The following is a 56,394-nucleotide window of genomic DNA, read 5'->3' on the forward strand; positions in this document are numbered from 1 at the left end:
ATCACGACCACACTCTTGCCAATGGCGGAGCTGTCAAACAGGGAGACCGACAGGGCAGTCGCAAGGCTGCATCGCGCGGTTATTCTCGGGCTTGTCGCGTTCCTGGCAGTCGCACCGTTCTTCTTGTACCCGGTCTTCATCATGAAGGTCTTATGCTTTGCACTGTTTGCGCTGGCCTTCAATCTTCTGCTCGGCTTCGGCGGCCTTCTCTCGTTCGGTCACGCCGCCTATTTCGGCATGGCAAGCTATGTTACTGCCTATGCCGCCAAACATTGGCACCTCACGCCGGAATGCGCGATCCTAGCCGGAACGGCTGTTGCGGCTGCTGTCGGTTTGATATTTGGCGCGATCGCCATTCGCAGACAGGGTATCTATTTTGCGATGATCACGCTCGCCTTGGCGCAGATGCTCTACTTCTTCGCGCTGCAGGCGCCGGAGTTCACCGGCGGCGAAGATGGAATTCAAGCCGTTCCCCGTGGTGCACTGCTTACAGTCTTCGATCTTTCGAACGACATGACGCTCTACGTGATGACGACCCTGATTTTCGTCGGCGGACTGCTACTTCTCTACCGCGTCATCCATTCGCCGTTCGGGCAGGTCTGCAAGGCGATCAGGGACGACGAACAGCGCGCGACGTCGCTCGGTTACGATGTCGATCGTTACAAACTCCTGATCTTTGTTCTGTCGGCTACACTGGCGGGCCTTGCGGGCTCGACCAAGGCAATCATCTTCCAGCTGGCTTCGCTTACAGATATCCACTGGTCGATGTCGGGTGAGGTGGTCTTGATGACACTCGTTGGCGGTCTCGGATCCATCTTTGGTCCGATCCTTGGAGCGGCGGTCATCGTCGCAATGCAGAGCTATCTGGCGCCCCTCGGTGCGTGGGTGACGGTGGCGCAGGGAACCATTTTCGTCGTTTGCGTCCTTTGTTTTCGCGAAGGTCTCATTGGGTTCGCCAAAAAAATCACGAATACGCCATTGTAGCCGGATTGTTGTGGCGGATCCGTCCGCCGCTCGGCATGCGTAAGTTCAACCCACTTCAACGCAGTCGACTGCTCTTGGCACAAACGTTGCCGTTGAAAAAACGTGTGTATTCAACACTTTAGAGTCGGTCAGCTTTAAGCTGAATCGCACCAGGATTCCCTTTTTGCTGCAATTGTGATTCAAGATCATTGCTGGTGAGGAGGCCAGCAATGATGGCGCGACCTCTTTCGCTGGATCTACGCAAGCGCGTCGCCGACGCTTTGGCCGGGGGCATGACAGTGCGGGCGGCCGCCTTGCGCTTTGGGATATCGGCGGCGACGGCGGTGCGGATCGGACAGCTTGACCGGTCCGGTCGCGGTTTGGCGCCGGCCAAGATGGGTGGCCATGTCAAACCCATGCTGCGGGACGCGGCGGCCGATGAGGTTCACCGCCGACTGGCGGCCAAAACCGATTGGACGGTGCGGGCGCTTGCCGCCGATCTGAAGGCGGCAGGGATCCATGTCTCTCATGACACCGTTTGGCGTTTCCTGCGCCGCGAAGGCAAGACATTTAAAAAAAATGCTGGTCGCCAGCGAGCAGGACAGGCCGAAGGTGGCGCGGTTCCGAAGCCGCTGGAAGACCCATCAACATCGACTTGATCCGCACCGCCTGGTGTTCATTGACGAAACCTGGGTCAAAACCAACATGACGCGTACCCGCGGCTGGTGTCAGCGCGGCCAGCCGCTTTTCGCCAGAATACCGCATGGCCATTGGGAGACGCTGACCTTCCTCGCCGGGCTGCGCCACGACCGCATCGTCGCGCCCTTCGTGCTCGATGGCCCGATCAACGCCACCGCCTTCACCGCCTGGGTCGAGCAATGCCTGGCACCAACCCTCAATCGCGGCGATATCGTCATCCTCGACAATCTCGGCAGCCACAAGAGCAAGCCGGCGCGCAACGCCATCCGCGATGCCGGCGCCCATCTGTTCTTCCTGCCGCCATACAGCCCCGATCTCAATCCGATCGAGATGATGTTCGCCAAACTCAAAACCCTGCTGCGCAAGGCCGACGAGCGCAGCGTCGACGCGACGTGGAGGCGCGTCGGCGAAGTGCTCAAGGCGTTCAGCCCGCACGAATGCGCCGCCTATCTCAGGCATGCAGGATATGTTTCAACGTAGACCTGACAGACTCTAGTGGCGATTTTGCTGGAAGACGGCGACTGGAACTCGCCTATGTGAATGCAATCACTCACCCCTTCAAGGCCGATCGACGGGTCGCACACGCGAGCATCGAAAAGTTGATAGCGGAGCTGCGGCGTTCGAATAGCCTTAGTTGCAGCGAACCGCGCCAAAAAACTCCCGGCAGGTCACGTCCACCGAATTTGCGGCTGCCATGTCCTCGCGGGCGCTGGCGCGCCGGCGCCGGGCGATTTCGCCTTCGGTTTCCGCCTTGATGCATGGGACGAACTCAGGCGACTTCTCCGTAAAACCCTGATCGACGCAGCGCTTGGCAATCTCGCCAGCGAGTTGCTTGCGCTGCGTGTAGCTCATTTCTTCAACGGTTTGGGTTTGGCAGCCGGAAAGTGCGAGGCCCAAGGCGACGGCAATCAGTTTCGTTTTCATGTGTTACTTGCAGCCCTTGCTTTTGAGCGAAGATTCGATCGCGTTGACCTTGCCTTTCGAGACGGCGACTTGACCCTCCTTGTCGCCTCCAAAAGTACTCGACATCGGTACGCCCACAAGGAACACGCCCACGGCATCCCCGGTGGCGGCCTGGTTCTGTTGCTTTGAAACGGCGGCAAGGTTGGCCTGCTCTTTCAGTAGCTCTTGCGCCAATCCCTCGCAGCTCTGATTGGAATAGGCTGCCATCGGAATATCTACCGGCACGATAGCGTCAGGACGTTTGGCGCAGGAAGCCGCTGCCAGCGTGAACGCCAGCAAGACAAATCGGATTTTCATAGATGCCCCTCTGAGAAGTATATTGCCCCTACCGCAGCTAAGCACGGCCCAATAGAGCAGGGAAGGGCAGAAGCAATGGAATTCCACAGACATAATTCCAACAGCGGAACGAGATTCGCGCCGGATCGCTCCATTGACCAACTCTGACTGTTGGTCAGCACTGATGGCCAGCTATTCCGCGGCATCGCTCCGACTGGAACTATTCACCTATCACCCCGTCAAACACTTCCAACATCGCGTCACTGATGGCCTTGCCAAGCGCGACTGCAGTCGCCGTTAATGCTTCCTCGTCCACGTCACGAGCAGCCATCGCAAAGGCGGCGCCTTCGGCGGTCACAATTTCCTGTGCACGCTGGATTGCCCACAGAGCGAAGTCGCTGCGGCTGCTGATTTCGACGGTTTCCATGATTTCTCCTGAATTGTTCGAGCGGATGCCTTATAGCGAGTTTGGCAGACAATACAGCCCGACGAGTCGTTTCTGAAAATCAGCCCGAGAAACCGCATGGCGCAGCAGTTCGACCTGTTTGTTTCGAATGAACCGGCTTTTGCGAAGCCGGCAGGCTTATCGGCAACGAAGCGCCTGGCCTCGATTGCGTTGAGCGAAGACGAGATGGTCCGGCAACTCCAGGCGACGGGCCGGTACCGCATCCTTAAGAAGCTCGAACCGCGCCCTGTCACAACGGCTGCGCGCCCTGAGTTTCCCCTGAAAGGCATCATACTTGATACTGAAACCACTGGCCTTAATCATCGCAAGGACGAGATCATAGAGATCGGCGCGGTCGCGTTCACCTTCGATGAGACCGGCAATATCGGCGACATCACCGGCGTCTACGGTGGCCTGCAACAGCCGACAAGCCCGATTCCGGCAGAGATCACCCGTCTGACCGGCATCACCGACGAGATGGTGACCGGGCATATGATCGACACGGCTCAGCTCCGTGCGCTGGTCGAGCCTGCCGACCTTGTGATTGCCCACAATGCCGGCTTCGATCGGCCGTTCTGCGAGGCCTTCTCGCCCATCTTTGTCGGCAAGGCCTGGGCCTGTTCCGTCTCGGAGATCGATTGGCCCTCGCGTGGCTTCGAAGGAACCAAGCTCGGTTATCTGATCGGCCAGGCGGGCTACTTCCATGAGGGTCACCGGGCCGTCGACGACTGCTTTGCCCTGCTCGAGGTTTTGGCTCAGGGCGATGGAGTAGTGGGAGACACGCCGTTCGCCGAACTCTACACAGCAAGCCAGCAGTCGCGCGTCCGCGTCTTCGCCGAAAACAGCCCCTTCGACATGAAGGACCATCTCAAGGCGCGCGGCTACCGTTGGGCGGACGGCAGCGATGGCCGGCCGAAATCCTGGTGGATCGAGATTGCCGAAGACGCGCTCGACAACGAGCTTCGCTATCTCCGATCGGAAATCTACCACTGGGACGAGGCCGACCCGCCGATCAAGCGGCTGACCGCCTTCGACCGCTTCAGGGCTTGAGGACCTTCGCTTCGCGCATGGCTGGATTGCGAATTCCGTCCTACGATCCGGGCGGGATCATTGTATAGTTAGGTCTATCGAAGCGATGCACCTCCTCCCGCAGGACTTCGATGTGTAAATGACCTTCTCCTCCTCCCAAGGTCGTTTGCGGGATCAGCGCCCATTCCTCCTCCCGGGGTGCTGATCGGTTCTTTTGGAAAAGCCTGCCGCACCTCCTCCCGCGGCAGGCTTTTTCGTTTCTGGTCAGGCAGAGTGCATCAAAGCGCAAAGGCGAGTTGCGGCTCGTTCCTGTTGTCCACCGTATCGAGAGACGAAAGCGTTACGCCGAGCAGTCGAATCCCCTTAGGCGCAGGAAAGAGTGGCGACAGCAACAGGTCTACGATGTCGGCGACTTCGGCCGCGCTCGGGACCGGTGCGGTGGTGGTCTTGCTCCTGGTGATCTGCGTGAAATCTGACCACTTCACCTTGAGCGTCACGGTCTTGCCGCGGATGCCGTTGGCTTCGCAGTAGCGCCAGACCTTGTCGATCAGCGGCATGAGACCGGCACGGGCGGTCTCGAGATCATGTATGTCCTCCCGGAACGTATCCTCGGCGCCGATGGATTTCCGGGTGCGGTCGGGCCTGACCTCACGTTCGTCGATACCGCGGGCGATCCAGTAGAAATATGGTCCCGATTTTCCGAAATGCCGCTGCAGGAAGGCGAGATCACGCGCCTTGAGATCGGCGCCGGTCTCGATCCCGAGCCTCTTCATCTTCTCAGCCGTCGCCGGTCCGACGCCGTGGAACTTCTTAATGGGAAGCGCCTCGACGAAGGCGGGACCGTGTTTCGGCGTGATGACGAACAGGCCATCGGGCTTGCGCTGGTCGGAGGCCATCTTGGCGAGGAACTTGTTGTAGGAGACGCCGGCCGACGCGGTGAGGCCCGTCTCGGCTTTGATGCGGGCACGGATCTCCTCGGCGATCTCGGTTGCGAGCTCCACGCCCTTCAGGTTTTCGGTGACGTCGAGATAGGCCTCATCGAGCGACAGCGGTTCGATCAGGGTCGTGTACTCGGCAAAGATCGCGTGAATCTGCCGCGACACTGACCGGTAGACGTCAAAGCGGTGCGGCACGAAAATCAGGTCAGGGCATTTGCGCTTGGCGGTGACCGACGGCATTGCCGAATGAACGCCGAATTTGCGGGCCTCGTAGCTCGCGGCCGCCACCACGCCGCGCGCTTCCGGATAGCCGACGGCGACCGGTTTGCCACGGAGCTCCGGATTGTCGCGCTGTTCGACCGAGGCATAGAATGCATCCATGTCGATGTGGATGATTTTGCGCAGGCGGCCGTGAGTGGAAGGAACCATGCCCACTTCGCTCCTGCCATCACCATCCGGCCCTCGCGCGATCATCCGTTCCTCTCATGTTGCTGCCGCATATCTTACCCGAAACCGCATCGGGATTGGTGGGCCAGTTAACCGGACTATCATGCCTCTGTGGCGCATCAAAAGTTTCGACCGGCGCAGATCCTCGTTTCGCAATTCCGTTGTTTTCGTAGGCGAACCCGAAATCGCGCCGCCATGCCTGCAGCCCAGCGGCTGTTTCACCCAAAAGAGTCCCTTCGCGGTTGATTGACTCTCTTTCGATTTGAGAACAAATAGGGAACATATCAGCAGTTCCAATTGTTGCAATGCCTGAAGGAGGCGCCAATTAGCATGCGTGATCACGCCGTCAATCCTGTTATCGCCGGTCTGCGCCAGCGTATCGAGCGGCTGGAGGGCGGAGTGGCACGCGATCGCACGGTGCTACCTTTCGGTGTTGCGGCGATCGACGACCGTCTTCCGGGAGGCGGGTTGGCTCTGGGTGCGCTGCATGAAGTCGCCGGTGGCGGCAATGGCGCAATCGACGGCGCGGCCGCCGCGCTGTTTGCCGCCGGCATAGCCGCGCGCACCAAGGGCAAGGTGCTCTGGTGCGTGACACGCGCCGATCTCTTTGCGCCAGCGCTCGCACAGGCGGGCCTGCCGCCCGGCCGCGTCATCTATGTCGAGGCCGGTGACGAAAAGGCGCTGCTTTCCTGCATTGAGGAGGGACTGCGCCATGGCGGCCTGGGCGCCGTCGTCGGCGAGCTCGCGCGCCTTTCGATGACAGCCTCGCGCCGCCTGAAGCTTGCGGCGGAAAGTTCCGGCACCATCGGCATTGCCGTGCGCCGCTGGCGGCGCCAGACCGAGGCATCAGATTTCGGGCAGCCGACGGCATCGGTCACCCGTTGGCGGGTTTCGGTGTTGCCGTCCGCTCCCTTGCCGGTCCCAGGGGTCGGCCGTGCCCGATGGCTTCTCGAACTGATCCGCTGTCGCGCCGGTGAAAGTGCTGATTTCGAAGTGGAGGCCCCAGATGCCAAGGGTCGTATCGCTCTTCCTTCCGACCTGGTCCACGGATCGCCTCAGAAGGAAATTGGGCGACGCCGCGCCTCCGCCTGAGACGCCGTTCGTTCTGATCGGCCGCCAGCAGCGGCGGCGCAGTGTCGTGGCCGTCGACAGCGCCGCATTTGCCGCGGGTCTGCGCGTCGGCATGCCGGCAAGCAAGGCGCAGGCTCGCGTTTCCGGACTCGTCGTTATGGATGCCGACCCGGCCGCAGACGTCGAGGCGCTCGAACGCCTGGCGCTCTGGGCGCTGCAACGCTACGCGCCGATCGTTGCCGCCGATCCGCCGGACGGTCTGGTCATAGACACGACCGGCGCCGATCATCTGCATGGTGGCGAGGAGTTAATGCTGTCGGGAATGGTCAATCGCTTTTGTCACTCCGGCATTGCTGCGCGTGCGGCTGTCGCTGACACCTGGGGTGCGGCGCATGCCGGTGCCCGGTTCCGGGCTAACCCCACCCTCGTCATTCCGCCGGGCCGGCACGTGGACGTCCTGCATCGGTTGCCGATCACCGCCCTACGTCTCGATAGTGCCGTTACCGACGGTCTTCGGGCGCTCGGTTTTGATACCGTCGGCGAGGTCGCCAGCCAGCCCCGTGCGCCGCTTGCACTTCGTTTCGGACCGGAGCTCGGCCGCCGGATCGACCAGGCAATGGGGCGGGTCGCCGAACCTATCGACCCTATGCGCACGCCCGATCTCATCGAAGTCCGCCGCGCCTTCGGTGAGCCGATCGGCGCGGCCGAGACGATCTCGCGCTACACCGCCAGACTGGTGGATCAGCTTTGTCACGTTTTGGAGGAGAAAGGCCTCGGCGTCCGCCGCCTCGATCTCCTGTTTCACCGCGTCGACAACACCTATCAGGCAATCCGTGCCGGGACCGCCCGGCCGGTTCGCGACGGCAGGCGGCTCACTCGCTTGCTCACCGATCGGATCGAGACCATCGATCCCGGCTTCGGGATCGAGATCATGTCTCTGACGGCAAGCCATGCGGAACCGCTGATGGCGCGGCAAGTGATCTCCTCGCTGGTCGAGGAACCGGAAGCCGACGTCTCCGACCTGATCGACACCCTCGGCAACCGCATCGGTGAGCGGCGGCTTTATCGCGTCGCACCGGTTGCGAGCGACGTTCCGGAGCGCTCCTTTATGCGTGTCGCGCCGATGTCCCCGGACAATGGCGAGAACTGGCCGGATCACTGGCCGCGACCCGCCCGGCTGCTTGCGCGTCCCGAACCGATCGAGACCATGGCGCTTCTGCCTGATCACCCGCCAGTCAGCTTCACCTGGCGCGGCGTAAGGCGCCGCGTCCGGCGCGCCGACGGCCCCGAGCGGGTGTTCGGCGAGTGGTGGAAGCGCGACGCCGAATTGGTCGCGGTGCGCGACTATTTCCAGGTCGAGGACGACGCCGGCGAACACTACTGGATCTTTCGCGCCGGCGATGGCGAGCACAGCGAGACCGGTAGCCAGAAATGGTTCCTGCACGGGATATTCGGATGACCGAACGCGCACGCTATATCGAGCTGCAGGTCACCTCGCATTTCTCGTTCCTGCGCGGCGCCTCCTCCTGCGAGGAACTGTTCGCTGAGGCCGCCGAGCTTGGCATCGAAGCCCTGGGGATCGTCGATCGCAATTCGCTAGCTGGTATCGTGCGCGCCCATCAGGCCGCCAAGGACACCGGCATCCGCCTGATCGTCGGCTGCCGCCTCGATCTGGCCGATGATCTCTCGGTCCTCGTTTATCCGACCGATCGCCCGGCCTACGCGCGGCTCTGCCGTTTGCTATCGCGCGGCAAAAAGCGTGCCGGCAAGGCGAAGTGTCATCTCAGTTGGGCGGATCTCGTCGCCTATGGCGAGGGACTGATCGCGGTTCTCATCCCGGATCAAGCCGACGAGACCTGTGCGCTCAACCTGCGCCGCCTTCGCGAGGCATTCGGCAATCGTGGCTATCTGGCGCTGACCCTTCGTCGGCGGCCGAATGACCAGCTTCGGCTTCATGAACTGTCGAACATCGCAGCGGCCGCCCGCGTGCCGACGGTCGTCACCAATGACGTGCTGTTTCACGTACCGGAACGCCGCATCCTGCAGGACGTCGTCACCTGCATTCGCCATAACATCACCATCGATGACGCTGGGTTTCGCCGGGAACGGCATGCTGATCGCTACCTGAAACCTCCGGAGGAAATGGCGCGCCTCTTCTCGCGCTATCCCGACGCGCTTGCCCGCACCATCGAGATCATGGAGCGCTGCCGCTTTTCGCTCGACGAACTCGCCTATCAATATCCCGAAGAACGGTCGCATCCCGAACTGACACCGCAGCAGACGCTCGAGCAGCTTACCTGGGAAGGGGCGGCGGAGCGCTATCCAGAAGGCCTGCCGGTGAAAGTGAGGAGGAACATCGAGCATGAACTGCGGTTGATCGAAAAGCTCGACTATGCGCCGTACTTCCTGACGGTGAACTCGATCGTCCGGTTCGCCCGATCGCGTGACATCCTCTGCCAGGGCAGGGGATCGGCTGCCAACTCCGCCGTGTGTTATGTGCTCGGCATCACCTCGATCGATCCGGACCGCAACGACCTGCTGTTCGAGCGCTTCGTCTCCGAGGAGCGCCGCGAACCACCCGACATCGATGTCGACTTCGAGCACGAGCGGCGCGAGATCGTCATGCAATGGGTGTTCGACACCTATGGCCGCGACCATGCAGCACTTTGCTCGACCGTCATTCGATACCGATCGAAGGGCGCCATTCGAGACGTCGGCAAGGCGCTGGGCCTGCCCGAGGACATGACCAGGATGCTTTCGTCCCAGGTTTGGGGCTGGGGCGAAGACGTTGGCGAAAAACACGCCGAAGAGCTCAATCTGAACCTCGGCGACCGGCGCCTGCGCCTGACGCTGGATCTCGCCCGCCAGCTGATGGGCGCGCCGCGTCACCTCTCGCAACATCCCGGCGGTTTCGTGCTCACCCGTGACCGCCTCGATGAGCTGGTGCCGATCGAACCGGCGGCCATGGTCGATCGCCAGGTGATCGAGTGGGACAAGGACGATATCGACATCCTGAAGTTCATGAAGGTCGATTGCCTGGCGCTCGGCATGCTTTCCTGCATGAAGCGCGGCTTCGACCTGCTTGCCGAGCACAAGGGCGTCAATCTCGATCTGGCGACCATTCCGCCCGAGGATCCGCGTACCTATGCGATGATCAGGAGGGCCGACACGCTCGGCACATTCCAGATCGAAAGCCGGGCACAGATGTCGATGCTGCCGCGGATCAAGCCGCGCACCTTCTATGACCTCGTTATCGAGGTGGCGATCGTCCGCCCCGGGCCAATCCAGGGTGACATGGTGCATCCCTATCTTCGGCGCAGGGAAGGCAAGGAGAAGGTCGACTATCCCAAGCCGGAACTGGAAAAGGTGCTTGGCAAGACGCTCGGCGTGCCGCTCTTCCAGGAACAAGCGATGCGGGTTGCAATCGAATGCGCCGGTTTTACCGCCGGCGAAGCAGATCAGCTGCGCCGCGCCATGGCGACCTTCAAGCACACGGGCGGCGTTTCGAAGTTCGGGGAGAAGCTGATCGCCGGCATGGTGGCGAACGGCTATGAGCCGAAATTTGCGGAGAAGACCTTCAAGCAGCTCGAGGGCTTCGGAAGCTATGGTTTCCCGGAAAGCCATGCCGCCTCGTTCGCGTTGATCGCCTATGCCTCCGCCTGGCTCAAATGCTGGCACCCCGATGTCTTCTGCTGCGCTCTTCTCAACGCCCAGCCGATGGGCTTTTACGCCCCAGCCCAGATAGTCCGCGATGCCCGCAATCAGGGTGTGGAGGTGCGTCCGGTCTGCGTCAACGTGAGCCGTTGGGACTGCACGCTCGAGCCGACGGATGACGACAGCCGGTTTGCCGTGCGCCTCGGCATGCGGATGGTGAAGGGGCTCGCCAATACCGATGGTGCGGCGATTGTCGCAGTGCGGGCTGACCGGCCGTTCGCCTCGGTCGACGATATCTGGTGCCGCGCCGGCGTGCCAGCGGCCTCGCTTGTTCAGCTCGCCGAGGCCGACGCGTTCCAGCCGTCACTTGGTCTGGCCCGTCGTGAGGCGCTCTGGGCCATCAGGGCGCTGCGCGACGAACCCCTGCCACTCTTCGCCGCCGCATCGGTCCGGGAGGAAAGGACGGTACCGGAAATGCACGAGCCGGCCGTGGCGCTCAAGCCGATGACATCGGGCAGCGAAGTGGTTGCGGACTATAGCCATGTCGGGCTGACCCTGCGCGATCATCCGCTGGTGTTCCTGCGCGCCGATCTTGCTCGCCGCCGCATCGTCACCTGCGCCGAGGCGATGCAGGCGCGCGACGGCAAGTGGCTCGAAGCAGCCGGTCTCGTGCTCGTTCGCCAATGCCCTGGTTCCGCCAAGGGCGTCATGTTCATCACCATCGAGGACGAAACCGGGATCGCCAATCTCGTCGTCTGGGTGAAAGTGTTCGAGAAATACCGCCGCGTCGTGCTGGGTAGCGGGATGATCGGCGTCTACGGACGCATCCAGCGCGAGGGCGACGTTGTCCACCTGGTCGCGCACCGGCTGACCGATTTGTCGGCTGAGTTGGCGAGCGTCGGCGAACGGGATGCAGCGTTTCCGTTGCCGCATGGGCGCGATGAGTTTCATCATGGTCCCCCGGCGCCCGATCCGCGCGGGCTGCCGAAGGGGCCGCGGCCGCGCGATATCGTCGATCCCTATCTCCACATCGGCGAGATCAGGGTGAAGACGCGGGATTTCAGATAGGCTCAATGGCGCGGTCGTTGGTTCGAGCCCGCTCAACCCGGATCAAGAATTTCGGCCGCATCGTTTTTCGGCGAGCCCCACGATGATCGCCTAAATCGTCCTCAGTTCGCATTGAAGCCTTCCATCAGCCTGAATCGGACGATTCCGTCGACGGTTGGCGGAGCCTCCATGCAGGCGACGCGGCGGTTAGCGCTGCTCATCCATTTCGGCAAGCTTGCGCACCCGGCGCCGGAAATCCTCGTCGGTGGAGAATTCGGCGGCGAGATAGGCGGTGACGAGATCCTTGGCCAGCCAGGCACCGACGATCTGGGCACCGATGCACATGACATTGACGTCGTCATGCTCCACCGACTGATGAGCGGAGTGCACGTCGTGGCAGACCGCTGCGCGGATGCCTTTGACCTTGTTTGCTGCAATCGAGGCGCCGACGCCGGTACCGCAGACCATCAGTCCACGATCCGCCTTGCCCGCGATAATCGAAGAGGTCACCGTCTTTGCGATATCGGGAAAGTCGACCGGGCTTGGATCATAGGAGCCCGCGTCGTAGACCTCGTGGCCGAGCGATTTGATGTGGTTGATAATGGTGGCCTTGAGAGGGAAGCCAGCATGGTCGGAACCGATGACGATGCGCATATTGGTGTCTCCTGGAGTGAAAATCATTGAGCAATCAAACGGGGCAGCCACAGCGTGAAATCCTTCGCGAAGGTGAGGATGGCAAGCGTGGAAACCAAGGGAATGTAGAAAGGCACAAGCGCTCGCAGCAGCTGCCGGATCGAGACCTTGGCGATATCCGAGACGAGGAACAGCGATAGACCCATCGGCGGCGTCAGCAGTCCGAGCATCAGGTTGAAGATCGTGACGATGCCAAGCTGAACGGGGTCGACCCCAGCCATGACAAGAGGCGGGGCGATGATTGGAACGAGAAGCAGCGTGGCGGTGGTCGAATCGAGGAACATGCCGGCGATGAAGAAGATCACGTTGGCGATGACCAACAGCATCACCGGGTCCTTTGACCAGCCCAGGAGCGTCGCCGCGAAGGACTGAGGCACCTGCTCGACAGCCAGAATCCAGCCGAAGAGAGCTGCGGAGGCGACGATGATCAGGATCGCGCTGGAACTGCGCGCTGTCAGCACCGCCGAATGCCATAGATGCGCCAGCGTCAACTCGCGATACAGGGCGCCGCTGATAAAGATCACATAGACGGCCGTTATCGCCGCCGCCTCGGTGGGCGTGAAGGCGCCGGCGGTCATGCCGCCGACCATGAGCACCGGAGCAAGGATGGCGGGAAGCGCCGGCAGCAGCGTCGCGACCACCTCGCCAATGGTTGGCCAGCGCTCGGCGCGCGAATGGCCGTGACGAATGGCGACGATCAGCACCGTCAGCATCAAGAGAACCGTGCACAAGATGGCGGGCATGATGCCGGCAATCAGAAGCTGGACGATCGAAACGCTTGTGACGGATCCGTAGACAATCAGCGGGATCGAGGGCGGGAAGATCGGCCCGAGCGTCGCCGATGCGGCTGTAACCGCGCCGGCAAAGGATGGATCGAAACCACGTTTCTTCATGGCGTCGATCTCGATTCGCCCCAGGCCGCCAATGTCGGCCAGTGCCGCCCCCGACATCCCCGAGAAGATCAGGCTCCCGAAGACATTGACCTGGGCGAGCCCGCCCGGCATCCGCCCGACAAGCGTATAGGCGAAGCGGAAGATCCGATCGGTGATGCCGGAAAGATTCATCAGGTTCCCCACAAAGATGAATAGAGGAACGGCGACGAGCGGAAACGAATCCAGCGCATAGGTAATTCGCTGCGAGAGCAGCCCGAGCGGCAAGCCTTCGATCACAACATAGAGAATTGAAGGCAGCAGGATTGCGTAGACGACCGGAAACCCAAGCATGAACAGGCCGAGGAAGGCGATGACGACGAGAAAACCCATGTCAGCGCTCCCTCAGACCGCGACGTTCTTGTCCGCCTGCGGCGGCTTGCGAAGGTGAAGGAGATGGATGAGCGCGGCCCCTGCGAAACCAAAAAGCGTCGCGCCCAGGAACAGCCAGAAAGGAATGGCAAGGGTCGGCGTCGCATTGCTCAGGTTTCGGGTGATGTTCACGGCAGTGACCCAGCCGACAAAACCCGTCACCGCGACTGCGCTGATCGAGATCGCCACATTCACCACTGCGCGCACCTTCTTCGGCATCGCCGCCTTGAGTTCGCCCATGACGATATTCTCGCCGTGGCCGATCACGAGCGGATAGGCGAGGAACACCAGGCAGATAAGCAGGAAGCGTGTCAGCTCCTCCGCGCCAATAAAAGGCAGCGTGAAAACGCCGCGCATGATGACCTGAGCGGTCGGAACGACCACGAGCCCCGCCATCACGGCAACGACAATCGCGGTGAGGACGCGTTCGGGCAGACGCATCTTCTTTCTCCCATTTCGAATTGGAAATGCAGCGTTGCAGGGACGGGGCGGGAAAGCGCCATCCCTGCAACTCGTCGGACTACTTGACCGCCTCGATCTGCTCGATAAGCGGCGCGAAATCCGGGAAGTCCTGCTTGATCTGGGCGCTGACCTTTTCCTGGAACGCGGCCACGTCGAGGCCCTCAGCTGCCGTGATGACGGTCATACCGCGGCCTTTGAGTTCCTTCACCAGATCGGACTCGGATTCTGTCGCCATTTTCAGCGACTTCTCCGCCTCCTCATCGAGGACCTTGGTAATGGCGGTGCGCTGCTCGTCGCTGAGCCCCTGCCAAAGCTCCTCATTGATGAAAACGGCAAGCACGGCACGCATGTGACCCGTCATCGAAAGATGCGATTGCACCTCGTTGAGATTGTTGGAGGCGATCATGGTCAGCGGATTCTCCTGACCGACGACCACACCGGTCATCAGGGCGGTCGGGAGTTCGGCCACTTCGACAGGAGTGGGGATCGCGCCGAAGCCCTTGACCATGGAAACCCACAGCTCGAGCGGAACCGCACGGAAGGGCTTGCCGGCAAGATCCTGCGGCGTCTTCACCGGGAAGTTCGAAGAGATGTGGCGGTCGCCACGATAAATGCGTCCGATGATCCGCACGCCTTGGGCGACCAGCTTCTCGTTGATTGCCTGGAGCGCCGGCGACGTCTCCGGGTCCGTCGCCGCAAGCGCATGCGCGCCGTCCCGATAGATGAACGGTGCGTTGAAGACGGCGACTTCCGGTACCAATCGGGCAAGAGAAGCAAAGTCGTGATGGCCCATGGAGATCGAGCCCATGCGGACGCCATCCACCATTTCGGCGACGCCGCCGAGCTGGCTCGCCGGATAGACCGTTACAGTGACTTCGCCACCAGTCGCGGCCGCGATGCTCTCTGCCGCTTGCGCAGCATAGACCGTCTGGATGTCGCCCTCTGCGCCCACATGCGCATAACGCAATTCTGTCGCTGCGGCGGCTCCAGCCATAAAGGCCACGCCAAGCACGGCACAGGCCAGGCGGTGGTGTTTCAGGAAATTCAGCATGCTCTCCTCCTCCAAGGATGATCAAACCAATCTGCTTATTTTTCCTCTTCTTGCGGCGCACCCTTTCTGGTGAAAGCAGCTATGTAGCTCTTGCGCCGAAGCTCGTCGCCGATGGCAAAATGCTCGCGCAGCCTCCTGTCCGCCTTGTCCGCGTCTCGCGCGAGGATGGACAGGAAAACCTCTCGGTGCGCTTCCACGAGGTAGTCGATGATCCCCGGTGTATCGCTTGTCTCGACGCGGCGCTGGACATGGCTGCGCTTCAGAAGCTCCGATATCGACTGGTACATTGTGACAAGTGCGGGGCTGCGACTGGCCTCGACGATTGCCATGTGAAAAGCGAAGTCCGCAGCACCGCCGTCCTCGGCACTATGGAGCGTATCCATCAGGCGGGTCAGCAGCCCACCAATGCGAGAGAGGTCACTGTCCGTCGCACGGATGCAGGCAAGACGGATCGCCTGGCACTCGATTGCGACACGGGCCTGCATGATGTCGTCGAGCATGTCGGGCTGCTGGGCAAGGCAGAACGTCAGGAAGTCGCCGAAGACCGCGACGTCGGCCTTGCGGACGAAAGCGCCCTTGCCGTGACGGATATCGAGAAAGCCGAGATTGGCGAGCGACCGCAGCGCCTCCCTCAAGACCGGTCTCGAGACGCCGAGGGCCAAACAGAGCTCTCGCTCGCCCAACAGCCGGTCGCCCACCTTGAGCGCACCGGACAATAGCTGCTCGCGAAAGAACGAGATCACCTTCTCGGTCCCTGCAAGTTCATCAGGGGTGTCGGTCAACACAGTGCTCATCACGTGGTCCAAACTGGTAAGACCAGTGAAGCACCACTCGACGAGTTCGTCAAGAGCTCCACATGGGAAGTCAACGGTCCCGCGTCTGTAGCCGCTGCGTGGTTTCCCCCGTACGCGAAAGTCAACGGATCGGCATAGGCGCGTGTTATGTCCTCCTTGATGCGGATGATGCGCGCTTCGCTAGCTTTGCGGATGAAGCTCTTCGCTACCAATCGGACTAACGGGATGTTGGCGGTGGAGGCGAGCGCCTTGAATGCTTTGCCGTGCGTGCGATCCTCGTGAAACTTCTGTTGGGACAACCGCCTTCTAGGTTGGAGTCAAAAAAACCGCTGCTTCTCGTTTAGAATTATCCGTACTTTTTTGGGGGTCATGGGAGCGGTCAAATGTGCGACTGCTGCAGGCGCGGAGTCGACCACATTGAAAGTCCGGAGGCCGCTGAAAAGCACCCATGTGAACCAATCACAGCTTCTTCGTTCTCGGCCTGACTTCCAGAACAGCATAACGTATCAACTGAAATCGTCGGATCGACTCCGATGGAAATCCACCATCCCCTCCTAGGATGAGGACAGCGAATTTTACTCAGGTTCTAAGAAGCTGCGGATTGCGTTGGGGAGCCACGCCGATGACAATCAGAGGAGATTGGCGCGGCGGGGGTCCTGTCACCGGCGGGATCATTCGAATTTCCGAACGCCTTTGTCACCCCACTATCCGGAAAGCCGAATTACGGTTGCACGATCTGGTGCATCTCGCCATTTGATTTCAATGGCTTAGCTGGAAACCTCGCGCTTGGTGCAATTGGCACGCGTGTTGCTCTCTTCAGGCAGTGCCCGTCCGACAGTGCGTGGATGGAGAGGAGCAAAGCCTGAATGACTGTTACCATGAGCCGTATAGATCACGATATGCTCGGGGACCGAGAGGTGCCCTTGGACGCCTACTACGGCGTTCACACGCTGCGCGCCGTCGAAAACTTCGCGGTGACCGGCATTCCGATTTCCCACTATCCGGACCTGATTCGCGCGCTCGCGCAGATCAAGATGGCCGCCGCGCGGCCCAACCTGCAACTGGGGCAGCTCGATGCCGAACGGGCCGAGGCGATTGTTGCCGCCTGCCGGGAGATCGCTGCCGGTGCGCTCAATGATCAGTTCGTCGTGGACGTCATCCAGGGCGGGGCCGGCACCTCCACCAACATGAACGCCAATGAGGTGATCGCCAACCGCGCGCTCGAGGTTCTGGGGCGTGTGCGCGGCGACTATCGGCACCTGCACCCGAACGAACATGTGAACCTTAGCCAATCGACCAACGACGTCTATCCGACAGCGCTAAAGCTTGCAACCTACAACGGCATCTCTCGGTTGATCGACGCCATGGCGCATCTCCGGGCGGCGTTCGAGCGCAAGTCCGACGAATTCCGTGACATCCTCAAGATGGGGCGTACCCAGTTGCAGGACGCAGTGCCGATGACGCTGGGACAGGAGTTCTCGACCTATGCGGTCATGCTCGGCGAAGACGAGCAGCGGCTCCGTGAGGCCGCCTTGCTGATCCGCGAGATCAACCTCGGCGCCACCGCCATCGGCACGGGCATCACAGCCCATCCCGACTACGCGTCTGTGGTTTGCCACATCCTGGCGGAGATCAGTGGCGTGCCGGTGATCACCGCGCCCAATCTCATCGAAGCCACACAGGATTGCGGCAGCTTCGTCCAGCTTTCAGGTGTCTTGAAACGTGTGGCCGTCAAGCTTTCCAAGGTGTGCAACGACTTGCGCCTGCTCTCCAGCGGCCCGCGAGCGGGTTTCGGCGAAATCAACCTGCCGCCGCGCCAGGCGGGCTCTTCGATCATGCCGGGCAAGGTCAATCCGGTTATCCCGGAACTCGTCAACCAGATCGCCTTCGAGGTGATCGGCAACGACCTGACGGTGACCTTCGCGGCCGAAGCGGGCCAGTTGCAGCTCAACGCCTTCGAACCGATCATCGCTCACAGCCTCTTCAAGAGCATCGGTCATCTCGGCCAGGGGTGCCTGATCCTCGCCGACAAATGCGTCGATGGCATCACCGCAAACCGCGAGCGCTTGGAAGCAAGCGTGCTGGGGTCGATCGGTATCGTCACCGCGCTCAACCCGATCATCGGCTATGCCAATGCGACCGAGGTCGCATCCGAAGCGCACCGGACCGGAAAGGGTGTCGCTGAACTCGTGGAGGCGCGCGGTCTGATGACGGCCGCAGCGCTTGCGGAAGCCTTGCGCCCCGAGGCGCTGACAAAGCCGCGCCCGATTACAGCGCGCACCTGAACCACTCAACGATTGACTGAAAATCCACCCGGATGAGCCGGGCGGAGGGAGGAAGGAGATTATCATGAAAATAAATAAGCAGACGACCTGGATCCTCATCGCAATGATCCTCGGGGTCGTCGTCGGCTATGGCTGCAACGTCCTGTCGGGCAGCCCGGCCGCGGCCAAGAACATCGCCGGCTATTTCGCGATGGTGACGGACATTTTCCTGCGGCTGATCAAGATGATCATCGCGCCGCTGATCTTCACCACGCTCGTCGCCGGCATGGCCGGCATGGGCGACGCCCGCACCGTCGGACGTATCGGCGGCAAGGCGCTTGGCTGGTTCCTGATGGCGTCGCTCGCGTCGCTTGCGATCGGTCTCGTCTTCGCGAACCTTTTCCAACCCGGCGCCAATGTCGGCGTGCCGTTGCCTGACGTTTCGGCCACTGCCGACCTGAAGACGTCGTCGCTCAATCTCAAGGATTTCATCACCCACGTCTTCCCGCGCAACATATTCGAGGCGATGGCGAACAACGAGATTCTTCAGATCCTGGTCTTCTCGGTATTTTTCGGTCTCGCCCTCGGCAGGCTCAAGGACACGAAGGCCCGCGCGCTCATCGAGGTTATCGAAGGCGGCGTCCCGGTGATGCTGAAGGTGACGGACTATGTGATGCGCTTCGCACCGGTCGGTGTCTTCGCCGCAGTCGCCAACGTCGTAACCGTCCAGGGCCTTGGGATCCTGCTGGTCTATGGCAAGTTCGTCGGTAGCTTCTACGCGACGCTGATCGTGCTCTGGATTGTGCTGATCGGTGCCGGTTTTCTCGTGCTGAGCTCAACCGTGTTTCGGCTGGTCAAGGAAGTGCGCCAGCCGATGCTTGTCGGCTTTTCCACCGCCTCCAGCGAAGCCGCCTATCCGCGTGTCATGGAGAAGCTGGAAGACTTTGGCGTCAAGGAGCGCGTCATCGGCTTCGTGCTTCCGCTCGGCTACTCCTTCAATCTCGACGGCTCGATGATCTATACAGCCTTCGCGGCGCTGTTCATTTCTCAGGCATACGGTTTGCCGCTCACATTGGAGCAGCAGGTCGTCATGCTGCTCGTGCTCATGGTCTCGAGCAAGGGCATTGCAGGGGTACCGCGCTCCGCACTGGTCGTCGTTGCCGCTGTGCTCCCGATGTTCAATCTGCCTGAAGCAGGTGTCCTCCTGATCATGGGCATCGACCACTTCCTCGACATGGGGCGGACGGCGACCAACGTGCTTGGCAATGCGATTGCCACCACGGTCGTCGCCAAGTGGGAAAATGCACTTGAGATCCCAGACGAAGGCGAAGTGGAGAAGCGCGCACGCGAACGGCTGGTCGCGGCCGAGTAGGACGTCTGAGACCGTCCGCCGGCTTTCCGCTAGGGGGGCGGGCGGAGCAAAGGCGTACTCGCCCGTCTTTTAATGATGTGGTAGGGAGCCGGATCAACAACACCATTACGGACATGTGCTTCCGCTACCAATCGCTGTCGATCGCCTCGCTCTTTCGCAAATACGGTTTGCTGCTCCCGGGTCTCCTTGCGGTCGCGGTCGTCGTCGGCGTTGTCGTCTTCCGCGTCAGCGAGAACCTGGGATTTGCGGAGCTCCAAAGAACGGGAACCCAACGTCTCGAGCTTTACGCCACCAGCCTGAACAGGCAGATCGACAAATATGCCTATTTCCCCGCCACACTCGGACTGGAAAGGGATGTGATCGATCTGGTCGCCCATGGAAAGCGGATCGCCGACACCGTCAACCGTTATCTCGAACAGCTCAACCAGCGTGCCGGTACGCTCTCGATCTATTTGCTGGACCGGCGCGGACACGTCGCCGCCGCCAGCAATTGGAACCGGCCTGACAGTTTCATTGGCGAGGACCTCTCCTATCGCTCCTACTTCGCAGATGCCATACGGGGACGGCCCGGCCGACTCTTCGGCATCGGCATTACCCGCGGCGAACCGGGTTACTATCTCTCTTCCCCTTTGATCTCGAACGACGAGGTCGTCGGCGTAGCTGTTGTCAAGGTCAGCCTCGAACAATTGGAGCAATCCTGGGCGACCGTCGAAGTGCCCGTCATCGTCACCGACCAGAATGGTGTCGTCATCCTTGCGTCCGTACCGTCCTTGAAATTCACGACGCTCAGTCCGCTGCCCGACGTAGAACGCCGGCGGTTGGAGCGAAGTTTACAATACAATGCCCGTCCGCTGCCCTCGCTCGGTCTGATGCGCGAGGAGGCTTTGGGCGAAAATGCCGAACGCGTGCGGCTTGCACCGTCTGCGGCTGTAGACGGCAGGGTCAAACTGTCTGGCAATTTCCTGGCCCAGTCAGCTCCGATGGGCGACACCGGCTGGTCGCTGACGGTACTGTCCCCCGTCAGCGAGATCAGTGCGATCGCCTGGACACGCGCCGCCTTGGCTGCGGTTGCCAGCGCTTTCATCGGCATCCTGCTGATGCTGTTCAACCAGCGGCGGCAGCATCTGCATGATCGGTTGCGGGCACGCGAGGTGTTGCAACGCGCCCACGACGAATTGGAGCGCAAGGTGGTAGAGCGGACACGGACGTTGCGTGCAGCACAGGACGAACTCGTCCATGCCGCCAAGCTGGCAACGATCGGCCAGATTTCCGCCGGCCTCGCTCATGAAATCAATCAGCCTCTGGCGGCACTGCGCACACTTTCCGGCAATGCGGTCAAGTTCCTGCGACGGGGCGATGTTGCGACTGCCGAAGGCAATCTCAATCGTATCGGTAGTATCGTCGACGGGCTCGGCACGCTCACCAACCAGCTCAAGTCATTCGCTCGCAAATCGCCTGGCACGGCAGGCCCGGTTGATGTTCGACGCGCGCTTGACAACGCGGTGTTCCTTTTGGATCAGCGCCTGCGCCGAGAGAACGTTGCCGTGTCCATCGCCGTCGAGGCCGGTCAGGCAACAGCCCTATGCGATGCCAACCGCCTGGAGCAGGTCATGGTCAACCTCATAGCCAATGCGTTGGATGCGATTGACGGCGCGCCATCGCCGGCGCTGCGCCTGTGCGGACGGCGCGAGGATGCGCGTATCGTCATAGAGGTTCATGACAACGGGCCGGGCCTGCCGGGGCATGTGCGCGAGCACCTCTTCGAGCCCTTTTTTACGACGAAGGAAAGCAACAGAGGTCTGGGGCTCGGCTTGGCCATTTCGTCGGAAATCGTGCACCATTTCGGTGGAACGTTGGCGGGTACAAACCGTCCCGAGGGCGGCGCGGTGTTCGTCGTCACCCTTCCTGCAGCCGGTATCGGAGAAACGCAATGAGCGACAAACTCAAGGTCCTGATCGTCGAGGACGACCTGAACGTCCGCATGGGGTGCCAGCAGACCCTCGAGCTCGAAGGTATGGGAGTCGAGGCGGTCGATAGCGCTGAGAAGGCCCGTAGGCTCGTTCCCGCGGATTTTCCAGGTGTCGTCGTCACCGACATCCGCCTCCCGGGCGATGACGGCATGGCCCTCATGCACGATCTCCTAAGGCAAGACCGGGACCTGCCGGTCGTTCTGATGACCGGGCACGGCGACGTCTCGCTTGCAGTTCAGGCGATGAAGGACGGCGCCCACGACTTCATCGAAAAGCCGTTCTCGCCCGATTACTTCGTCGAGGTCGTCCGCCGCGCCCTTGAGAAGCGCAAGCTCACATTGGAGGTGCGCGAACTGCGCGCTCGACTTGAAAACAGACAAGCGACGGCCAGCCGGATCATCGGGCAATCCTCGGCAATCGAGCGCGTACGCTACCTTATCGGCGAGCTTGGCAACAGCGCGGCCGACATCTTGATTCAGGGCGAGACGGGGACCGGCAAGGAGCTCGTGGCGCGCTGCCTGCATGATGCCAGCCCCAGGCGGAACGGCAATTTTGTTGCCATCAATTGTGGCGGCGTTCCCGAGAACCTGTTCGATAGCGAAATATTCGGCCATGAGCCTGGCGCCTTCACCGGTGCCGCCAAACGCCGGATAGGCAAGATCGAGTACGCCAATGGCGGAACGCTGTTTCTCGACGAGATCGAGAGCATGCCGATGGCCATGCAGGTCAAACTGCTTCGAGTTCTGCAGGAGCGCACGCTCGAGCGTCTTGGATCGAACAGCCCGATCACCGTCGACTGCCGTGTCATTGCAGCCACTAAGGTCGATCTGACAGCGCTTGCCGAAAAGGGAGAGTTCCGGGCGGACCTCTATTATCGACTAAATGTCGCCACGCTGCCTTTGCCGCCATTGCGCGAACGGCGCGAGGATATAGGCCTCCTGTTCGAGCAGTTTACTCTGGAGGCAGCATCACGCCACGAGCGCGGCGAACTTGCGCCGGACGTCGAACGAACCCAGCGATTGCTAGCCTACAATTGGCCCGGCAACGTGCGCGAGTTGCGCAATGTCGCCGAACGCTGCGTGCTCGGCATAGCAGCGGGCTTCCCGCCATTCGGCGGGGCAACCGATCCGTCCCCCCGGCCCTTGGCAAGAACCGTCGAAGACTTTGAGCGGGCTCTAATTGCCGACGCTCTCGGCCGCAACGGCAACAGCTTGGCTCAAGCCAGCGAGTATTTGCTGATGCCAAAGGCGACCCTGCACGACAAAATCCGGAAGTACGGCTTGGCGTGACGCTAATCCGTCGCCTGGCAGCCGAACGGCGCCGATATTGTACACTCCGGTGCTGCCGGCGGTTTGATCGTGACGAACGATGCCAGTCTTGCAAGGTGACGCTCCAGGGCATGACCGCGAGTTTCGACGCGGCGAAGGAGCCATCACGCTGCTTGATTGGTGCGACCGTGGAGTGCCATGCCGAGGCGATGGTCGACCACAAGCCTTGGCAGTATCCCCATGGCCTCCAATTCCGGCGCGGCTTGCTGCCCGGATGTTGATCTTGTGTGCGTCTGGGATCGCATAATGTATCGTCTGGAACGGTCTAAGGCTCCGGAGAAACATGCCGCTGGCCCGCAAGTCCGACAGGGCGCTTTCTCGTCACGAGAGAGATGCCGCATATACAAAGCCAGAAACCGTCGTGCACACGTTACAACCAACGGACACCTGTTTTTTGGCACTCAGCGGGACTTCAGTCCGATTTTCTTGCGAGCGGCAGGTGGCGGCTCTCGCGCTGGTGCCGCAGGTTCTTGCCTAGGCCGGATGCGCGCGCAAGCTGGGAACGATGTTGAGCATAGCTTGGAGCAATCATCGGGTAGTCGGCCGGGAGACCCCACTTCTCACGATATTGCTCCGGAGTGAGGCCGTACTTTGCCATCAGGTGGCGTTTGAGGGACTTGAACTTTTCACCATCCTCCAGGCAGATGATGAAATCGGCTGTTACGGACTTTTTGATCGGAACGGCGGGGCGCTGCTCTTCAACGGCTCGTTCAGCCTGATGTCGCGGAGATGTGCCGCTCAGCGAGGAATACGTCTGTTGGATGAGATCGGACAAATCGCCGGAAGGAACGACATTTCGGCTTAGATAAGCCGCGACGATCCGGCTTGTCAGCTCTAGCTTCCGCTCCTCATTGCTCGAACGTGATTCGCTCAACATCGTCTCCTCTGTTTTCCTGATCAGGCCGCTTCGCTCAACGTGCAGGTATTTCGGTCGGAACGAAGGCGGTGTCGTTGGGGAGGTGTGTTTTTTCGACTGATTTCTGAGCATTTTGGTTTGTGTGTCCTGTTCTGCCGGCCTCATGCGTTGCCAGAGTCTGCCTCGGTTTCTATCCTGATGCATGTCCGCACCCTGCTGGTGGAGCAGCTCTCCGCGGAGCTGGCTTTCCTGAGGTCAGAGATCTACCGGTGGGAAGAGGCCAACCCACCGGTCAAAATGCTGACGGCGTTTGATCGGTACAAGGCTTGATGGGGATGGCCTGGGGGCGCAGGCCGTGGCATGCAGTTGCTCAGGCTTGTTACCGCGATGGTGGTGCCGTCTCGAAAGGTGTGAGGAAGCAACAGCTGCAGCAGGATCACAGTCCTGCTTGCCTCAAGGTTGGAAGACTATGAAAACACCGTGGAAATTGCTTGCCCAATTGATGTCGCGCCGGCCATCGGCGAAGGCGCAAGAAAGTTCGATCGGGAATCACGCCGATCCCAAGGCCATCGAGAGCGAAGTGGAGCATACGTCCGCACTTCTTCCCAAGCCGACGGTAGCTGCGAGCCCACCTGCTCACGATGAGGACGCCTCGGTTGATCCAGGGCCGATCGCATCGGATAAGGCGAAAGGCAATGACGATGTCGCGCCGCCGTTAAAGCCCCCAATCGATGCTGAACAGGCTCAAACACCTGTGTATCATGACGGTGACCATTCGGGAGCCGAAGCGAATTCGGTGTTACCGAAAAGCACGGCAAGCACAAAGTCGCAAAGCAAACCGCGGAACAAGCGTCGAGAACATGGGAAGAGAGCCAACACCCACGTAGCCGTGCAGAGCGCTGTCGCCCCAAAGGATCATCAAAGCGCACAACCCTCGTCCTCACGGGATTTGTTCTTCCATGAAGTGGCAATACTCGACGAAGAAGTCAAAATGCTGAGGACCCAACTCGCTCAAAAGCTTCATCTGCAGAATGTTCAGCTTAAGCAGATGCTTGAGCGATTCAAAGTTTCGTGAGCCTGGCGGCGCGCCCGCGCACTTGCACCATCTTTGCTCTCCGGCAAAGCCGTCGCCGCCACTGAATTGAAGTTCGAGAGCCGGCTGAGCACGTAGCCATCAAGCGAACGCGCTCAGCGTCTGTTCGCCACTGCACGCGCTGCGCCTTAGGACAGCCCAGCGACAATACTCAAGCCCAGGTCGTCGCGAATCCCTGCTTGATAAGCGTTGATCAGCTTTGCGGCGAGCGCTTCAGCTTCTTCAGATTTGCGCGATAAAGATCGCCTTTGCAGCTCTTGCTGGAAGGCCTTTTCTATCATCCGCAACTCGTCAGGCCCAATTGGATCGAAACTCGAGGTTTGAGCTGAATTCATCATTCTCGTCCCTCCGCCACCCGATGCGACGGAGACCATCAGTGCCCCTGCGTTTCAGTGTGATTTGGGCTGCGTCGTGCCGGAGATCGGGCACGCCACCTTCTCGATCGGCGAGGACGAAATGGAAATCGGCATGGGCATCCACGGCGAGCCCGGCATCAGCCGCAAGAAGCTGGCGCCAGCCGACAAGGTCATTGATGAGATGATGGAGCGCATCTTCGCCGAGACGGATTACAGGCAAGGCGACAATGTCGCCGTGCTCGTCAACGGCCTCGGCGGCACGCCGATGGAAGAGCTCTACATTCTGTTCCGTCGTGTCGCGCAGCTTCTCGATCAACGCGGCGTCAAGGTAAAGCACGTTTGGGTCGGCGAATTCGCGACCTCAATGGAAATGGCTGGAGCCTCGGTTTCGGTGCTGCATCTCGACGAGCAGCTCGACCGGCTCGTTGCGGCGCCTGCCAACACGCCGTTCTTCAAGCATTTTGCATCCTGAGGTGAGATGATGGACGCGATAAAGGCTTCCGACCTGATCCGGCTTTTCGAGACCTGGAAGTCGCTTTTTGCCGAACAGCGCGACTTCCTCATCTCGCTCGATGGCAAGGTCGGCGACAGCGACCTCGGCATCACCATGAGCAAGGCGTTTGCCGCGGCCGCCGAGGCGGTTGCGGCCGAGGGCGAGGCGGCGGGCATTTCCAAGCTACTGCGGACGGCAGGGGCGACGATGGCGCGGACTGCGCCGTCGACGATGGGGACGCTGACTGCAACCGGGTTCCTGCGCGCGAGCAAAGCCGTCGAAGGCACGGAGGCGTTGGGGACGGCCGAGCTTGCCGGTTTCTGGCGGGCGTTCCGCGACGGCGTCGCCGAGCGCGGCAAGGCCAAGGTCGGTGACAAGACGCTGCTCGACGTCCTCGATCCGATTGCCGTCACGCTCGAGGCGCAGGCCGAAAGCCGCACATCGCTCGCCGTGGCGCTCTCTGCGACCTCGGCCGCGGCAGAGCGGGCGCTTGAATCGACCAAGTCTATGCTCGCGCAGCACGGCAAGGCGGCTGCCTTCCAGGAAAAGACGATCGGCCTGCAGGATGCGGGAGCGACCGTGGGCTATCTCCTAATTAGGAGAATGGCGGAGTTCGTCACGAAGGAATAGCAGCCCGGGTGCGCAACGCAGCCATTGTTTTTGTGGTCGCGTTGCGGTCCGCGGACCCACGCCGACTTGGAGATTCTAATCCAAATGCAACATTACCGTGTGAAGGTAGGACATTACGCGCGGTCGCGTAAATGCCGTGAAGACCTCGGCGGGCGTGCGGTAACCCAGGCACCTGCGTGGCAGCGCGTTCAGATGATGGAGTGCGCGCCAATGCCAGGTGCACAACGGTCCTGTTTCCAGACCAATTTTCAGAACTGATGGTGCATGTTTGCGAATGGCTTCAGTCAAAGCTTCCGGTGTTGAGGCAACCTTACCGCGCCACATAACAGCGCCTGCTTCATCAAGAACGCATACCGACGTCAAGTCGAGGGACACATCCAGAAGTCGTTGGCTCCGTCGAGCACGAGGGCAGAGCCGGCTTACACAAAGGTCTGGCCCATGCGAACTCCCGTGATCGCACCTCGCTGATCCAGATCGAGTGCAAAATCGAAAAAGCCATCGATCTAGGCGCGTGCCCGGTTGAAACTGTTTTCTGCTCTCAAGTGACCAGGCCGTAGCGCCAGAGCCGGCCCAAGTGAGCGGCAATGTCGGCTCCGAGGTCAGAGTCGTTTGCCATTATTCTTTGTGTTCTCATCCGGCGAGACCATGATTGTCCGTGCGGCGAAGATGTCGCCTGCTGGCGACAAGCAAAGGCACAGTGCGTGGATGTTGCGGCGGTCGGCAAATCTATTGCAAACCGCCACTACGAGACCTGGAACCTCCTAAAGTCCGGCGTCACGTCAGATCGTGAGCGTGCCCTTTTTTGCGCTCTCATAACGCTCGGAGAGCTTCGACCAGTTGACGATGTTCCACCAGGCCTTGAGATAGTCGGCGCGGCGGTTCTGGTATCTGAGATAGTAGGAGTGCTCCCAGACATCGTTCCCGAAGAGAACGCGTTTGCCATCCATCAGCGGCGTGTCTTGGTTAGGCCGCACCTCGATCGCGAGCTTGCCGTCGGCGCTCACGGTTACGAACACCCAGCCGGAACCGAAAACACGGCCACCAGCGGCATTGAAATCCGTCTGGAGCTTTTCGATGCCGCCGAGATCCCGGTCGATCGCCGCGAGAAGCTCGCCGCCTGCCTTGGCGCCGTCGCCGCCCATGATCTGCCAGTACATCGAGTGGTTGACATGTCCGCCCAAATTGTTGCGGACCGTCGTGCGGACATTCTCCGGCACGTCGTTCAGCTTGGCGAGCACGTGCTCCATCGGATGCTCCGCGATCTGGGGCGCCATCTTCGCCGCTTCATTCAGATTATTGACGTAGGCCGCGTGATGCTTGCCGTGGTGCAGCTCCATCGTCTGCGCGTCGATGGCCTTCTCGAGCGCGTTGGTCGCGTAAGGCAAAGCAGGCAGGAGAAACGGCGCACCGTCGACGGCGCTTTTGCTGTTGTCATGTTGCTGCGCAAGGCTAATGCGGGTGCTGGCAACGACGGTTGTCGCTGCAGCGGTGACGGTCAGCAGATTGCGTCGGGTCAGTGCGGTCATGATGTTGATCTCCTTGGTGCCATAATAGATTGGCTGCAACGGTGGTTGGGAGGGGTGAGCACCCGCCGCGGCCGTGCTACGTTACGGTCGAACCGGGGAAAATCCTGCATCCTTCATGGGGCACGTTGCGGCATCGTCGGCGCTTCATCGTGGCCGGCATCAGGTGGTGAACGGCTGGCCTTGATTTTTATTCATTCGGTCCTTGGCGCTGCCAGACAAGCAGTGCGAACCATGGAAAATACCCTTACGCTCTGTTGAAGATGGGTGCGGTGAACGATCCGCGAGTGAACTTATTCGAGCTGGCTACGCGGTAGACCCACCCAGGCCTTTCCGGCAACCGAGAACAGATCCTGCGGCAGATCAAGCTTCTGAATGAAGCGAGTCTCACCGTCATGCTGAGGATGTTATCCAGCGACGCCTGGCCAGCGTCACCTTTCATTGTATTGAACCCGGTCTTCCGCCTCATTTGCAATTTGTGCTGGCCAGTCAATGCGCTGACGATCTGTTCCTCACGAATCTGGCATCACCCCGGTCGTGAATCTCTCCAGAATTGGATATGATCGAAGATCATGCTGATCCTACGAGTAATGGCGTGACGCTCGGATCGGGAATGACCACGATGGAGCTACCGTCGGTCACTGTATCGTAAAGATGGATCACATCCTGATTGAGAAGGCGAATGCAGCCTGAAGATACGGCCTTCCCGATCGAGTTCGCCTGAGGGGTCCCATGCAGACGGTAGAGGGTATCAACACCGTTTTCGTGAATGTAGAGAGCCCGCGCACCAAGCGGATTTCGTAAGCCCGGGTCCATTCCGCCATTGGCGACGCTATAGGGCCTAAGCTCGGGTTGCCGCGCGACCATGGAATCCGGGGGAGTCCAGCGGGGCCATTTGCGTTTGTAGGCAACAACAGCCCGACCGGCCCAGGCAAATCCTTCCCGCCCCACACCGATGCCATATCGAGTCGCTCGTCCTCCCGAATGCACGTGGTAGAGATATTTATTAGGAGTGTCGACTATGAGAGTTCCGGTCTTCTCATCCGTCTCGTAATCGATGTCCTGACGCCAAAAGCGCGGATCGATCTGACTGATGTCAACGGCTGGAACCGGAAACTGTTCGGTCGGCAAAGCGGCGTACATCAACGGTGCCACGGGAGCTGGCTCGGCTAAAATCGCGGTTTGCTCTGGTGATTGGGCGGTCGTCGCACATCCTGCCAGTGCCGTCGCGGTAGACCCGAGAACGATCGCACGCCTCGTGAATTTGCGGGATTGATGCTCAGTGATAGGATCATCTTTGTTGGTGAAATATCGGCATTACATTGTCCCCCTCATGTTGGCGGAAGCGGTTGTCGGCAAACACGCACCGCGAGGGCCCAGCCCCCAATCAGGAGTAGAATACCGAGCAGAAAATGGATTTCGCGAAAGGCGGTCTCGCCGAGCTTGAATTGCAGCGCATCGACCAAGAACTGGACAAAAAATGCGAGGCTCAACCACTTCGGGGTAATGCCTTGCCGTTCGGTGAGAGTCGCTACAATGCCGCACAGGAATGCTAGGGTAGCAGCCGTTCGCGCTCCAGCACCGTGGATCGGAAAAGCGGAATGAAAGCCGTTCAGAAATAGTATTGCCAGGAGCGGCTGAAGGCAAAGTGCAACCGCGTTTGCAGTTGCCAGTATTACCAGGGCGGTTCGCCAGCGCGACGGAATGTTGGCCCGGGACATCAGATGTTCCTTGTGCTTATTTTGGGGGGCTTGGGGTTGATCGATAGGAGGCCGCCCCGGCGCGAGGCGGCCTCGGCGGACCAACTGTCCGCGCTGCTTCGGCGGGGAGGGGGAAAACACCGAAGCCAGCAACGCGCCGTGGCGCGTAGTCCGCTTAGTCGAGGGGAACGACTTCGCTGCCGACGGGAGGAAGCTACCATCGACCGCCGCCACTTTGAATTATACTCGAGTTTGACGGAGGGATACTTTCGTCGGGGTTCACGACTCAGCCTATACCCGTCCGCGATACCGAGGGGGCTCTGTTGTGCCCGAATTGAAGAACCCGAGGTCAATCTATCCATCAGGCCCCTCAATCCATGATGAAGGAGGTCGAAGACCGTGGATCGGTTGAAGACGATGGAGGTTTTCGTAAGGTGGTGGTCGGCTGGAAGCCTTTCTAAGGCCGCCGCGACGCTTTCTGCGCCTTCTTCGGTCACATGGCGCTCAACCGGCTCGAAAAGCACCTGGGCGTCAGGCGGGCCCCATTAGCGAGGAAACGCCGCCGCAGGAGAGCGCGGCAGCAATTAAGACGCTTGAGAAACTGACGCTCGAAACGCGGGGCCTGTCTGGGAACGGGCTGCTCTATGGTCAGGGCACTGGCTCGGATGGACCGAATGGCACGATAACGCTCCACGTAGACGATGCCGCCGACGTCGCGCTGCGGGCTGCCCAGCGACTGGTGATAGGTAGCTTCAATATCGTCGGCGATGGCGGACCAGTATCCAATGCAAAGGCGAGATCCGGCTTGGGCTGGTTTCCCAAATATGGGATGCGGGCGCTCAGCCACTGACTGCCAGATTTCGGGCATTCCGAACTGAAGATCATGCAGGCGGCAACCGACAATCGATCTGTTGCGCGAAGAAAGCCAAACTTGCGACCTCCCTCCGGTTGATCCGCACGTTCAATCCAACCCTTCGATTAGCATGACGCGACGTACGGCGGGACGAGACATTATCCTGCCCATTAGCCGTGTCCAAGCGCGCCAACGACCAGCCATTGAAAACCCGATCCGCTCTCCCCAAAGCCAGAACACAAGAAGATAGATGTCTGCAATGCTGTATCCTGATCGAACCGCCCACTCTCGTTGATCCGAAAGCCGTTCCTCGATCCGGTCGAAATGCTCTTCAGTCGTCCACCAGCCTTTGGTGACCACCTCGCGATAAGTGTTCGGATCGAGGACAAAGCGATCCGGGTGCCACACCTGCTCGAACGCCACCCCTGACACCTGAATGGATAACCAATTCAGCCATTCCAGGCATTGCGCCTCTTCATACGGATCACGAGGAATTAGTTTAGCCTCCGGATGGTTCCGGGCCAGGAAGACGAGGATGGCTGAAGTTTCAGTCAAAAACCCCGGCTCACCATTCCTTCTATCGGCGATCGCGAGACCACTGCGTATGTTTGCGTCGGCGAGCGCGTTCTGCGACGTAATCTTATTGAGAGCGTCAGCCTTATAAGGCAACCCAATTTCTTCCAATACGACGCGTGCCGCAAACAGCTCGGAGCCTTTGGCGTAGAGGAGATGATACATCTGCCGTAACCTTTGAATGCAAGATGACTCTCACTGGCTCCCGGCCCCAGCCTTCGGACGCATTTGGCAAAATTCCGCTAGAAGAGCGGTCTGATAGCCATCTCGGCTCCGAGCAGGAACAAAAGGACAAGAAATCCGCGACGGAAGGCCACTGCGCCTATCCGATCGCGAATGATTTGACCCGCCCACATCCCAGCCAGAGAGGGGATGACGGCGAGTACGGAAAGCGTCATCCGATCAAGCTGAAATGCACCCTGCGCACCGATACCAGCGGCCAGCGCGATGGTAGAAATCGTGAACGACAACCCAAGCGCTTGGATCAGATCGTCCTTCAAGAGGCCAAGCGCCTGAAGATAGGGTACCGCCGGAAGGGTAAAAACACCGGTCACACCCGTGATCAGGCCAGTTGCCGCGCCGATAAATGGCGACATCCAGCGTTCAATTTTCATAGGAACGCTTAGTTGACGCGCAAACAAGGTGTAGAGCGAATAGAGGGCAAGCGCGTATCCCAGTGCGGCCGTTGTAAGGACGGTGTCGCCGCTCGCCATGAATGACGAACCGAGCACCGTACCGGCGATAATGGCGAGCATCATTGGCCAAAGCCTTCGCAGAATGGAGCTAAAGCTAGGTCCGGCGAAGAGCTGCCACGCATTGGTAACGAAGGACGGAACAATCAGCAAGGTCGCTGCCGCGAGCGGTGAAATGAGGGAGCCGAGCACAGCCATGGCCACCGTGGGAAGACCCATGCCCGTAACGCCCTTGACGATACCGGCGACGAAAAAGGTTACGGCGATGGTGGCAACCATTGAAATAGATACGTCTGACATGCGTCCCGAATATCAATTGCTGCCCCTTTGACAATGCGGATTTTCCGACGCCTGACCTCGGCTAGACCGAAGGCTGATTCAACGCTACCTTCGTCCGGTGCGCTTCGACCTGACCGATCTTCGCCTCTTCCTAGCCGTGGTGGATGCCGGAAGCATCACCCACGGCGCGTCGGATGTCGGCCTGTCCCTTCCAGCCGCGAGTGAACGGCTCCGCGACATGGAGATCGATGGCGAGGTTAAGCTGTTGGAGCGAGGCCGGCGTGGCGTAGTACCGACGGAAGCTGGTGAAGCGCTTGCTCATCATGCACGCACTATCATGCATCAGATGTCGCAGATGCGTGATGAGATTGGGCATTACGCGAAAGGATTGCGCGCTAATGTGCGCGTCCTTGCCAACACAGCTGCGACCGCAGAGATTTTACCTATCCGGCTTGCCCCCTGGTTGGCTGCACGTCCGCACGTCGATGTCGAATTGCGGGAACGCGAAAGCGCCGAGATCGCCAGGAGCATTTCCGCCGGGTTTGCCGAGATAGGCATACTGTCAAGTGCCGTCGAAACGGGTAGCCTCATCTTACGACCGTTCGCTATCGACCGTCTCGTCGTCGTTGCTGCGCGTGATCACCCTCTTTCCCAAACACCGCGTATTCGCTTTGCCGATGCGCTTGAATACCATTTTATTTCCCTGATTGGAGGTGCCTTGCAGGACCATATCGATGCGCAGGCGGCAAAACTGGGAACCAAGCTCAAATCGCGGATATCGCTTCGTAGCTTCGATGGCATTTGCCGTATGGCCGGTGAAGGCGTGGGCATCGGTCTCGTGCCGGAAACGGCGGCGCGGCGATATAAAAGAGTAACGCAGATTGGCATCCTTCCGCTTCAGGACGCTTGGGCGACACGGCGGCTCTCGATCTGTGCACGCAGCGAGAAAGAGCTGACACCGCTCGCGCTTGACCTCTTCCAGCATCTGGCGGCGGAAGAGCAACCGGAAGACCGCTAGGTCAGGCCTTCCTGTTCGAGGTCCGGCTCATGGCCGGACACTCAATTGCGTTTTCATGAGGCGAGACCGGCGGGGCCTACCGATCCTCGGGCTCCTCCACGGAGATCGCCCCATTCGAAGATCGGTCGACGCGACCGATCCCATCAGCTTCATGAGGTTGCAACCGGACAGCGTTCAGATCGAGCCGGCCGGGGTCACGGCCGGAAAGTCCTTCTCGGGATCGAACACGTTGTTGAAAAAGTTCGTCAGGGAGTACATGGCCACCAGCGCGACGATTTCCATCACGTTCGCGTCCGTGTAGCCGGCATCGCGGACCGCTTTCACATCGGCGTCACCGACCTGCCCTCGGGTCTCGATGACCTTGCGCGCGAACTGGACGGCGGCGTCCCGCTTCGGGTCGCTGGCATGGCCCTTCCGAGCGAGAATGATCTCATCGGCCGGCAGCTTGGCCATATGCTCGGCCGTAAAGCTGTGAACCGTCAGGCAGTAGTCGCAGCCATTCACTTCAGAGACGGCGAGGCCGATGCTGTCACGCGTCTTCACGTCGAGCGCCTTGCTCAAGGAGCCGAGCAGGGTGGCCCATGCGTTGAACGCGATCGGGCTCTGCGCGAAGGTCGCCATCATATTTGGGGTGAACCCGATGTTCCTGGTGAACGCATCGAGGGTCGGTTTCGATTCAGCCGGCACCTGTTCCGGCGTCAAGGCTACAGCTCTTGCCATCATATTCTCCTTAAGTTGTTGAATTGAAAAAAGGATTATGCGAAGTCCAGCACATCGGCCACCGGCAGGCGCGGCTTCTGCGGCCAGTTTCCGGCGCGCTCGGGCCCCACGGTCAGCAGCATGACCGGCACTTCGTCCTCGGCCAGGCCGAACTCGCTGTGCACGGCCTCTGCGTCGAAACCGATCATCGGCGTCGAACCCAGGCCCAGCGAGCGGGCCGCATAGATGATCGCGGCGGTGCCAAACGTTGCGGTGCGCACCGCCTCGTCGCGCTGCCGCTGCGGTTGGTCGTCATAGAGCCTGCGAGCGGGGATTTCCCATTCCGGCACCAGGTGCGCCGGCATGATGCCGGCTTCCACCACCGGCGCCAGGCGCTCGGGGACGGTGCTGGCATCGGCCAACCGGCCGATGATGATGAAGGTAACGGCCGCATCGGTGATCGCTGGCTGGTTCCAGGCGATCGGCAGTAACCGGGCTTTGGTCTCAGGCGTGCGGACGGCGATGAAGCGCCAGTTCTGCAGGTGAAAGGATGTCGGCGCGGACGTGCCGATCCGCACCAGGTCGCGGATCTGATCGTCGCTCAGAGCCGCGGTGGGGTCGTAGTACTTGGCGGCACTGCGGCTCAGAATGGTTTCGATGACCGCGTTCGTCGGCGTCTGCGTGGCCGCATGGGAAGGTTGGGGCGCAAGAGCGATCCCGCTCGTGTCGGTCCGCGCATAGAGTTCGGCGGCTGCGGCGCTTGCCGGTTCGTTGGCGGCGATGCTGATGTAGTTCATCGGGTGTCTCCTCATCAAGTGATTACGGAGCCCAATTTACGGTCATCAATGCAAATATCGAGACCTTATCGTCTCAATTGAATGCGCGAAAGGATCAAATTGACGGGCATGACCCTCAGGTCGCGCGTCTAGCCGCCATTGTGCGCCAGTCGGCGCCATTCCCCCGGCGTCATCCCCATCCGCTCGGTGAACACACGCCGGAATGCCGAAACAGATTGATACCCAACCGTCTCGGCTACAGCCTCGATGCGATCGCTAGCTTTTTCGACCCGTTGGCTGCCAGACTCATGTGGAGATCGGTCAACAGGTCGAGGGCTGAGCAACCCAGTCTGTCTTGAAAGCGCCGCACGAAGGTACCGCGCGACATGCCGCACTAGGTCGCAAAATCAGGCAGTTTCCAGGACTGCGTTGGATCGGCGCCCGCAATGGCTAAAGCCAGCCGCGGATGGCCGGCTAGGGCCGCTCGCCGCACGTAGCACCAGTGCAATGTCGACTGGAATACGGCTCGTGGGAGAAACTGGGTGCGCCAGTTTCGATTGGGCGGCGCCGTGCATGACCTAGCTATGCGGTCCTCTCCATTTCCGGGATCAGTTGCAGCTCACCATGAGTGCTATCTCCGATTTCTTGAGGTCGAAGGAGGTCTGCATCTTCATCCAGATCCGAAGCGGAATCACGGGAATAGTGACGACGCGTGTGAGAAAAATCCGTCGAGCGCGCGGGCGAGAATCCCTGTTATTGCTGCCATTTCGATGTAGGTGGCGAGGATGACCAATCCCAGCATCGAAATCGCAGATGCGGTTTCGATCACAGAAATGCCTTCGCTCTGGAGGGGCACCTTCCCGGTCTCAGGAACATGAAAGCGTCGGCCACCGCTATTCGGTACGTTGTTGTTTGCAGGGCGTAGCAGACGAGGCGGACGACGATATCTAAGCCGGCTTTTCTCGCATATTCCAGGATAGGTGTCGCAGATGGATGTGCGCATCGGAGGTGTCCATGACCGAATTTGACCTTAGGCAATTGTGGGGGACACGTCTGGATCGTCCGTTCCCGGGGGAACTGTCGCGGCCGTCCGTGCCCTTGATACAACACAAACTGGCATTCGCTAGTCGACCTGGACCGATCGCCTCGGCTGTAACCGTACGCCGTCAATTCCCGGGCGCGAGCTGGCAGGAGTGGTCCCCGGCCTAGGTTATGGCTCAAGGGGGCCGTCGGTCCGACAGCGGGTGTTCGGCCTCACAGACTGGACACGCGACGGCACGCTGGCGGAGTATATCGCCGTCGAGGCGCGCAATCTCGCGCCTTTGCCGGGCGATGTCGAGTTCACGGTAGGCGCGCGAGCGTGGTGATCCCGGGCCTGACTGCGTGTTCGAGTACTGCCGCATTCAGACGGGGCAGAGTGTCCTCGTTCACGGCGCGGCCGGCGCTGTGGGTTCGATGGTGACGCAACTCGCGCGGGCGACCGCACCGTCTCGACCCTCGACGATGCCGTCGTCGCCTTCAACCCACCGAGAGGGTCAGGGGAAGACGATCATCCAAAAAAAGCACCAAGACTAAGCAAAAAGTGAAATCAGAGCTCGATCGATCTGCGAAGAGCGCTGCTGGCCGTACATATGCGAAAGGGCATCAGCACTGCGATTGGCACCGGCGTACTCGTTCCTGGCGCACGCTGCCCTCGTGGCCGGACTTGGCGTCCCCAGCTTGGTGTCGGCCCCGGCGTCGTAAAAACGGCATACGAAAAGCCGCCGGCTGCTCAGTTCATCGTCGGATCGCGCGCAGCCTGAACCCGTGTTGCGGATCGACCCGCGAACATCGCTCGGACGGAACAGCCGCCCCGATCCCGGCTCCTTCCTTGAGAGGTATCTTGAGATGACGGCAGGGCCGTCGATCTTCCAGATGGGTGTACCCACGCAGGAAATCTTTTCCGCAAGTCTTTCGCAAGAATCCGCTCGCGGGCAGTCTGTGCGGAATCGGCCAACCCTCGGTGCGAAACGGCTGGTGGCATTCGTCGCTACGCCATCACCGCGCGTGGTATAACAATCGTCTATCGACTCTATGGCGAGAGGTGATTTCCCTTTTTTGCGTCCCGGAGCGAGTCTGCCCGACATCATCGCACCGACGGCTTCAAGTAGGGAAGTCGGCGCGGCGGCCAGGATGGCAGATCGCAGACCAGGAGGTCGACATGCAAGTCGCAGAGGCAAACAGACATTCCGCATGCCTCCCGGAGGGCAGTCCCATAATCGGCGTCATCTCTAGGTGTCCTATTCTGCGACGGATTAAATATCAGGCGCAAATGCGATTCAAAACTCGGGAATATGGCAACAAATCCTTTGCGCAAGGTCTGGGGGCAGGCTGCCAAGTCTTCTGAAGCTTACGTGATGAAGTTGAGGTGTAAGAAAAGCGATATGAATCAGTTCCCCCAGATCGGCGAGCGGATTACCGACAAATCAGCGCCGCCCGATGACAGTACTGTCCGCGACTGGATTGGGCCGGATGCGTTCGAGCACTGGGCCGAGCTGCGGAACTGGATCGAGGCATTCTACCCCGGTATTTTCGCGCCGGATTGGCTCTATGGTGGCAAGAAGCGCGGTTGGTCCCTGCGCTACAAGAAGTCCAAGGCATTCTGTACCTTCCTGCCCGGATACAGGCTGCTTTCGGTCGTGGTGGTCTTGGGGGCAGCAGAGCGAGAGAAGTTTGAGGAGCGGCGTTATGCCTGGCGTTCGCAGTTGGTCAAGCTCTACGATGAAGCCAAAACATACCCTGACGGGAAATGGCTGACAATTGCGATCTCATCCGCAGACGATCGGCATGATGTGACGGAGCTTTTGAGTATGAAGCGCGCACCGTCACGCGGTGGAATGTCACGCAAATCCTGACTTTGCACGTTGCAAAAACCTACGATTCAATTCGTGGATGACGGGAACCGTGACGTTGCGCAATGGTTCTCGACTCGCAAAAAATGGCCTGTATGGCTCCTGTGTCTGCCTCAACACCAAGACTTTGAGCGGACAGTGGTGGGACGGTCGGGATCGGCGATCAACACGCCGACGCGGCTAGGATAGTTGCGCTCGATGCCGCGATGCGTGGGGGAAGGTGCCGTATAGCGATGGCATCTGATGGCAGCTCTAGGCATCTCCGCGCGGAAACAGCCGGCGAAGTTCGGCTGCGTCCAAGCCCTATTAATTGGGCGCGACTCTCCGTCTCGGGGACCGCGCGTGGTCTGAAGAGTTTCTTTCCTGGCTTCTTAGCCGGACGCTCCTGGAAAGAACCGTGCGCCTCCTCGCGGCGCATCGAAACGATGATCAGCGTCGTCCGGCGACAGACGAAAGAGAGTAAATCGTGAAGATCGTCGTAATCGGCATCGATGAATTCGGCATCGATGAATATTGCAATCGCCTGGTTCTTGATACGGTGGCCATGAAGACGAACGCGCCCCGCTTCTACAAACGCGACGGGTTGATTGACGCCGTGATTGGGTTCGTGAAGCCATCGGGATCGTTCGCATGAACATCCTCCATATTGATTGCAGCCCGCGTCCAGAATCGCACAGCCGCCAGCTTTCGGCGGCGATCGTCGAAAAACTCTTCGAGGTTGCGCCCGGCGCAAGCATCAGCCGGCGAGACTTTGCCGCGGCCCCCTTGCCGCATGCCGCGCCCGATTACGCCACCACCCTGTCGTCGCCGGCCACTTTGGCAGCCCCGCTGAGCGGCGCGCTTGATCTTTCTGAAGTGCTTATTCGGGAAGTCGAGGCGGCCGATGTGATCGTCATCGGAACGCCCATGCACAACCTCACGGTTCCGTCGGTCCTCAAGGCCTGGATCGACCAAATCTTGCGCGCCGGTCGCACCTTCATGTCGACGCCGGCCGGGAAGATGGGAATGCTGCGCGACCGTGCGGTGTTTATCGGCATTGCTTCCGGTGGCGTATTTACCGGCGATCGAGCCAACCAGCCCGATTTTCTCACGCCGTATCTGTCTGCCGTGCTGGGCTCCATTGGTCTGAAAACCCTTCAATTCTTCCCATTGCAGGCCACCGCGTTTCTCGACCGGGACCAAGCCACATTAGCGAGGGAGAAAGCGCTCGCGAGGATCGACCTGACGGCCATGGCGAGGGCCCACGTCCGGCGGCTGTGAAAGGAGAGTAAACCATGAAGATCGTCGTGATCGGTGGCGCTGGCCTGATTGGCTCGAAGACCGTCGCCGGTACCCCCTACACGATCATACGCTCGACGCAGTCCCTGGAATTCCTCGGCAGCATCGCCGATGTGAGTATGGAAGCGTCGCCACTCCTTCCCCGAGCCCAGTTCAACCTATCGCGGACAACATTGCTGTCGTCGTCGGCGAAGCGGCGTTCGCTAATCCGCGGAGCGGGATCGTCGTGTCTCGGCCACCTCGATCTCGAAGAGTGGTTACGTCTCGCGCATCATCGCCACCACCTGCGTCGCCTTGGCCCGATGTCTGGCCCTGTTTCCGCCCAGGATAGAAAAGAGGAAATCATCGAAAAGAAGTTCGCGGCGGCCATTCCCAATTCCCCGGTAAATCGCTGATTGCCGTGGAAGTCAATTTACGGACCGGGCGCAGCCTCCCCCATCCCACACCGACGCGAAGCGGCTTTCGTCTACGCCTATGTGATCTCGGGTGCGATCGAGTCGACGGTGAACGATGTGAGACGCGCGTCTGTCGAGCAGTCGAGAGCTGGTCCGAAGTATCGGGGGGCGCTCTATAACCGCAACGCAAGCAAAACGGAGCCGGCGAAGCTACTCGCCTTCTTAGTCGTCGACACGAATGACAAAGCGTAGCCACGCCCGTCAAATATCCTTCAAGGCGGGAGCAACGTGACCAAACGTCCGGACTATAATCGCATCGCGCCAGGAGCGCCAAGGCCCGGGACGATGCGCTCCTCGATGGCTAAACGCCGACTGTACGGGACGCACGCGCACATTGTTTACGGGTAACGATACCTCGCGCTTATCGAATGCATGTCCAAAGGGAATTTCTAATTTCGTCGCCAGCGTCCGATCCTGAAGTCTGCTGGGTCGGTGGAACGAGCGACCGCCTCGACGTTGGATGACGCCGTTGCGCTGGGCCATCGTACAGCGCGCGGGCAAGAGAGGAGACGCTCGATGAAACTACCGAGGACCGACGGCACGCTCACGTACCGATCCCCGAGGATCGCGCCCACCGCTTGTAGGATTGGCCATGATGGCAACAATTGAAACGCTTCGGCGGGTCCTGCGCACTTCGGGTGGCCAACCCATCCTCAAGATGCAATTCGCGGAGCAACGAACTTCTCTTGCCCTCGATCTTCTTTCGCTGGGAAGCCGCGCGGCACTGGGGGTCTCGTTCCTGTTGTCGGTCAGCGACCGGCTTGGGTTCTACGGCGCTCCAGACGAGCGCGGAGTTTCCTGGGGAACATTCGAGCAATTTTTGGGCTACACCGCCAAGGTAAATGCGTTCGCGCCGGCATGGATGATACCGTTTCTCGGCACCGCCGCGACGGTGCTTGAGCTCCTCTTTGGTGTTACGTTGGTATTGGGACTCGCGCTGCGGTGGGCGGCTTTCGGCAGCGCGGGCCTGCTCTTCCTGTTCGGCTCAGCCATGGCGATCTCGTTCGGGATCAAGTCGCCATTCGATTACTCTGTATTCGCCGCGCTGTGCAGCGCCCTATTTCTGGGTCTCGTCGGCTCGAATCGATGGACCGTCGGCTCTCTCCTCTAGTTGAAAGGTCAGCAAGAACTGTAAGCGATATCAGAACGATCGTCACACCCGCTGCTAGCCAACTGATCAACGGATGCAAAAAAAGCAGATCGCTAGATAAACCTGGCATCCAGGGCAGGTCGAAAAGAGCGATCGGGCTTTGGCCGGAGAGGAAGTTCCTGATTTGATCTGCTTCCTGCGCTGGCTTCGGGACATCGCCGTTGATCTTGATCTTCAACGGTGCGCCAGCAACCACTGCGAGCACGCGGCTCGAAAATTGAAGCGTCGACGATTGCAGCCATTCGCGAAACGACGTGTCCGCGAACAATCTCCAACAGCCCGGACATGATGTAGACGCCGCCAAACAAAACACACAGGGCGACCAGCATGGACGCGCTACGGCTTGGAATGATCCGGTTATATAGCTCACGCATGAATAGAGGGTCGACCGCCGTTAAAATATTGAAACGGGTCTGATCCGACGGAAGAAATGTTCCCGTTCTGCGCTCTTCATCGGGAACCGCCCCACGCCGCTGGCGCGTTTCCGCGACTGCTTCAAACGTCGGACCTCATTGACTTGAAGCCTGTCGAAAGAGCTGAGAGATCGTCCCCGACGGTGATGAAAGCCGGACCGAGATCGAGCGCTGTTTCGCGGAGCCTTCGGTTTGCTCCCGCGAGGGCCCATCTCTTGCCAGCCTTGGATGCGAGCATCGCTATCTGTCTGAGGTCAGCGAGGTCGGCGTCCGTAGCCGCGAATGCACCGCGTCTTCGAGCCACGGAAAGGTCGGCGGGTCCCACGAACAACCCATCGACGCAGGGGAGGGCGGCAATAGCCGCAGCTTCGTCGAAGGCCGTCGCGGTCTCGATCATTGCATAACACAGGCGTTGAGTATTCTCCTTCTCGAAGAAACTGTCGGTCGCCCCTGCGTAGCTTTGCGTCCGGCCATATCCGACGCCGCGTGTGCCGCGAGGCGCGAATTTCGCGTATTCGCTCACTTCCTTGGCATGCGCCAGGTCTCGAAGCTGCGGCACGACGATCGCATCCGCCCCGATGTCCAATGCATGCTGGACGTTCGGTCGCGTCCCATCGGCGAGGCGAACGCAGGCGGCGAGGCCGATCGCCTGGCAGAAGGGCAGCAGACGGTCCAGCGCCGCGAGATCGAGAATGCCATGCTCCATGTCGAAGAGGACCAGGTCGAAACCAGCAAGGCGCGCGAGCTCACAGGCTTTCTGATTGTCACTTTCCAACCAAAAGCCGATCGCAGGCTGTTGAGCAGTCGTCATGAGGAAATCCGTTCTTGAGTTTGTGGAGTTAGGCGATGCTCTTGCGGACGTGGGCTGCCAGCGCCTTGGCAACGGTCTCAAAGCCCTTGTCGCGGAAATAAATCACAACGTCGGCATCGGAGAGGCGAGGCAAACCGGAGTCGCTGCCGAGCACGCGCAGTCCTTCGGTCACTTCGGTCTTGCCCATCACGGTCACGCCAATGCCGGCGATCACGGAGGCTCGGATCCCCGCCATCGTGCTGCTGTTGCAGACGGTCGTATAGGATTGCTCGGTCGAGGAAAGGGCCCGGATCGCGGCCTTGCGATAAAAACAAGGATCGGGGAGCGTCACCAAAGGCACCGGTTGCCGCATCGGGCTCGGCACCGCGTTCGATGCGACCCAGACCAATTGCTCGGACCAGAGAGGGATCGAATTCGGGACCTCCGCTTCGGCGGCGATGACGATAATGTCCAATCTGCCCTGCAGCATTTCGATCATCAGGCTGTTGCTGAGCTTGACCTGGACCTGAAGGTTGGCTTCGGGAAACACTTTCGAGAAGGAATGAAGAACGGCCGGGAGACGGTAGTTGCCGAGCTCTTCGAGGATGCCGAGCCGCACGAAAGTCTTGATGCTGGGCAGCGTTACCCGGGCGATCGCCTCGTCGTGGAGCGCGATGATCTGGCGCGCATATTCCATCAGCGTCATTCCCACCGGCGTCAGCGGCGCTCCGCGAGCTGCAGTCCGCTCGAACACCTGCCCCCCAACACGCTCTTCCAGCCGTTTGATCTGCAAGCTGATCGCCGGCTGGCTGCGGCCGAGGATTTCGGCGGCCTGCGAAAACCCTCCGGCCTGGTGGACGGTGGCAAAGGCGCGCAGCAAATCGATATCCAGATCGCCCGACATTCGTATTTCAATTTCCTATGGAGATCATAAGAACAATAAATTTGCAAAATAGAGTAGCCGTTATTAGTTTGCCAATCAAGATGCGTGGGAGGACGCAATGGAAACCGCAAAAGCCTCGAGGGGACTCGGTGCGCAGGGGCAATTAGCTTGCCTGCTGCTTCCGCCGCTGCTGACGCTCATCATTCTCTTCGTTGCGCCAATTTCACTGATGGCCATCTACGGCTTCTGGGCGACGGACGAGAACTACCTGATCCAGCAGTCGCTGCAGCTGACCCAGTACAAGAGAATCGCCGGCGATCCGCTCTATCTCGGAACGCTTGCCTCGTCTGCCGGCATGGCCCTTTTGACCACTGTCGGCTCGCTGGCCCTGGCCCTGCCTCTCGCCTACTACATCGTCCGCTTCGTCACGCCGCGCTGGCGTGTGCTGCTGGTGCTGGCATTGATCGTGCCCGGCTGGGTGAGTGTGCTTATCCGCACCTATTCGTGGAATCTGGTGATCGGCGAAGCCGGGCTGATGAACTGGCTGCTGCTGTCGGCCGGCCTGATCGATGAGCCGATCAAGCTGCTCTTCACCAAGACGTCGGTCGTCATCGGCCTCATCTATATCTACCTGCCTTATATGCTGGTGCCAATCTATGCCTCGATCGAACGGCTCGACAATTCCGTCCTCGAGGCCGCGGAGAATCTCGGTGCGGACCCGTTCCGGCGTTTCCTCTATGTCACTCTGCCGCTGATCGCCCCCGGCATCGTCGCCGGTTGCGTCATCACCTTCATCCCGGCGGTCGGCGAATACGTCGTCCCGAACATGCTCGGCGGACTCAAGGGCATGATGTACGGCAACTTGATCACCACGGCCTTCTCCAATTTCGACTGGCCCTTTGGTTCGGCGCTCTCGATGGTTCTTCTGGCGAGCATTCTAGCCTGCCTGCTGATTGTCGGCCGCTTTCTTGATGTCAACCGCAGCATGCTCGGACATGAGTGAGGGCGAACGATGACACGTTGGGTTCTCGGAACATTCACGCTCTTCGTCTACGCGATGGTCTATCTGCCGATCGCCTTGGTGGTGATTACCAGCTTCAACCAGGATACGATCACCACGCTGCCGATCGAGCGCCTGGACACGCGCTGGTATGCGGAACTCTTCAACGACACGAAGACGCTACAGTCGCTCTGGACAAGCCTTCAAGTCGGGGTCGTTTCGACCGCCTTCGCGACCGTGCTCGGCCTGCTGTCGGCGCTAGCCATCGTGCGGCACAATTTTCGCGGCAAGAGCCTCTTCATGCTTTTGACCGTGATGCCGATGCTGGCGCCGGGCATCATCATGGGCGTCTCGCTTCTTCTGTTCGCCCGCTACGTCGGCTTCCAGACGGGGTTCGTCGCCGTCCTGCTCGGGCACATCCTTTTGTCGCTGCCCTACTGCACCTTCATCCTCATCTCCAGCCTGGCGCGCTTCGATCGCTCGCTGGAGGAGGCGGCCCGCGGCCTCGGCGCCGGTGAGTTCTCGGTGCTGTGGCGCGTCACGCTGCCGGGCATCATGCCGGGTATCATCGGCGCAGCTCTTTTCGCCTTCACGATTTCTATCGGCGAGTTCGTCGTCAGCTTCTTCCTGACATCGGCTGGCACGACGACATTGCCCATCCGGATCTACTCGATCGTCAAGGTGGGCATCACCCCCGAGATCAACGCCGTATCCACGCTCATTCTTGCGGCAACGCTTCTCTTGAGCGCGACGGCACTGCGTCTCACCTGGTCCAAACGCAACTAGCATCAATGGGAGGAATGGATGAATAGGCGTCAACTGCTCGCGGCAACGGCCGCAGTCATAACGATCGGCCTCACGGCCAGCGCAAGCTGGGCGGCGGATAAGAAGATCGGTGGCGAAATCAATGTGTTGAGTTGGGGTAACTACATCGACTTCGCGTTGCCAGCCTTCGAGGAGAAGTATGGCGTGAAGGTCAACATCGACTACTACGCCGATGAAAAAGAGGCGATGAACAAGATTCGCGCTGCCGGCCTCGGCACCTACGACGTCGTGTTCCTCGGCGTCGGTTACGAGGAAGTGGCGAGGAAGCAGCAACTGATCGATGTGCTCGACGTCTCAAAGCTCGAAAATTTCAAGGACATGTATGCGCCGTTCCAGAAGCCGAAGACCGACGGCACGCACGTTCACGTGACCTATTCGTGGGGCGCCAACGGCCTGATTGCCTATGATCCGGCCAAGACCGGCGGCCCCATCAAGTCATGGGCGGACGTCTATTCCGGGAAATTCAGAGGGCGCATCGGCAAGATCGACAAGGCGAACGAGCAGGCTTATCGGACGGTTTTTCAGGCCGGCTTCAAATACGGCGAGTTGAGCGACGAGCAATGGCAGGCAATTGCCAAGACGCTCGAGACCGACATGCCGCATGTCAGGACCGTCTATCAGCACTATGACGAAATGGCCCAGCTTCTCGCCGCCGGAGAAATCTGGATCGCCGACACGGACGATGGCGGTTTCCGACAGGCCAAAGCCAAGGGGCTCAACATCGAGCTCGTCTATCCGGAAGAGGGTTTCATCGCCTGGTATGACGGCCCGTGCCTCGTCAGCCAGGCGCCGCATCCCGAAGCGGCCTACGCTTTCATCGACCACATGATCTCACCGGAAGTGCAGGCGCAGCTCGCCAAGGAGCTTGGCTATGCACCTGCCAATCCGAAGGCGGCCGCACTGATGGACCCGGCGCTCAAGGCGAGCCTCGGCCTCGATCAGGCGGAGGCCAATCTTTCGCGGGTTGAGTTCCAGCGCTCGCTGGGCGCTGCCTATGAGACGAAAGCAACTGACGTCTGGCAGAAGGCCAAGGCACAGGTTCAGTAACAAGCGCGCGGTTGGATGGATTGTCGTCCAGCCGCCACCACTCGGGTGGGAAAACAGTGACCCTCAAGCTTCAAGATATCGAAAAATCCTTTGGCAGCTTCCACGCCGTCAAGGGGGTAAGCTTCTCGCTGGCGCAGGGCGAGGTGCTGAGCCTGCTCGGGCCATCCGGTTGCGGCAAGACGACGACCTTGCGGATGATTGCCGGCTTCGAGCAGCCGACGGCGGGCACGATCCTGCTTGCCGGGCGCGACATCACGCACACGGCGGCAAGGCATCGCAATATCGGCATGGTCTTCCAATCCTATGCCCTGTTCCCGCATATGAGCGTCGCCGACAACGTTGCCTTTGGTCTGCGCATGCGCGGTATGGCGCGTGCCGAGCGTGACGATCGCGTCAGGACGGCGCTCGAAATCGTGCGGATGAGCAAGTTCGCCGAGCGTTCGCCGAAGCAGCTCTCGGGCGGTCAGCAGCAGCGCGTAGCTTTGGCGCGGGCGCTGGCCATCCGACCGGACATCCTGCTTCTGGACGAGCCGCTTTCGGCGCTCGATCTGAAGCTGCGTGAAGAGATGCGCGACGAGATCAATCGCATCGTCCGCGAACTGAAGATCACCACCGTATTCGTCACCCATGACCAGAGCGAAGCGCTCGTCCTTTCGGATTATGTCGCAGTGATGAACGGCGGGATCGTCGAACAGCTCGATACGCCGACGCGCCTCTATCGCAATCCGGAGACGGCGTTCGTCGCCGATTTCATCGGCGGCGCCAATGTCATCAAGGGGGCCGTGGCAGCCGACAAGTTCAACGCTGGAGGCGACATCGTCATTCCGCTGCCCTGCAGCGCCGATGCGGCCGCCAAGGCCATCGCCATCCGGCCCGAGGATATCCGCCTGTCGACGCCGTCGGCCGCAGCCGGGCTCTCCGGTGTCGTCGAGCTCAGTCGCTTCCTCGGTGGCACGACCGAATATGTCGTAAGGGTTTCCCCGGCGGTTGCGCTCACGGTTCGCAACGAAAGCTATCAACCATTCAAGAATGGCGACCGGGTCGGTCTTCAGGTCCAGCCTGAGCGGATCGTCTGCCTGCGCACGAACTGAGTGATCAAACATGAAAATCACCGGGCTTGAGACCTTCTGTCTCGCTTACGAGATGCCTTATCCGCTCACCTATCCCCGTGGCGAATACCAGTCGCGCGAGGCGGTGCTGATCAAGGTGCATACCGACGACCCTGATATCTTCGGCTGGGGCGAAGCGGCAATGTGGGGCGGCCCTTGGGCCACCACGACGACGGTGCTTGAACAGCAAATCCAGCCGCTGATCGTCGGTCACGATCCCCGCCGCCCGGAATATCTCTGGGAAAAGATCTATCAGGAGACCTACTACCACGGGCGGAAAGGCATTCTTCTCTCGTGCCTTTCGGCTGTCGACATTGCGCTCTGGGACATTCTGGGCAAGACGACGGGCCAGCCGGTTTGGCGGCTGCTCGGCGGTTTTGCGCGCCCCCTCCGCGCCTATGCCTCCTCCGGCTATTATCGGCGCGGTTATTCGGTCAGCGACCTTGCAGACGATGTCGCCAAGGCGCGAACGGCCGGCTATCGCGGCTACAAGATGAAGGTCGGGAACATCGCTGCAGCCGTGCATGCCGGCGTTCTCGAGGCGACGCCGCTCCGCGTTTCCATGGAGGGCGATCTGGCGCGCGTACGTGCGGCAAGGGAAGCGCTTGGCGGCGAGCTCGACCTGATGTGCGACGCGACGACATCGCTCGATGCCCGTACCGCCATGGCCTATGCCGACGAATTCGAGCGGATCGGTGTCCGCTGGTTCGAGGAGCCGACGCAGCCCGAGAATGTTGCTGGCTGCGCCGAGCTGGCGCGTCGCACGCGCATTCCGATCGCCGGCTTCGAGACGGAGACCAACAAGTTCAACTTTGCCGGAATGATGGACGCCGGCGCCATTCAGATGGTGCAGCCGGACGTCATCCAGGTTGGCGGCATTACCGAGGCACGCAAGATCGCCGCCTATGCGCAGATGCGTCACCTCGGCTTCTCCAGCAAGAACTACAGCACAGCCGTCAGCCTGGCGGCGTGTCTGAACCTCCTCTATGCGCTGCCGAACGCGGACTACTTCGAATGCGACATGGATCCATCACCGTGGCGGGACGAGTTCCTGCGCTCGCCGCTGTTCACTTTTGACGGAGGCATGGTCGAACCCTTTGATCGATCCGGCCTCGGCCTTGACATCGATGAAGCCGCACTGTCGGCATGGCGGGTATCCCAATGACAGCAAATACATTCGACGCGGCGCTTTTTCGCGGCAAGGTGGCGCTGGTGACCGGAGCGGCGAGCGGTATCGGCGCGGCGATTGCCAAAGCCTTCGCCGACCTCGGCTCCCATGTCGTCATGCAGGATATCGACACGGGCCGGCTTTATGGACGTGCGGTCGAACTCTCGCGCGATGAGCAAAGAATAACAGCCATCAGCGGCGACCTGTCCGTCCCTGGCACGGCGGAGACGGTATTCGACAAGGCACTCGCCGCTCAGGGCCGGGTCGATTTCCTGATCAACAATGCAGGCCGCTCCTGGGGCGTGGCGACAGATGAGATCACGGCCGAGCGCACCAGTGAGCTGATGGAACTGAACTTCAACAGCGTGCTCTGGCTGTCGAAACGCTTTATCGTTCACGCCCGCGAGCGCGGCGAGGGCGGGTCAATCATCCAGGTGTCATCTACGGCTGGCATCACCGGATTCCAGCGCCGGGCCGTCTATTGCGCCACGAAATTCGGCGTTATCGGACTGACGAAGGTGCTTGCGCTCGACCATGCGCGCGAGAATATCCGCGTGAACGCCATCCTGCCGCATGTCGTCGAGACCGACATGTTCCGGACAGTTGCTACTCCACAGGACGCGGCGACATGGCGGGCCGGAATCCCGATGGGACGTTTCGCGCAGGTGGAAGACGTTGCCAATCTCGCGATATTCCTTTGTTCACCGGCGGCGAGTTATCTGACGGGCGGGCTTTACCCGGTCGATGGTGGCGCCATGGCTGGATCTTTTGGAGGCGAATAATGACCGTAATACGCATGGCTAGCCGGCACACCGAACTCGCCTTCTGGCTGATGACGCCGAACGAGAATGCTTGCGAGATCGCGTCGATCCTCGGCTACGGCACCGTGATCATCGACATGGAGCACGGAACCTTCGAGCCCTCGACTGCGGCGCGCAGTATCACGATCGCCAAGGCCTTCGGAATGACGGTCTATACACGTGTCGCCAGCGCCGAGCGCGTCCCCATCCAGCACGCGCTCGACTTCGGCAGTGACGGCGTGATCCTGCCGCAGATCGAAGGAGTCGAGCATGCGCGTGCAGCCACGGCTTTCGCCAAGTTCCCGCCGCTCGGTGTCCGTGGCTTCGGCGGTGGCAAGACGGTCAACTACGCGCCGGCACCCCGTCACTTCGTCGAGGCGGAAAACCGGCGAACGAAATGCTGGGTCATGATCGAAAACGCACAGGCGCTGGAAGAGGTCGAGAAGATCGCCGCGCTGGAGGCGGTCGATGGTCTTTTCATCGGCCCGAACGATCTTTCGCTGGCGCGCGGTCGTGGCGAATATCTCGCCGACGGTAGCGACCACGACGACATCAGGCGGATCGCGGGTGCCGCCCAGACCCATGACAAGCCTTGGGCGATGCCGGTGTTGAGCAAGCTGGACCGCGATCTGGCGCGTAGTCTCAATATCGCTTTCATGGCGACCACCGACGACCTGACGGCGCTGCGCGATGGCCTCGCCGTCGGCCTGCAGATGGTGGAGGAACCGCATTGACGATCGAGAAAACTGTTCTGATCAACGGCGTCTGGGAAGCCGGCGAGGTCACCGGGCTGCCCGTAGTCGATCCGTCGACCGGGAGGGAAATCTGCAGCGTTCCGAGCGCCAGCGAGGACCAGGTGCGCCGGGCGGTCGAAGCCGCGGCCGCAGCGCAGCCGGCCTGGGCGGCGCTCGAGCCTTGGCGGAGGGCCGACTCATTGCGCGCGATGGCCGCTTGCCTGTTGAAAAATCGGCAGGAGCTTGCCGAACTCATCAGCGCCGAGGTCGGCAAGCCGCTGCGCAAGTCGGGCGAGGATGTCGACAACGCTGCGATCTATCTCGGCTACATGGCTGAGTGGGACCGCCGGATCGAGGGCGAGATAGTTCCGTCGGACAATCGCGACGAGACGATCCTGCTCACTCGTGTGCCGGTCGGCGTCATCGCGGCAATCACCGCCTGGAACTATCCGTTGGATCTTTTCATCCGCAAGGCCGCACCCGCCCTCGTTACCGGAAACACAATGGTCGTCAAACCGACCGAGGTTACCCCGCTCGCCACAATCCGGGCGATCGAGCTCATTTCCGATGAAGAATGCCTTCCAGATGGCGTGCTGAACCTCGTCACCGGCGGCGGCGCCGTTGGCGCTCAGCTTTGCTCGCATCCACTTGTCAACATGATTACGATGACGGGCCATCGCGATACCGGCAAGAAGATCATGGTCACGGCCGCGCAGACACTTGCGCGCGTCTCGCTGGAGCTCGGAGGCAGCGCTCCAGCGATCGTGTGGAAGGATGCCGATCTGGACCTCGCCGCCGACGCGATTGCCTTCGCAAGCTTCGAGAACACCGGCCAGGTCTGCACCTCGTCGGAGCGGATCCTTGTGCACCGGGATGTCCATGACGAATTCGTCGAGCGGCTCGTCGAACGTGCCAATCGCCTGAAGGTCGGCAGTCCGCGCGAGGACGTCGATCTTGGCCCGCTTGTGAGCCGTGGCCAGTTTCGGAAGGTGTCCGAGGCGATCTCACGCGCACGGACCGAGGGCGCGACGCTCAGGTGCGGCGGCCACGGTCTCCCCGCACTGCCTCGGGAAGGCTATTGGGTACGGCCAACTGTGTTCACCGATGTCACGCCGGAGATGTCGATCTTCAAGGAAGAGACCTTCGGGCCGATCGCCCCGGTCATCCGCATCGAGAGCTTCGAGGAGGCGATCCGCCTCGCCAATGCGACCCGCTACGGTCTCTCCGCTTTTCTGTTCAGCAACGATTACCGGTTGATCATGCGCGCGCAGAACGAGCTTCGCTTCGGAGAGATATATATCAACCGCACGATGGGCGAGGCGCTTCAGGGTTTTCACAACGGCCACCAGGAATCCGGGATTGGCGGTGAGGACGGCAAGCACGGGGTGCTGAAATACACCCAGATCCGCACGATCTATCATCGCTACGGCTAGAGCGATCATGGAAGAGTTCGATTTCATCATCGTCGGCGCCGGCTCGGCGGGCTGCGTTCTGGCCAATCGCCTGAGCGCCGACGGACGCAGCACCGTGCTGCTCGTCGAAGCGGGCGGCAGCGATGGCTCGCCGATCATCAAGATGCCGGCGGCGACCGATCTCTACGGGATCGGCAATCCGAAATACGACTGGAACTATCTGACCGAACCGGACCCGACCCGCCACGGCCGGCAGGATGTCTGGCCGCGCGGGAAAGTCATCGGCGGCAGCAGTTCGCTTTGCGGGCTTGTCTACATGCGCGGCCAGGCCAGCGACTATGACAGTTGGGCGGCTCTCGGCAATCCGGGTTGGTCCTATGCCGACGTGCTGCCTTACTTCAAGCGCAGCGAGACGAACGAGAACGGAATGGATGACTATCGCGGCGGCGATGGGCCGCTGCGCACGTCCAACCTGCGCAGCCGCCATCCGCTGGCAGAAAGATTCGTCGAGGCTGCGATCGCTACTGGCCTCCCGGCCAATGCCGATTTCAACGGTCGCTCGCAAGAGGGCGCCGGATTCGTTCAGGCGAACCAGTTCTTCGGCCGCCGTCACAGTTCGGCCGATGCCTATCTCAAACCCGCGCGCAGCCGCAGGAATCTTGAGGTCCGCGCGAAGGCGCAGGTCGCGCGCATCGTCATCGAAGATCATGTCGCGGTGGGTATCGAATATTATCGGCGCGACAACACCCGGGACGTCGTGCGGGCGAGGCGCGAGGTCATCCTGTCGGCCGGCACTATCGCCTCACCGCAACTTTTGATGCTTTCGGGCGTGGGAGACGCTGCGTCACTTGCGAGCTTCGGCATCGATGCATGTCACCACCTGCCGGGAGTCGGGAGGAATCTCAGGGACCATGTCGGCGTCTACCTGACCTACCGGGTCGACCAGCCGACCTATAATTCGGAGGCCGGCCTCTTCAAGTCCGCGCTCCATGGCGCGAACTGGCTGTTGCGCGGCCGCGGGCCCGGCACGGCGCCCGGCGCCCAGGCCATGGTCTTCATGCGCTCCGACCCTACACGGCCGGATCCGGATTTGCAGCTTCATTTCACGCCGGTCGGCTACAAGCTGACGCCCGACGAACTGATCGTCCTCAAGGATCCGGTCGTAACAGCCATTCCTAATGTCAGCCGCCCCGAAAGCAGCGGCCATCTCAGCTTGCGCAGCGGCGATTTCCGAGACCCGCCGCGGATTTTCCCGCGTCTTCTCGATGCCGAAAGCGATGTCAGGGCGCTGGTTGCCGGCTGCCGTCATATCCGCGGGATTTTTGCGGCACCACCGCTCGCCCGGCATGTGATCGAGGAAATGGCCCCCGGCAAGCCGGATATGACAGATGCGGACTGGGAGGAGTTCCTGCGGCGCGAGAGCGTGACGGTGTTCCACCCTATCGGAACCTGCAAGATGGGGCTGGATCCAATGGCGGTAGTCGATAATACCTTGCATGTCCACGGCATTCGCAAACTTCGTGTCGTGGACGCATCGATCATGCCGCATCTCGTCAGCGGCAACACCAATGCACCGACCATCATGATCGGCGAACGCGGCGCGGATCTGATCCTCTCGGGGCAGGGGAGGTGACCGTGACTCGTATCGACGCGGTCGATCTTTTCCTGCTGCAGGTTCCCGACTTCAACACAGCGCGCGATCCAGTGAAGGACACGCTGTTGGTTCGGGTGCGCGCGGGACAACACGAGGGCTGGGGCGAGTGCGAGGCCGCCCCTTTCGTGTCGCTCGCGGCCTTCCTCACACCGGAGTCGCACGACACCTGCCGGCCAGTCGGCGCTTCCGTACTCGGAATGAGACTCGACGATCCGATGAATATCGCCGAGATCAGCCGGCGCGTCGCGACGAACAGCATGAACGTGCTTCAGGCGCCGCATGTCTATTCGGGCGTAGAAATGGCGCTTTGGGACGCGCTCGGAAAAAGGCTGGGGGAACCGGTCTACCGACTGCTGGGTTATGAGAAGGCGTTTCCAAAGCAGCCCTATGTCGTCGCGCCATTTGCGCCGACCCCAGAGGAGACGTACCTCAGAACGCGGGACGTTGTTCGGGCCGGCTATCGTGCCGTCAAGACCGGTTGGAGTGGGTTCGGCAATGGAGAGTTCACCGCCGATCGGGACCAGCTTGCGGCCGCTCGCGACGGGTTGGGGCCGGAAGGCCGGCTCTTCCTTGATGCAGCGCGCGTCTGGGGAAACAATGTCGCGGCCGCCAAATCGTATTCGCACCTGCTTGATCAATTCGGCGTCGAATGGGTGGAGGAACCCTTCGATGCAACAGCTCTCGGCGCCTATGCGGAATTCAGCCACTACCACGGCCGCAAGCGGCTGGCCGCCGGCGAGAACGTCAACTCCGTTTTCCAGGCCCGCCAGTTGCTCGACGTTGGAGACATCGGAATAATCCAGATCGACTGCGGCCGGATCGGCGGCATCGCTGCGGGCAAAGAGGTCGCCCTATACGCGGAGAGGAGAGGGGCTTCCTTCGTCAACCATACATACACCTCCCACCTCGCTCTCAGTGCTTCACTGCACTCCTACGCCGGTCTGGAGCGACAGGGACTCTGCGAATACCCGATCGATCACACGGCGCTCTCATGGGCTATCTGCGACGATCATCTCCTGATGAGAGGCGATGGGACGATCAGGGTTCCGGAAAAGCCTGGACTTGGAATCGCTATCGACGGGAAGTCCTTGCAAAATTACCTCGTCGACCTGGAGATCAAGTTCGGCAGTGCGGTGCTCTATCGTACGCCATTTCTTTAGTGAGCGGCCGTCCAGCACCACATGAACCTCGACAACCTCGAGGAGTCCAAGCGCTATCCGCGGGGAGAATGACATGAAAGCCCAACCAAAAGCCTCGCACTTCATCGATGGTGAATATATCGAGGACACCACCGGCACGGTGATCGAGAGCATCTATCCTGCGACCGGCGAGGTGATCGCTCGTCTTCATGCAGCGACGCCCGCGATCGTCGAAAAGGCGATTGCTGCGGCGAAACGGGCGCAGCCGGAATGGGCGGCGATGAGCCCGACGGCGCGTGGCCGCATCCTGAAGCGCGCCGCCGAAATCATGCGCGAGCGCAACCGCGAGCTTTCCGAGCTGGAAACGCTCGACACCGGCAAGCCGATCCAGGAAACGATCGTCGCCGACCCGACCTCCGGGGCCGACAGTTTCGAGTTCTTCGGCGGCGTCATCGCCACTGCGCTCAATGGCGACTACATTCCGCTCGGCGGCGACTTCGCCTATACCAAGCGGGTGCCGCTCGGCGTCTGCGTCGGCATCGGCGCGTGGAACTATCCGCAGCAGATCGCCTGCTGGAAGGGTGCGCCGGCGCTTGCCGCCGGCAATGCCATGGTCTTCAAGCCTTCGGAAAACACGCCCCTCGGCGCGCTGAAGATCGCCGAAATCCTGATCGAAGCCGGGCTGCCCAAGGGCCTCTACAACGTCATCCAGGGCGACCGCGGCACCGGCCCGCTGCTCGTCAACCACCCCGATGTCGCCAAGGTGTCGCTCACCGGCTCGGTGCCGACCGGCCGCAAGGTCTATGAAGCAGCCGCAGCCGGGCTGCGTCACGTGACGATGGAACTTGGCGGCAAGTCGCCGCTGATTGTCTTCGACGATGCCGATCTCGAAAGCGCCATCGGCGGCGCCATGCTCGGCAATTTCTATTCGACCGGCCAAGTCTGCTCGAACGGCACGCGTGTGTTCGTGCAACGGAAGATCAAGGAAGCGTTCCTGGCGCGGCTCAAGGAGCGAACCGAGGCAATCGTGATCGGCGACCCGATGGACGAGGCGACACAGCTTGGGCCAATGGTTTCCAAGGCCCAGCGCGACAAGGTCTTTTCCTATATCGAGAAGGGCAAGACGGAAGGTGCGCGGCTTGTCACCGGCGGCGGCATTCCGAACGCCGTTAACGCCGACGGAACCTATATCCAGCCCACCGTCTTTGCCGACGTCACCGACGAGATGACGATCGCGCGCGAAGAGATCTTTGGGCCGGTCATGTGCGTGCTCGACTTCGACGACGAGGCGGAGGTCGTCGCCCGGGCGAATGCTACCGAATTCGGCCTTTCCGCCGGCGTCTTCACCGCCGACATCACCCGCGCGCATCGGGTGGTCGACCAGCTCGAAGCGGGTACGCTCTGGATCAACACCTACAATCTCTGCCCGGTCGAGATCCCCTTCGGCGGTTCGAAGCAATCGGGCTTCGGACGTGAGAATTCGGTCGCGGCGCTCAACCACTATACCGAGCTCAAGACCGTCTATGTCGGCATGGGGCCGGTGCAGGCGCCATATTAAATCATCGGTTGATGAACCGAGCCGCTCATTGAGCTTGCTGCCGACGACGGCAACGGGTCGAAACGGGTCTTCCTGCGACGCAGACATACGTCGATTCAGCCCATAGATTGGGCAATTTCCAGGTCGGCCAACGAGCGAAATGCGCGACGAAGAAACGCCTGCCTGCCGTTAGGTGATCGGGGTGCCCCGGGTTCTCAGCATTCTACGGCGGTGTGCAAGTCAATGTCCCAGCACCCGTTGAGCGTTCAGCCGCACTCCGCCTCGCCCGTCACACGCCAGATCGCATCGCCGACATCGCCGGCCACCAACAGGGAAATCAGCCACCGCCATGAGGATCCCTCACAGTCTCGACATCGAAGGCGGCCCACAGCGCCTTGTAGACCTCCCCGACCATGACATCCGTTGCGGAAGCGCGCAGCGCCGCATCGGCGCCTGCAAACTTGGCGATCGCGGTGGCCGGAACTTCCCAGATGCCGTCGATGATTTCTTGGACAAGATGGTCCAAGCTCACCTTTCCGGAGGGGTGCCGGAACCGGTAAAAGCGTGCAAGGTGCAGCGAAAGGTGAATGGCGACCGCCGACGTTGCCAGCGGGCGATTAGTAAGCAACGTGCCCCGCAGATCGTCATCGATCTCCATCAAGGCCGTCTTGATAATTGCGTCGTTGAGTTCGTGTCCCATGCGCTCATTAACGCACAGATCCCCGAAATCGTCGCATCGACTCTTAGTATAACGAGAACATACCTGCAGTTGATGTTGCGGCTCAAATAAGCGGACACGATGCGGCTGGTGAGCTCAAGTCTCCGCTTCTTCTTCTCGAAACGCGATTTCGTCAATGATCTCCTCCGTGGTCTGCATTGCAGGTATTTCAGTCTGAAGAAAGACGTCAGAGAGAAAGGCGCTGTTCATCGACGGTTTTTTCGGCCCACTGTTCTTTGTTCCTGACGTCGATGGTCGGGATGGGACCACCCGCGAATGTTGCGGATGGTGTGAATACAGAAGATCGCGACGATGTCTGTCAGAACTCTTCCCAGCTTTCCTCGACAGCGACGTTCCCTGGAAGACGTCGAAGCCCTCGTTTGTGCGCTCAAATCTGGCGCTTTTCTCGCCATTCTTCGTGAGGTATCGCGTGCGGCGTCCCGGTTGAAAAGGTAGTCCGAAGCGGAGTGCCATCGCAGCTATTCCTGTCTCCATCCTGGGTACCGGACGCCCACGATCTGCTTGAATTCTTGCCCAGGTGGTACGGGAGAGATCGATGGAACTTTCCAAGTTGAGTCAAGGCCGCCACACCCGCGGTGATTGTGTTGGGGCCGCGGCAGTTCGACAGCGGCCACACTTTTGCGAGCCCTTGGTGTCAGGGACGACCCCGTTCTGTGCGTAGAAGATCGCATGATATATCGCCTCCAACACTCGCGGGAAGGAGAGGGCACGCAACCATCTCTTGCTTTGCCCCGCTCGTGCGGCATTCCTTAGAAGTCGCAGGAAGTAGCGGTCCCTCGCGAATAACTGAACTCAGGCAGCTGTGGGCTGCTGCACTGGAGCTATCCTGGTCGCCGTGTCCAGCCTGTCCATAACCCCCACAGTTTATTTCGACGGGCTTCGGCCTGTCGGTGGATTCGGCGCCCATCCGGTCTCAGGGGTGACGGCTGTCGTATCGTTGCGCTCCTGCCAGCCGGTTATGCCCGCAGGGAGCCAGTGGACTGAGGTGTAGCCCGCTCGAACGAGGCGTTTACCAATATTCCAACTACCCCAGCATTTCGGCCGGCAGAACGTGACCAGCGG

At 60.6% G+C, this 56,394-nt stretch carries 54 protein-coding genes and 3 pseudogenes (2 of these 57 running past the window's edge); 32 read left to right on the plus strand and 25 right to left on the minus strand.

All coding sequences use genetic code 11. The features are described from left to right. On the plus strand, positions 1 to 984 hold the 3' portion of the coding sequence (locus FKV68_RS20625) for a branched-chain amino acid ABC transporter permease (protein WP_209647329.1). The gene continues 9 nt to the left of window position 1, outside the view; 984 of the gene's 993 nt are visible here — the last part of the coding sequence; its start codon lies off the left edge, out of view; it ends in the stop codon at positions 982 to 984. Between the two features lie 212 nt (positions 985 to 1,196). Further along, positions 1,197 to 2,142 (plus strand): IS630 family transposase gene (locus FKV68_RS20630; RefSeq protein WP_180941936.1). Its coding sequence is split into 2 segments (ribosomal slippage): positions 1,197 to 1,544 and positions 1,546 to 2,142, totalling 945 coding nucleotides; the frame shifts between segments, so codons are not numbered across the junction. A gap of 150 nt (positions 2,143 to 2,292) precedes the next feature. Here the strand turns inward: FKV68_RS20630 and FKV68_RS20635 are convergent. The 3 genes from FKV68_RS20635 to FKV68_RS20645 form a co-directional block, all read right to left on the minus strand. Beyond that, entirely contained in the window at positions 2,293 to 2,586 is a 294-nt protein-coding gene (locus FKV68_RS20635; RefSeq protein WP_180941847.1) for a hypothetical protein, read from the minus strand. A gap of 3 nt (positions 2,587 to 2,589) precedes the next feature. After that, positions 2,590 to 2,922, minus strand: a complete 333-nt coding sequence (locus tag FKV68_RS20640; RefSeq protein WP_180941848.1) for a hypothetical protein — start codon at positions 2,920 to 2,922, stop codon at positions 2,590 to 2,592. A gap of 199 nt (positions 2,923 to 3,121) precedes the next feature. Then, on the minus strand, positions 3,122 to 3,328 hold the full coding sequence (locus tag FKV68_RS20645; RefSeq protein ID WP_180941849.1) for a hypothetical protein: 207 nt from the start codon (positions 3,326 to 3,328) through the stop codon (positions 3,122 to 3,124). A 96-nt stretch (positions 3,329 to 3,424) separates the two neighbouring features. Here FKV68_RS20645 and FKV68_RS20650 point away from each other — a divergent pair, with 96 nt between their 5' ends. Continuing rightward, positions 3,425 to 4,396, plus strand: coding sequence for a 3'-5' exonuclease (locus tag FKV68_RS20650; protein ID WP_180941850.1), 972 nt, complete (start codon positions 3,425 to 3,427; stop codon positions 4,394 to 4,396). A gap of 257 nt (positions 4,397 to 4,653) precedes the next feature. Here FKV68_RS20650 and dinB read toward each other — a convergent pair whose 3' ends face one another. After that, positions 4,654 to 5,742, minus strand: a complete 1,089-nt coding sequence (gene dinB, locus FKV68_RS20655; protein ID WP_245181770.1) for a DNA polymerase IV — start codon at positions 5,740 to 5,742, stop codon at positions 4,654 to 4,656. A 348-nt stretch (positions 5,743 to 6,090) separates the two neighbouring features. Between dinB and FKV68_RS20660 the strand changes: the two genes are divergently transcribed. The 3 genes from FKV68_RS20660 to FKV68_RS20670 are packed head-to-tail and all read left to right on the plus strand — an operon-like array spanning position 6,091 to position 11,553. Continuing rightward, on the plus strand, positions 6,091 to 6,852 hold the full coding sequence (locus tag FKV68_RS20660; RefSeq protein WP_180941852.1) for an ImuA family protein: 762 nt from the start codon (positions 6,091 to 6,093) through the stop codon (positions 6,850 to 6,852). Continuing rightward, positions 6,767 to 8,290: a Y-family DNA polymerase gene (locus tag FKV68_RS20665; protein ID WP_180941853.1), complete on the plus strand. Its 1,524-nt coding sequence runs from the start codon at positions 6,767 to 6,769 to the stop codon at positions 8,288 to 8,290. The genes FKV68_RS20660 and FKV68_RS20665 overlap by 86 nt, the downstream gene beginning before the upstream one ends. Next, positions 8,287 to 11,553, plus strand: coding sequence for an error-prone DNA polymerase (locus tag FKV68_RS20670; RefSeq protein WP_180941854.1), 3,267 nt, complete (start codon positions 8,287 to 8,289; stop codon positions 11,551 to 11,553). Before FKV68_RS20665 ends, FKV68_RS20670 begins: the two co-directional genes overlap by 4 nt. Before the next feature lie 186 nt (positions 11,554 to 11,739). Here the strand turns inward: FKV68_RS20670 and rpiB are convergent, their stop codons facing one another. The 5 genes from rpiB to FKV68_RS20695 all read right to left on the minus strand — a co-directional run bounded on the left by rpiB (position 11,740) and on the right by FKV68_RS20695 (position 15,833). Beyond that, positions 11,740 to 12,186, minus strand: coding sequence for a ribose 5-phosphate isomerase B (rpiB, locus tag FKV68_RS20675; RefSeq protein ID WP_180941855.1), 447 nt, complete (start codon positions 12,184 to 12,186; stop codon positions 11,740 to 11,742). 23 nt (positions 12,187 to 12,209) lie between these two features. Continuing rightward, entirely contained in the window at positions 12,210 to 13,487 is a 1,278-nt protein-coding gene (locus FKV68_RS20680) for a TRAP transporter large permease (RefSeq protein ID WP_180941856.1), read from the minus strand. A 12-nt stretch (positions 13,488 to 13,499) separates the two neighbouring features. Further along, on the minus strand, positions 13,500 to 13,967 hold the full coding sequence (locus tag FKV68_RS20685) for a TRAP transporter small permease (protein ID WP_180941857.1): 468 nt from the start codon (positions 13,965 to 13,967) through the stop codon (positions 13,500 to 13,502). A gap of 79 nt (positions 13,968 to 14,046) precedes the next feature. Beyond that, a complete protein-coding gene (locus FKV68_RS20690; protein ID WP_180941858.1) occupies positions 14,047 to 15,039 on the minus strand; it encodes a TRAP transporter substrate-binding protein in 993 nt (330 codons plus the stop codon). A 35-nt stretch (positions 15,040 to 15,074) separates the two neighbouring features. Next, positions 15,075 to 15,833, minus strand: coding sequence for a FadR/GntR family transcriptional regulator (locus tag FKV68_RS20695; RefSeq protein WP_180941859.1), 759 nt, complete (start codon positions 15,831 to 15,833; stop codon positions 15,075 to 15,077). Positions 15,834 to 16,699: 866 nt separating this feature from the next. On the opposite strand from FKV68_RS20695, the gene aspA reads away from it, so the two are divergent. The 4 genes from aspA to FKV68_RS20715 all read left to right on the plus strand — a co-directional run bounded on the left by aspA (position 16,700) and on the right by FKV68_RS20715 (position 22,728). Beyond that, positions 16,700 to 18,118, plus strand: a complete 1,419-nt coding sequence (gene aspA, locus FKV68_RS20700) for an aspartate ammonia-lyase (RefSeq protein ID WP_180941860.1) — start codon at positions 16,700 to 16,702, stop codon at positions 18,116 to 18,118. Positions 18,119 to 18,182: 64 nt separating this feature from the next. Then, a complete protein-coding gene (locus tag FKV68_RS20705) occupies positions 18,183 to 19,469 on the plus strand; it encodes a dicarboxylate/amino acid:cation symporter (RefSeq protein ID WP_180941861.1) in 1,287 nt (428 codons plus the stop codon). A gap of 113 nt (positions 19,470 to 19,582) precedes the next feature. Next, complete coding sequence (locus FKV68_RS20710; RefSeq protein WP_180941862.1) at positions 19,583 to 21,403, plus strand: sensor histidine kinase; 1,821 nt, start codon at positions 19,583 to 19,585, stop codon at positions 21,401 to 21,403. Continuing rightward, on the plus strand, positions 21,400 to 22,728 hold the full coding sequence (locus FKV68_RS20715; protein WP_180941863.1) for a sigma-54-dependent transcriptional regulator: 1,329 nt from the start codon (positions 21,400 to 21,402) through the stop codon (positions 22,726 to 22,728). The genes FKV68_RS20710 and FKV68_RS20715 overlap by 4 nt, the downstream gene beginning before the upstream one ends. Before the next feature lie 451 nt (positions 22,729 to 23,179). Here the strand turns inward: FKV68_RS20715 and FKV68_RS20720 are convergent, their stop codons facing one another. Next, on the minus strand, positions 23,180 to 23,641 hold the full coding sequence (locus FKV68_RS20720; RefSeq protein ID WP_180941864.1) for a Ros/MucR family transcriptional regulator: 462 nt from the start codon (positions 23,639 to 23,641) through the stop codon (positions 23,180 to 23,182). Between the two features lie 204 nt (positions 23,642 to 23,845). On the opposite strand from FKV68_RS20720, the pseudogene FKV68_RS33780 reads away from it, so the two are divergent. Continuing rightward, a pseudogene (locus FKV68_RS33780) lies at positions 23,846 to 23,953 on the plus strand (3'-5' exonuclease); the annotation flags it as partial. A 139-nt stretch (positions 23,954 to 24,092) separates the two neighbouring features. After that, entirely contained in the window at positions 24,093 to 24,698 is a 606-nt protein-coding gene (locus FKV68_RS20725) for a hypothetical protein (protein ID WP_180941865.1), read from the plus strand. 146 nt (positions 24,699 to 24,844) lie between these two features. Here the strand turns inward: FKV68_RS20725 and FKV68_RS20730 are convergent, their stop codons facing one another. Further along, positions 24,845 to 25,054: a hypothetical protein gene (locus FKV68_RS20730; RefSeq protein ID WP_180941866.1), complete on the minus strand. Its 210-nt coding sequence runs from the start codon at positions 25,052 to 25,054 to the stop codon at positions 24,845 to 24,847. Between the two features lie 73 nt (positions 25,055 to 25,127). Here FKV68_RS20730 and FKV68_RS20735 point away from each other — a divergent pair, with 73 nt between their 5' ends. Together FKV68_RS20735 and FKV68_RS20740 are read left to right on the plus strand one after the other, a co-directional pair. Continuing rightward, positions 25,128 to 25,544, plus strand: coding sequence for a dihydroxyacetone kinase subunit DhaK (locus FKV68_RS20735; protein ID WP_246452661.1), 417 nt, complete (start codon positions 25,128 to 25,130; stop codon positions 25,542 to 25,544). Positions 25,545 to 25,553: 9 nt separating this feature from the next. Continuing rightward, positions 25,554 to 26,195 (plus strand): dihydroxyacetone kinase family protein, encoded by a 642-nt coding sequence (locus tag FKV68_RS20740; RefSeq protein WP_180941937.1) that lies wholly within the window; start codon positions 25,554 to 25,556, stop codon positions 26,193 to 26,195. 779 nt (positions 26,196 to 26,974) lie between these two features. Here the strand turns inward: FKV68_RS20740 and FKV68_RS20745 are convergent. The 5 genes from FKV68_RS20745 to FKV68_RS20765 all read right to left on the minus strand — a co-directional run bounded on the left by FKV68_RS20745 (position 26,975) and on the right by FKV68_RS20765 (position 31,836). Then, the gene (locus tag FKV68_RS20745; protein WP_180941867.1) at positions 26,975 to 27,721 is read right to left on the minus strand and encodes a superoxide dismutase; all 747 of its coding nucleotides are present in this window, start codon (positions 27,719 to 27,721) and stop codon (positions 26,975 to 26,977) included. 567 nt (positions 27,722 to 28,288) lie between these two features. Further along, complete coding sequence (locus tag FKV68_RS20750; protein ID WP_180941938.1) at positions 28,289 to 29,005, minus strand: L,D-transpeptidase; 717 nt, start codon at positions 29,003 to 29,005, stop codon at positions 28,289 to 28,291. A 44-nt stretch (positions 29,006 to 29,049) separates the two neighbouring features. Next, positions 29,050 to 29,439: a hypothetical protein gene (locus FKV68_RS20755; RefSeq protein ID WP_180941868.1), complete on the minus strand. Its 390-nt coding sequence runs from the start codon at positions 29,437 to 29,439 to the stop codon at positions 29,050 to 29,052. Between the two features lie 940 nt (positions 29,440 to 30,379). Next, positions 30,380 to 31,009 (minus strand): glutathione S-transferase family protein, encoded by a 630-nt coding sequence (locus tag FKV68_RS20760; protein ID WP_180941869.1) that lies wholly within the window; start codon positions 31,007 to 31,009, stop codon positions 30,380 to 30,382. Positions 31,010 to 31,086: 77 nt separating this feature from the next. After that, positions 31,087 to 31,836, minus strand: a complete 750-nt coding sequence (locus FKV68_RS20765; RefSeq protein WP_180941870.1) for a sulfite exporter TauE/SafE family protein — start codon at positions 31,834 to 31,836, stop codon at positions 31,087 to 31,089. A gap of 97 nt (positions 31,837 to 31,933) precedes the next feature. Here FKV68_RS20765 and FKV68_RS20770 point away from each other — a divergent pair, with 97 nt between their 5' ends. Continuing rightward, on the plus strand, positions 31,934 to 32,833 hold the full coding sequence (locus FKV68_RS20770; protein WP_180941871.1) for a LysR family transcriptional regulator: 900 nt from the start codon (positions 31,934 to 31,936) through the stop codon (positions 32,831 to 32,833). Positions 32,834 to 33,007: 174 nt separating this feature from the next. Here FKV68_RS20770 and FKV68_RS20775 read toward each other — a convergent pair whose 3' ends face one another. The 4 genes and pseudogenes from FKV68_RS20775 to FKV68_RS20790 form a co-directional block, all read right to left on the minus strand. Continuing rightward, complete coding sequence (locus tag FKV68_RS20775) at positions 33,008 to 33,553, minus strand: carboxymuconolactone decarboxylase family protein (RefSeq protein ID WP_180941872.1); 546 nt, start codon at positions 33,551 to 33,553, stop codon at positions 33,008 to 33,010. A gap of 35 nt (positions 33,554 to 33,588) precedes the next feature. Then, on the minus strand, positions 33,589 to 34,329 hold the full coding sequence (locus tag FKV68_RS20780) for a nitroreductase family protein (RefSeq protein ID WP_245181769.1): 741 nt from the start codon (positions 34,327 to 34,329) through the stop codon (positions 33,589 to 33,591). Positions 34,330 to 34,457: 128 nt separating this feature from the next. Continuing rightward, positions 34,458 to 34,789: pseudogene (locus FKV68_RS20785) on the minus strand (helix-turn-helix transcriptional regulator); the annotation flags it as partial. Between the two features lie 210 nt (positions 34,790 to 34,999). Further along, complete coding sequence (locus FKV68_RS20790; RefSeq protein ID WP_180941873.1) at positions 35,000 to 35,311, minus strand: hypothetical protein; 312 nt, start codon at positions 35,309 to 35,311, stop codon at positions 35,000 to 35,002. Positions 35,312 to 35,435: 124 nt separating this feature from the next. On the opposite strand from FKV68_RS20790, the pseudogene FKV68_RS20795 reads away from it, so the two are divergent. The 6 genes and pseudogenes from FKV68_RS20795 to FKV68_RS20820 form a co-directional block, all read left to right on the plus strand. Then, positions 35,436 to 35,784 (plus strand): annotated as a pseudogene (locus tag FKV68_RS20795) (MDR/zinc-dependent alcohol dehydrogenase-like family protein); the annotation flags it as partial. A 947-nt stretch (positions 35,785 to 36,731) separates the two neighbouring features. After that, on the plus strand, positions 36,732 to 37,202 hold the full coding sequence (locus tag FKV68_RS20800) for a DUF3788 domain-containing protein (RefSeq protein ID WP_180941874.1): 471 nt from the start codon (positions 36,732 to 36,734) through the stop codon (positions 37,200 to 37,202). Between the two features lie 463 nt (positions 37,203 to 37,665). Then, complete coding sequence (locus FKV68_RS20805) at positions 37,666 to 37,833, plus strand: hypothetical protein (protein WP_180941875.1); 168 nt, start codon at positions 37,666 to 37,668, stop codon at positions 37,831 to 37,833. Continuing rightward, the gene (locus FKV68_RS20810) at positions 37,830 to 38,459 is read left to right on the plus strand and encodes an FMN-dependent NADH-azoreductase (protein WP_180941876.1); all 630 of its coding nucleotides are present in this window, start codon (positions 37,830 to 37,832) and stop codon (positions 38,457 to 38,459) included. Before FKV68_RS20805 ends, FKV68_RS20810 begins: the two co-directional genes overlap by 4 nt. Positions 38,460 to 38,473: 14 nt before the next feature. Beyond that, positions 38,474 to 38,872 (plus strand): hypothetical protein, encoded by a 399-nt coding sequence (locus tag FKV68_RS33185; protein WP_245181768.1) that lies wholly within the window; start codon positions 38,474 to 38,476, stop codon positions 38,870 to 38,872. Positions 38,873 to 39,527: 655 nt separating this feature from the next. Continuing rightward, the gene (locus FKV68_RS20820) at positions 39,528 to 40,043 is read left to right on the plus strand and encodes a hypothetical protein (RefSeq protein WP_209647327.1); all 516 of its coding nucleotides are present in this window, start codon (positions 39,528 to 39,530) and stop codon (positions 40,041 to 40,043) included. Positions 40,044 to 40,577: 534 nt separating this feature from the next. Here FKV68_RS20820 and FKV68_RS20825 read toward each other — a convergent pair. Both FKV68_RS20825 and FKV68_RS20830 read right to left on the minus strand, forming a co-directional pair. Then, complete coding sequence (locus tag FKV68_RS20825; protein WP_180941877.1) at positions 40,578 to 41,306, minus strand: aldolase/citrate lyase family protein; 729 nt, start codon at positions 41,304 to 41,306, stop codon at positions 40,578 to 40,580. A 28-nt stretch (positions 41,307 to 41,334) separates the two neighbouring features. After that, positions 41,335 to 42,189: a LysR substrate-binding domain-containing protein gene (locus FKV68_RS20830; protein ID WP_180941878.1), complete on the minus strand. Its 855-nt coding sequence runs from the start codon at positions 42,187 to 42,189 to the stop codon at positions 41,335 to 41,337. Between the two features lie 97 nt (positions 42,190 to 42,286). Between FKV68_RS20830 and FKV68_RS20835 the strand changes: the two genes are divergently transcribed. The 11 genes from FKV68_RS20835 to betB all read left to right on the plus strand — a co-directional run bounded on the left by FKV68_RS20835 (position 42,287) and on the right by betB (position 54,614). Next, a complete protein-coding gene (locus FKV68_RS20835; RefSeq protein WP_180941879.1) occupies positions 42,287 to 43,171 on the plus strand; it encodes an ABC transporter permease in 885 nt (294 codons plus the stop codon). A 9-nt stretch (positions 43,172 to 43,180) separates the two neighbouring features. Next, complete coding sequence (locus FKV68_RS20840; protein ID WP_180941880.1) at positions 43,181 to 43,954, plus strand: ABC transporter permease; 774 nt, start codon at positions 43,181 to 43,183, stop codon at positions 43,952 to 43,954. An 18-nt stretch (positions 43,955 to 43,972) separates the two neighbouring features. Next, complete coding sequence (locus FKV68_RS20845) at positions 43,973 to 45,040, plus strand: ABC transporter substrate-binding protein (RefSeq protein ID WP_180941881.1); 1,068 nt, start codon at positions 43,973 to 43,975, stop codon at positions 45,038 to 45,040. Between the two features lie 56 nt (positions 45,041 to 45,096). Further along, complete coding sequence (locus FKV68_RS20850; protein WP_180941882.1) at positions 45,097 to 46,131, plus strand: ABC transporter ATP-binding protein; 1,035 nt, start codon at positions 45,097 to 45,099, stop codon at positions 46,129 to 46,131. Positions 46,132 to 46,141: 10 nt separating this feature from the next. Then, positions 46,142 to 47,314, plus strand: coding sequence for a mandelate racemase/muconate lactonizing enzyme family protein (locus FKV68_RS20855; protein WP_180941883.1), 1,173 nt, complete (start codon positions 46,142 to 46,144; stop codon positions 47,312 to 47,314). Further along, complete coding sequence (locus FKV68_RS20860) at positions 47,311 to 48,099, plus strand: SDR family NAD(P)-dependent oxidoreductase (protein ID WP_180941884.1); 789 nt, start codon at positions 47,311 to 47,313, stop codon at positions 48,097 to 48,099. Before FKV68_RS20855 ends, FKV68_RS20860 begins: the two co-directional genes overlap by 4 nt. Further along, entirely contained in the window at positions 48,099 to 48,851 is a 753-nt protein-coding gene (locus FKV68_RS20865) for an HpcH/HpaI aldolase family protein (protein ID WP_180941885.1), read from the plus strand. Before FKV68_RS20860 ends, FKV68_RS20865 begins: the two co-directional genes overlap by 1 nt. Then, complete coding sequence (locus FKV68_RS20870) at positions 48,848 to 50,284, plus strand: aldehyde dehydrogenase family protein (RefSeq protein ID WP_245181766.1); 1,437 nt, start codon at positions 48,848 to 48,850, stop codon at positions 50,282 to 50,284. The genes FKV68_RS20865 and FKV68_RS20870 overlap by 4 nt, the downstream gene beginning before the upstream one ends. 7 nt (positions 50,285 to 50,291) lie before the next feature. After that, positions 50,292 to 51,896, plus strand: coding sequence for a GMC family oxidoreductase (locus FKV68_RS20875; protein ID WP_180941886.1), 1,605 nt, complete (start codon positions 50,292 to 50,294; stop codon positions 51,894 to 51,896). Between the two features lie 2 nt (positions 51,897 to 51,898). Next, a complete protein-coding gene (locus FKV68_RS20880) occupies positions 51,899 to 53,077 on the plus strand; it encodes a mandelate racemase/muconate lactonizing enzyme family protein (protein ID WP_180941887.1) in 1,179 nt (392 codons plus the stop codon). A 73-nt stretch (positions 53,078 to 53,150) separates the two neighbouring features. Then, positions 53,151 to 54,614 carry a betaine-aldehyde dehydrogenase gene (betB, locus tag FKV68_RS20885; protein ID WP_180941888.1) on the plus strand — a complete coding sequence of 488 codons (1,464 nt, stop codon included), beginning with the start codon at positions 53,151 to 53,153 and terminating at the stop codon, positions 54,612 to 54,614. A gap of 316 nt (positions 54,615 to 54,930) precedes the next feature. On the opposite strand, the gene FKV68_RS20890 is transcribed toward betB, so the two are convergent. The 3 genes from FKV68_RS20890 to FKV68_RS20900 all read right to left on the minus strand — a co-directional run. After that, entirely contained in the window at positions 54,931 to 55,293 is a 363-nt protein-coding gene (locus FKV68_RS20890) for a hypothetical protein (RefSeq protein WP_180941889.1), read from the minus strand. A gap of 114 nt (positions 55,294 to 55,407) precedes the next feature. Next, positions 55,408 to 55,785 (minus strand): hypothetical protein, encoded by a 378-nt coding sequence (locus FKV68_RS20895; RefSeq protein ID WP_180941890.1) that lies wholly within the window; start codon positions 55,783 to 55,785, stop codon positions 55,408 to 55,410. Between the two features lie 411 nt (positions 55,786 to 56,196). Beyond that, positions 56,197 to 56,394: the end of a rhodanese-like domain-containing protein gene (locus tag FKV68_RS20900; RefSeq protein ID WP_342454822.1), read on the minus strand. 399 nt of this gene lie beyond the right edge of the window; the window shows 198 of its 597 coding nt (coding positions 400-597); its start codon lies beyond the right edge, outside the window — the gene reads right to left on this strand; its stop codon occupies positions 56,197 to 56,199.

The sequence above is a fragment of the Sinorhizobium mexicanum genome, assembly GCF_013488225.1.
Lineage (GTDB): Bacteria > Pseudomonadota > Alphaproteobacteria > Rhizobiales > Rhizobiaceae > Sinorhizobium > Sinorhizobium mexicanum.

What these genes read in the sequence shown, in the direction of transcription:
- FKV68_RS20760 (WP_180941869.1), bottom strand. Translation starts at nt 31,009, where the DNA reads ATGTATCATCTCCTCTACGCCAAAGGCTCCGAGCTGTTTGCGGCACGC.
- FKV68_RS20665 (WP_180941853.1), top strand. Translation starts at nt 6,767, where the DNA reads ATGCCAAGGGTCGTATCGCTCTTCCTTCCGACCTGGTCCACGGATCGC.
- FKV68_RS20780 (WP_245181769.1), bottom strand. Translation starts at nt 34,329, where the DNA reads ATGAACTACATCAGCATCGCCGCCAACGAACCGGCAAGCGCCGCAGCC.
- FKV68_RS20670 (WP_180941854.1), top strand. Translation starts at nt 8,287, where the DNA reads ATGACCGAACGCGCACGCTATATCGAGCTGCAGGTCACCTCGCATTTC.
- FKV68_RS20645 (WP_180941849.1), bottom strand. Translation starts at nt 3,328, where the DNA reads ATGGAAACCGTCGAAATCAGCAGCCGCAGCGACTTCGCTCTGTGGGCA.
- FKV68_RS20740 (WP_180941937.1), top strand. Translation starts at nt 25,554, where the DNA reads ATGGACGCGATAAAGGCTTCCGACCTGATCCGGCTTTTCGAGACCTGG.
- FKV68_RS20875 (WP_180941886.1), top strand. Translation starts at nt 50,292, where the DNA reads ATGGAAGAGTTCGATTTCATCATCGTCGGCGCCGGCTCGGCGGGCTGC.
- FKV68_RS20755 (WP_180941868.1), bottom strand. Translation starts at nt 29,439, where the DNA reads ATGTCCCGGGCCAACATTCCGTCGCGCTGGCGAACCGCCCTGGTAATA.
- FKV68_RS20685 (WP_180941857.1), bottom strand. Translation starts at nt 13,967, where the DNA reads ATGCGTCTGCCCGAACGCGTCCTCACCGCGATTGTCGTTGCCGTGATG.
- dinB (WP_245181770.1), bottom strand. Translation starts at nt 5,742, where the DNA reads ATGGTTCCTTCCACTCACGGCCGCCTGCGCAAAATCATCCACATCGAC.
- rpiB (WP_180941855.1), bottom strand. Translation starts at nt 12,186, where the DNA reads ATGCGCATCGTCATCGGTTCCGACCATGCTGGCTTCCCTCTCAAGGCC.
- FKV68_RS20680 (WP_180941856.1), bottom strand. Translation starts at nt 13,487, where the DNA reads ATGGGTTTTCTCGTCGTCATCGCCTTCCTCGGCCTGTTCATGCTTGGG.
- FKV68_RS20865 (WP_180941885.1), top strand. Translation starts at nt 48,099, where the DNA reads ATGACCGTAATACGCATGGCTAGCCGGCACACCGAACTCGCCTTCTGG.
- FKV68_RS20840 (WP_180941880.1), top strand. Translation starts at nt 43,181, where the DNA reads ATGACACGTTGGGTTCTCGGAACATTCACGCTCTTCGTCTACGCGATG.
- FKV68_RS20765 (WP_180941870.1), bottom strand. Translation starts at nt 31,836, where the DNA reads ATGTCAGACGTATCTATTTCAATGGTTGCCACCATCGCCGTAACCTTT.
- FKV68_RS20730 (WP_180941866.1), bottom strand. Translation starts at nt 25,054, where the DNA reads ATGATGAATTCAGCTCAAACCTCGAGTTTCGATCCAATTGGGCCTGAC.
- FKV68_RS20635 (WP_180941847.1), bottom strand. Translation starts at nt 2,586, where the DNA reads ATGAAAACGAAACTGATTGCCGTCGCCTTGGGCCTCGCACTTTCCGGC.
- FKV68_RS20745 (WP_180941867.1), bottom strand. Translation starts at nt 27,721, where the DNA reads ATGACCGCACTGACCCGACGCAATCTGCTGACCGTCACCGCTGCAGCG.
- FKV68_RS20895 (WP_180941890.1), bottom strand. Translation starts at nt 55,785, where the DNA reads ATGGCACTCCGCTTCGGACTACCTTTTCAACCGGGACGCCGCACGCGA.
- FKV68_RS20650 (WP_180941850.1), top strand. Translation starts at nt 3,425, where the DNA reads ATGGCGCAGCAGTTCGACCTGTTTGTTTCGAATGAACCGGCTTTTGCG.
- FKV68_RS20790 (WP_180941873.1), bottom strand. Translation starts at nt 35,311, where the DNA reads ATGCGCACATCCATCTGCGACACCTATCCTGGAATATGCGAGAAAAGC.
- betB (WP_180941888.1), top strand. Translation starts at nt 53,151, where the DNA reads ATGAAAGCCCAACCAAAAGCCTCGCACTTCATCGATGGTGAATATATC.
- FKV68_RS20860 (WP_180941884.1), top strand. Translation starts at nt 47,311, where the DNA reads ATGACAGCAAATACATTCGACGCGGCGCTTTTTCGCGGCAAGGTGGCG.
- FKV68_RS20640 (WP_180941848.1), bottom strand. Translation starts at nt 2,922, where the DNA reads ATGAAAATCCGATTTGTCTTGCTGGCGTTCACGCTGGCAGCGGCTTCC.
- FKV68_RS20715 (WP_180941863.1), top strand. Translation starts at nt 21,400, where the DNA reads ATGAGCGACAAACTCAAGGTCCTGATCGTCGAGGACGACCTGAACGTC.
- FKV68_RS20830 (WP_180941878.1), bottom strand. Translation starts at nt 42,189, where the DNA reads ATGTCGGGCGATCTGGATATCGATTTGCTGCGCGCCTTTGCCACCGTC.
- FKV68_RS20835 (WP_180941879.1), top strand. Translation starts at nt 42,287, where the DNA reads ATGGAAACCGCAAAAGCCTCGAGGGGACTCGGTGCGCAGGGGCAATTA.
- FKV68_RS20855 (WP_180941883.1), top strand. Translation starts at nt 46,142, where the DNA reads ATGAAAATCACCGGGCTTGAGACCTTCTGTCTCGCTTACGAGATGCCT.
- FKV68_RS20775 (WP_180941872.1), bottom strand. Translation starts at nt 33,553, where the DNA reads ATGGCAAGAGCTGTAGCCTTGACGCCGGAACAGGTGCCGGCTGAATCG.
- FKV68_RS20820 (WP_209647327.1), top strand. Translation starts at nt 39,528, where the DNA reads ATGGCAACAATTGAAACGCTTCGGCGGGTCCTGCGCACTTCGGGTGGC.
- FKV68_RS20845 (WP_180941881.1), top strand. Translation starts at nt 43,973, where the DNA reads ATGAATAGGCGTCAACTGCTCGCGGCAACGGCCGCAGTCATAACGATC.
- FKV68_RS20800 (WP_180941874.1), top strand. Translation starts at nt 36,732, where the DNA reads ATGAATCAGTTCCCCCAGATCGGCGAGCGGATTACCGACAAATCAGCG.
- FKV68_RS20705 (WP_180941861.1), top strand. Translation starts at nt 18,183, where the DNA reads ATGAAAATAAATAAGCAGACGACCTGGATCCTCATCGCAATGATCCTC.
- FKV68_RS20890 (WP_180941889.1), bottom strand. Translation starts at nt 55,293, where the DNA reads ATGGGACACGAACTCAACGACGCAATTATCAAGACGGCCTTGATGGAG.
- FKV68_RS20660 (WP_180941852.1), top strand. Translation starts at nt 6,091, where the DNA reads ATGCGTGATCACGCCGTCAATCCTGTTATCGCCGGTCTGCGCCAGCGT.
- FKV68_RS20725 (WP_180941865.1), top strand. Translation starts at nt 24,093, where the DNA reads ATGAAAACACCGTGGAAATTGCTTGCCCAATTGATGTCGCGCCGGCCA.
- FKV68_RS20710 (WP_180941862.1), top strand. Translation starts at nt 19,583, where the DNA reads ATGTGCTTCCGCTACCAATCGCTGTCGATCGCCTCGCTCTTTCGCAAA.
- aspA (WP_180941860.1), top strand. Translation starts at nt 16,700, where the DNA reads ATGACTGTTACCATGAGCCGTATAGATCACGATATGCTCGGGGACCGA.
- FKV68_RS33185 (WP_245181768.1), top strand. Translation starts at nt 38,474, where the DNA reads ATGAAGATCGTCGTGATCGGTGGCGCTGGCCTGATTGGCTCGAAGACC.
- FKV68_RS20695 (WP_180941859.1), bottom strand. Translation starts at nt 15,833, where the DNA reads ATGAGCACTGTGTTGACCGACACCCCTGATGAACTTGCAGGGACCGAG.
- FKV68_RS20825 (WP_180941877.1), bottom strand. Translation starts at nt 41,306, where the DNA reads ATGACGACTGCTCAACAGCCTGCGATCGGCTTTTGGTTGGAAAGTGAC.
- FKV68_RS20810 (WP_180941876.1), top strand. Translation starts at nt 37,830, where the DNA reads ATGAACATCCTCCATATTGATTGCAGCCCGCGTCCAGAATCGCACAGC.
- FKV68_RS20690 (WP_180941858.1), bottom strand. Translation starts at nt 15,039, where the DNA reads ATGCTGAATTTCCTGAAACACCACCGCCTGGCCTGTGCCGTGCTTGGC.